56 protein-coding genes (2 of these 56 running past the window's edge) are annotated in these 56,556 nt (G+C 57.3%); 32 read left to right on the forward strand and 24 right to left on the reverse strand.

The genetic code is table 11. The features are described 5' to 3' along the window. The 3 genes from PU624_RS13150 to ynfM form a co-directional block, all read right to left on the reverse strand. A protein-coding gene (locus PU624_RS13150) for a sugar transporter (RefSeq protein ID WP_283545337.1) crosses the window boundary here: on the reverse strand, positions 1-265 show its beginning. The gene continues 920 nt to the left of window position 1, outside the view; the window shows 265 of its 1,185 coding nt (coding positions 1-265); it begins with the start codon at positions 263-265; the stop codon falls past the left edge of the window. A gap of 288 nt (positions 266-553) precedes the next feature. Continuing rightward, on the reverse strand, positions 554-814 hold the full coding sequence (locus PU624_RS13155) for a hypothetical protein (RefSeq protein WP_283545338.1): 261 nt from the start codon (positions 812-814) through the stop codon (positions 554-556). A 159-nt stretch (positions 815-973) separates the two neighbouring features. Next, positions 974-2,224, reverse strand: coding sequence for a multidrug efflux MFS transporter YnfM/SxtP(Kp) (ynfM, locus tag PU624_RS13160; RefSeq protein WP_283545339.1), 1,251 nt, complete (start codon positions 2,222-2,224; stop codon positions 974-976). A gap of 95 nt (positions 2,225-2,319) precedes the next feature. On the opposite strand from ynfM, the gene PU624_RS13165 reads away from it, so the two are divergent. The 4 genes from PU624_RS13165 to PU624_RS13180 all read left to right on the forward strand — a co-directional run bounded on the left by PU624_RS13165 (position 2,320) and on the right by PU624_RS13180 (position 6,930). Continuing rightward, complete coding sequence (locus PU624_RS13165; RefSeq protein WP_283545340.1) at positions 2,320-3,213, forward strand: LysR family transcriptional regulator; 894 nt, start codon at positions 2,320-2,322, stop codon at positions 3,211-3,213. Positions 3,214-3,343: 130 nt separating this feature from the next. Continuing rightward, positions 3,344-4,561, forward strand: a complete 1,218-nt coding sequence (gene mlc, locus PU624_RS13170) for a sugar metabolism global transcriptional regulator Mlc (protein WP_283545341.1) — start codon at positions 3,344-3,346, stop codon at positions 4,559-4,561. A gap of 113 nt (positions 4,562-4,674) precedes the next feature. Next, positions 4,675-5,373 (forward strand): dethiobiotin synthase, encoded by a 699-nt coding sequence (gene bioD / locus PU624_RS13175; protein ID WP_283545342.1) that lies wholly within the window; start codon positions 4,675-4,677, stop codon positions 5,371-5,373. Positions 5,374-5,553: 180 nt separating this feature from the next. Beyond that, entirely contained in the window at positions 5,554-6,930 is a 1,377-nt protein-coding gene (locus tag PU624_RS13180; RefSeq protein ID WP_283545343.1) for a nucleobase:cation symporter-2 family protein, read from the forward strand. Positions 6,931-7,178: 248 nt separating this feature from the next. On the opposite strand, the gene osmV is transcribed toward PU624_RS13180, so the two are convergent. The 4 genes from osmV to PU624_RS13200 are packed head-to-tail and all read right to left on the reverse strand — an operon-like array spanning position 7,179 to position 10,617. After that, complete coding sequence (gene osmV, locus PU624_RS13185; RefSeq protein WP_283545344.1) at positions 7,179-8,315, reverse strand: osmoprotectant ABC transporter ATP-binding protein OsmV; 1,137 nt, start codon at positions 8,313-8,315, stop codon at positions 7,179-7,181. Further along, complete coding sequence (gene osmW / locus PU624_RS13190; RefSeq protein ID WP_010244802.1) at positions 8,315-8,962, reverse strand: osmoprotectant ABC transporter permease OsmW; 648 nt, start codon at positions 8,960-8,962, stop codon at positions 8,315-8,317. The genes osmV and osmW overlap by 1 nt, the downstream gene beginning before the upstream one ends. A 9-nt stretch (positions 8,963-8,971) precedes the next feature. Next, complete coding sequence (locus PU624_RS13195; RefSeq protein ID WP_283545345.1) at positions 8,972-9,883, reverse strand: glycine betaine ABC transporter substrate-binding protein; 912 nt, start codon at positions 9,881-9,883, stop codon at positions 8,972-8,974. A 17-nt stretch (positions 9,884-9,900) separates the two neighbouring features. Then, a complete protein-coding gene (locus PU624_RS13200) occupies positions 9,901-10,617 on the reverse strand; it encodes an ABC transporter permease (protein ID WP_283545346.1) in 717 nt (238 codons plus the stop codon). Between the two features lie 392 nt (positions 10,618-11,009). Here PU624_RS13200 and PU624_RS13205 point away from each other — a divergent pair, with 392 nt between their 5' ends. Further along, entirely contained in the window at positions 11,010-12,476 is a 1,467-nt protein-coding gene (locus tag PU624_RS13205) for an MDR family MFS transporter (protein WP_283545347.1), read from the forward strand. A gap of 39 nt (positions 12,477-12,515) precedes the next feature. On the opposite strand, the gene PU624_RS13210 is transcribed toward PU624_RS13205, so the two are convergent. Both PU624_RS13210 and PU624_RS13215 read right to left on the reverse strand, forming a co-directional pair. Further along, positions 12,516-12,812, reverse strand: coding sequence for a DUF1161 domain-containing protein (locus tag PU624_RS13210; protein WP_179895728.1), 297 nt, complete (start codon positions 12,810-12,812; stop codon positions 12,516-12,518). A 45-nt stretch (positions 12,813-12,857) separates the two neighbouring features. Then, complete coding sequence (locus PU624_RS13215; RefSeq protein ID WP_283545348.1) at positions 12,858-13,181, reverse strand: DUF1283 family protein; 324 nt, start codon at positions 13,179-13,181, stop codon at positions 12,858-12,860. 133 nt (positions 13,182-13,314) lie between these two features. Between PU624_RS13215 and PU624_RS13220 the strand changes: the two genes are divergently transcribed. Beyond that, a complete protein-coding gene (locus PU624_RS13220; RefSeq protein ID WP_090963536.1) occupies positions 13,315-13,641 on the forward strand; it encodes a YnfA family protein in 327 nt (108 codons plus the stop codon). Between the two features lie 31 nt (positions 13,642-13,672). On the opposite strand, the gene ydfG is transcribed toward PU624_RS13220, so the two are convergent. Beyond that, on the reverse strand, positions 13,673-14,419 hold the full coding sequence (ydfG, locus tag PU624_RS13225) for a bifunctional NADP-dependent 3-hydroxy acid dehydrogenase/3-hydroxypropionate dehydrogenase YdfG (RefSeq protein ID WP_283545349.1): 747 nt from the start codon (positions 14,417-14,419) through the stop codon (positions 13,673-13,675). Positions 14,420-14,819: 400 nt separating this feature from the next. Between ydfG and guaD the strand changes: the two genes are divergently transcribed. From guaD to dcp, 5 genes are all read left to right on the forward strand, one after another. Then, positions 14,820-16,148, forward strand: coding sequence for a guanine deaminase (gene guaD, locus PU624_RS13230; protein WP_283545350.1), 1,329 nt, complete (start codon positions 14,820-14,822; stop codon positions 16,146-16,148). Next, a complete protein-coding gene (gene xdhA, locus PU624_RS13235) occupies positions 16,145-17,587 on the forward strand; it encodes a xanthine dehydrogenase small subunit (protein ID WP_283545351.1) in 1,443 nt (480 codons plus the stop codon). The genes guaD and xdhA overlap by 4 nt, the downstream gene beginning before the upstream one ends. Then, positions 17,577-19,943, forward strand: a complete 2,367-nt coding sequence (gene xdhB / locus PU624_RS13240; protein WP_283545352.1) for a xanthine dehydrogenase molybdopterin binding subunit — start codon at positions 17,577-17,579, stop codon at positions 19,941-19,943. Before xdhA ends, xdhB begins: the two co-directional genes overlap by 11 nt. Beyond that, on the forward strand, positions 19,930-20,706 hold the full coding sequence (gene xdhC, locus PU624_RS13245; protein ID WP_283545353.1) for a xanthine dehydrogenase accessory protein XdhC: 777 nt from the start codon (positions 19,930-19,932) through the stop codon (positions 20,704-20,706). The genes xdhB and xdhC overlap by 14 nt, the downstream gene beginning before the upstream one ends. A gap of 61 nt (positions 20,707-20,767) precedes the next feature. Next, entirely contained in the window at positions 20,768-22,810 is a 2,043-nt protein-coding gene (gene dcp / locus PU624_RS13250) for a peptidyl-dipeptidase Dcp (RefSeq protein WP_283545354.1), read from the forward strand. Between the two features lie 38 nt (positions 22,811-22,848). On the opposite strand, the gene hpxO is transcribed toward dcp, so the two are convergent. Further along, positions 22,849-24,006: an FAD-dependent urate hydroxylase HpxO gene (gene hpxO, locus PU624_RS13255; RefSeq protein ID WP_283545355.1), complete on the reverse strand. Its 1,158-nt coding sequence runs from the start codon at positions 24,004-24,006 to the stop codon at positions 22,849-22,851. Positions 24,007-24,636: 630 nt separating this feature from the next. On the opposite strand from hpxO, the gene PU624_RS13260 reads away from it, so the two are divergent. The 5 genes from PU624_RS13260 to PU624_RS13280 all read left to right on the forward strand — a co-directional run bounded on the left by PU624_RS13260 (position 24,637) and on the right by PU624_RS13280 (position 28,329). Further along, positions 24,637-25,818, forward strand: coding sequence for a glycosyltransferase family 4 protein (locus tag PU624_RS13260; protein WP_283545356.1), 1,182 nt, complete (start codon positions 24,637-24,639; stop codon positions 25,816-25,818). Between the two features lie 68 nt (positions 25,819-25,886). Further along, positions 25,887-26,132: a hypothetical protein gene (locus tag PU624_RS13265; RefSeq protein ID WP_283545357.1), complete on the forward strand. Its 246-nt coding sequence runs from the start codon at positions 25,887-25,889 to the stop codon at positions 26,130-26,132. Between the two features lie 31 nt (positions 26,133-26,163). After that, complete coding sequence (gene ampC, locus PU624_RS13270) at positions 26,164-27,318, forward strand: class C beta-lactamase (RefSeq protein ID WP_283545358.1); 1,155 nt, start codon at positions 26,164-26,166, stop codon at positions 27,316-27,318. A gap of 88 nt (positions 27,319-27,406) precedes the next feature. Beyond that, positions 27,407-27,859, forward strand: coding sequence for an Xre family toxin-antitoxin system antitoxin (locus PU624_RS13275; protein ID WP_283545359.1), 453 nt, complete (start codon positions 27,407-27,409; stop codon positions 27,857-27,859). Then, complete coding sequence (locus PU624_RS13280; RefSeq protein ID WP_283545360.1) at positions 27,859-28,329, forward strand: RES family NAD+ phosphorylase; 471 nt, start codon at positions 27,859-27,861, stop codon at positions 28,327-28,329. The genes PU624_RS13275 and PU624_RS13280 overlap by 1 nt, the downstream gene beginning before the upstream one ends. 34 nt (positions 28,330-28,363) lie before the next feature. On the opposite strand, the gene PU624_RS13285 is transcribed toward PU624_RS13280, so the two are convergent. The 3 genes from PU624_RS13285 to PU624_RS13295 form a co-directional block, all read right to left on the reverse strand. Next, positions 28,364-30,181, reverse strand: a complete 1,818-nt coding sequence (locus PU624_RS13285) for a glycoside hydrolase family 15 protein (protein ID WP_283545361.1) — start codon at positions 30,179-30,181, stop codon at positions 28,364-28,366. Between the two features lie 97 nt (positions 30,182-30,278). After that, the gene (locus PU624_RS13290) at positions 30,279-31,172 is read right to left on the reverse strand and encodes an SDR family oxidoreductase (protein ID WP_283545362.1); all 894 of its coding nucleotides are present in this window, start codon (positions 31,170-31,172) and stop codon (positions 30,279-30,281) included. A 264-nt stretch (positions 31,173-31,436) separates the two neighbouring features. Then, complete coding sequence (locus PU624_RS13295; RefSeq protein ID WP_283545363.1) at positions 31,437-32,471, reverse strand: LacI family DNA-binding transcriptional regulator; 1,035 nt, start codon at positions 32,469-32,471, stop codon at positions 31,437-31,439. Positions 32,472-32,694: 223 nt separating this feature from the next. Between PU624_RS13295 and PU624_RS13300 the strand changes: the two genes are divergently transcribed. The 4 genes from PU624_RS13300 to PU624_RS13315 all read left to right on the forward strand — a co-directional run bounded on the left by PU624_RS13300 (position 32,695) and on the right by PU624_RS13315 (position 37,907). After that, complete coding sequence (locus PU624_RS13300; RefSeq protein WP_283545364.1) at positions 32,695-33,720, forward strand: ABC transporter substrate-binding protein; 1,026 nt, start codon at positions 32,695-32,697, stop codon at positions 33,718-33,720. A gap of 88 nt (positions 33,721-33,808) precedes the next feature. Then, positions 33,809-36,034: an ABC transporter permease gene (locus PU624_RS13305; RefSeq protein WP_283545365.1), complete on the forward strand. Its 2,226-nt coding sequence runs from the start codon at positions 33,809-33,811 to the stop codon at positions 36,032-36,034. Further along, the gene (locus tag PU624_RS13310) at positions 36,031-37,092 is read left to right on the forward strand and encodes an ABC transporter ATP-binding protein (protein ID WP_283545366.1); all 1,062 of its coding nucleotides are present in this window, start codon (positions 36,031-36,033) and stop codon (positions 37,090-37,092) included. Before PU624_RS13305 ends, PU624_RS13310 begins: the two co-directional genes overlap by 4 nt. A 23-nt stretch (positions 37,093-37,115) precedes the next feature. Next, a complete protein-coding gene (locus PU624_RS13315) occupies positions 37,116-37,907 on the forward strand; it encodes an inositol monophosphatase family protein (protein WP_283545367.1) in 792 nt (263 codons plus the stop codon). A 29-nt stretch (positions 37,908-37,936) separates the two neighbouring features. On the opposite strand, the gene PU624_RS22320 is transcribed toward PU624_RS13315, so the two are convergent. Next, on the reverse strand, positions 37,937-38,098 hold the full coding sequence (locus PU624_RS22320; RefSeq protein ID WP_502921568.1) for a hypothetical protein: 162 nt from the start codon (positions 38,096-38,098) through the stop codon (positions 37,937-37,939). A gap of 324 nt (positions 38,099-38,422) precedes the next feature. Here PU624_RS22320 and hipB point away from each other — a divergent pair, with 324 nt between their 5' ends. The 5 genes from hipB (at position 38,423) to PU624_RS13345 (ending at position 44,106) form a co-directional block, all read left to right on the forward strand. After that, positions 38,423-38,671, forward strand: coding sequence for a type II toxin-antitoxin system antitoxin HipB (gene hipB / locus PU624_RS13325; protein WP_283545368.1), 249 nt, complete (start codon positions 38,423-38,425; stop codon positions 38,669-38,671). Further along, on the forward strand, positions 38,671-39,984 hold the full coding sequence (locus PU624_RS13330; protein WP_283545369.1) for a type II toxin-antitoxin system HipA family toxin: 1,314 nt from the start codon (positions 38,671-38,673) through the stop codon (positions 39,982-39,984). Before hipB ends, PU624_RS13330 begins: the two co-directional genes overlap by 1 nt. Positions 39,985-40,078: 94 nt before the next feature. Continuing rightward, positions 40,079-40,285, forward strand: a complete 207-nt coding sequence (locus PU624_RS13335) for a type II toxin-antitoxin system MqsA family antitoxin (protein WP_283545370.1) — start codon at positions 40,079-40,081, stop codon at positions 40,283-40,285. 287 nt (positions 40,286-40,572) lie between these two features. Further along, entirely contained in the window at positions 40,573-41,946 is a 1,374-nt protein-coding gene (locus PU624_RS13340; protein WP_283545371.1) for a M24 family metallopeptidase, read from the forward strand. 114 nt (positions 41,947-42,060) lie between these two features. Next, positions 42,061-44,106, forward strand: a complete 2,046-nt coding sequence (locus tag PU624_RS13345) for an FUSC family protein (protein WP_283545372.1) — start codon at positions 42,061-42,063, stop codon at positions 44,104-44,106. 337 nt (positions 44,107-44,443) lie between these two features. On the opposite strand, the gene PU624_RS13350 is transcribed toward PU624_RS13345, so the two are convergent. Beyond that, positions 44,444-44,785: a gamma-glutamylcyclotransferase family protein gene (locus PU624_RS13350; protein ID WP_283545373.1), complete on the reverse strand. Its 342-nt coding sequence runs from the start codon at positions 44,783-44,785 to the stop codon at positions 44,444-44,446. 353 nt (positions 44,786-45,138) lie between these two features. Here PU624_RS13350 and PU624_RS13355 point away from each other — a divergent pair, with 353 nt between their 5' ends. The 3 genes from PU624_RS13355 (at position 45,139) to uraH (ending at position 46,761) form a co-directional block, all read left to right on the forward strand. Then, positions 45,139-45,324, forward strand: coding sequence for a hypothetical protein (locus PU624_RS13355; protein ID WP_283545374.1), 186 nt, complete (start codon positions 45,139-45,141; stop codon positions 45,322-45,324). A gap of 336 nt (positions 45,325-45,660) precedes the next feature. Next, the gene (locus PU624_RS13360) at positions 45,661-45,906 is read left to right on the forward strand and encodes a hypothetical protein (RefSeq protein WP_283545375.1); all 246 of its coding nucleotides are present in this window, start codon (positions 45,661-45,663) and stop codon (positions 45,904-45,906) included. Positions 45,907-46,338: 432 nt separating this feature from the next. Next, entirely contained in the window at positions 46,339-46,761 is a 423-nt protein-coding gene (uraH, locus tag PU624_RS13365) for a hydroxyisourate hydrolase (RefSeq protein WP_283545376.1), read from the forward strand. A gap of 14 nt (positions 46,762-46,775) precedes the next feature. On the opposite strand, the gene PU624_RS13370 is transcribed toward uraH, so the two are convergent. Continuing rightward, positions 46,776-47,693: a LysR family transcriptional regulator gene (locus PU624_RS13370; protein ID WP_283545377.1), complete on the reverse strand. Its 918-nt coding sequence runs from the start codon at positions 47,691-47,693 to the stop codon at positions 46,776-46,778. Between the two features lie 152 nt (positions 47,694-47,845). Here PU624_RS13370 and PU624_RS13375 point away from each other — a divergent pair, with 152 nt between their 5' ends. Together PU624_RS13375 and PU624_RS13380 are read left to right on the forward strand one after the other, a co-directional pair. Then, entirely contained in the window at positions 47,846-48,595 is a 750-nt protein-coding gene (locus PU624_RS13375) for a glucose 1-dehydrogenase (protein ID WP_283545378.1), read from the forward strand. Positions 48,596-48,763: 168 nt separating this feature from the next. Further along, positions 48,764-49,864 (forward strand): NADH:flavin oxidoreductase/NADH oxidase, encoded by a 1,101-nt coding sequence (locus tag PU624_RS13380; RefSeq protein ID WP_283545379.1) that lies wholly within the window; start codon positions 48,764-48,766, stop codon positions 49,862-49,864. 43 nt (positions 49,865-49,907) lie between these two features. Here PU624_RS13380 and PU624_RS13385 read toward each other — a convergent pair whose 3' ends face one another. Beyond that, a complete protein-coding gene (locus PU624_RS13385) occupies positions 49,908-50,492 on the reverse strand; it encodes an NUDIX domain-containing protein (RefSeq protein ID WP_283545380.1) in 585 nt (194 codons plus the stop codon). An 83-nt stretch (positions 50,493-50,575) separates the two neighbouring features. Between PU624_RS13385 and PU624_RS13390 the strand changes: the two genes are divergently transcribed. Beyond that, positions 50,576-51,325 carry a DeoR/GlpR family DNA-binding transcription regulator gene (locus PU624_RS13390; protein WP_283547982.1) on the forward strand — a complete coding sequence of 250 codons (750 nt, stop codon included), beginning with the start codon at positions 50,576-50,578 and terminating at the stop codon, positions 51,323-51,325. Here PU624_RS13390 and PU624_RS13395 read toward each other — a convergent pair. Both PU624_RS13395 and PU624_RS13400 read right to left on the reverse strand, forming a co-directional pair. Next, positions 51,312-51,836 (reverse strand): glutamate racemase, encoded by a 525-nt coding sequence (locus PU624_RS13395; RefSeq protein WP_283545381.1) that lies wholly within the window; start codon positions 51,834-51,836, stop codon positions 51,312-51,314. The genes PU624_RS13390 and PU624_RS13395 overlap by 14 nt on opposite strands. A gap of 126 nt (positions 51,837-51,962) precedes the next feature. After that, entirely contained in the window at positions 51,963-52,361 is a 399-nt protein-coding gene (locus PU624_RS13400; RefSeq protein WP_283545382.1) for a VOC family protein, read from the reverse strand. A gap of 382 nt (positions 52,362-52,743) precedes the next feature. Here PU624_RS13400 and curA point away from each other — a divergent pair, with 382 nt between their 5' ends. Further along, a complete protein-coding gene (gene curA, locus PU624_RS13405) occupies positions 52,744-53,775 on the forward strand; it encodes an NADPH-dependent curcumin/dihydrocurcumin reductase (protein WP_283545383.1) in 1,032 nt (343 codons plus the stop codon). Positions 53,776-53,816: 41 nt separating this feature from the next. Here the strand turns inward: curA and PU624_RS13410 are convergent, their stop codons facing one another. The 4 genes in view from PU624_RS13410 to PU624_RS13425 are tightly spaced (at most 32 nt apart) and all read right to left on the reverse strand, a layout consistent with a single transcriptional unit that may run on beyond the window. Next, positions 53,817-54,677, reverse strand: coding sequence for a PfkB family carbohydrate kinase (locus PU624_RS13410; protein ID WP_283545384.1), 861 nt, complete (start codon positions 54,675-54,677; stop codon positions 53,817-53,819). A 2-nt stretch (positions 54,678-54,679) separates the two neighbouring features. Beyond that, positions 54,680-55,537 (reverse strand): MurR/RpiR family transcriptional regulator, encoded by an 858-nt coding sequence (locus tag PU624_RS13415; protein WP_090961029.1) that lies wholly within the window; start codon positions 55,535-55,537, stop codon positions 54,680-54,682. Then, positions 55,537-56,508, reverse strand: coding sequence for an ABC transporter permease (locus PU624_RS13420; RefSeq protein WP_283545385.1), 972 nt, complete (start codon positions 56,506-56,508; stop codon positions 55,537-55,539). The genes PU624_RS13415 and PU624_RS13420 overlap by 1 nt, the downstream gene beginning before the upstream one ends. Positions 56,509-56,540: 32 nt before the next feature. Continuing rightward, positions 56,541-56,556 carry the 3' end of a sugar ABC transporter ATP-binding protein gene (locus PU624_RS13425; protein WP_283545386.1) on the reverse strand. It continues 1,487 nt past the right edge of the window, so 16 of the gene's 1,503 nt are visible here — the last part of the coding sequence; the start codon falls outside the window, past its right edge; its stop codon occupies positions 56,541-56,543.

Consider the following 56,556-nt stretch of genomic DNA (forward strand, 5'->3'; position numbering starts at 1 on the left):
TAAAGATCAGGAACAGCACACCCAGCAGCAGTCGCCGCTCTACATTGCGGGTCAGCAGCATCAGCGGCAGTGAGAGCAGTGCGACCACCCAGGCGTAGATAGTCAGCATGATCCCGACATCCGCCGTCGGCATGGCGAAGTCAGCCGCGATATCGGATAGCAGGCCAACCGGCACAAATTCGGTGGTGTTGAATACAAAGGCGGCGATGGCCAGCAATACTACGCGTAGCCAGGCAGTTTTACGTGAAACAGTTGTTGATTGCATGAGGAGTCAAGTCAGTCAGAAAAGCGAATTTGGATGTGGCAGAAACACCCCGCGAAAGTGACCTGCGTCACAAATTAAACGCTATTGTAGTCAATAAGCCGGGAAGAGAAACCTTATAAACGGCTTTTATTGCTGAATTTATTTTATCGCCCGGTCCATGGGCGATAGCCTGAGGTTATTGTGTGCGATGACGTGCGGGCATTATTCGCTGGAGCGGTTTGTCTTTTGACCGGAAGTCATGGGAGCAGCGCAGTGGGGAGCGTTTCGCCACCGGGCTGCCCGATGGGATTAACGTGATGTCGGCGTGTGCTTCAGGGCCACACTGAGCTGAGCGGTCTGCGATTCGGCGTTATTGAGCGGACAGCAATTTTCACAGCCGATCGCACCCGCATAATATTTTTTCGCCTGTAAAATGGCGGCATTCACGTGGTAAAAACTGCCCAGAAACAGTCTGTTATCCATGTCGGGAAGATGAGGGCAACCCGCTGCATGGACCACATGATTATTGTTATATCCCGATTGTTTATTCACGTAATAGTAGAGAGCCACAGGCGTTCCTTGTTGCCGTGTTAAAAGGCAAAGCAGATGAATTATTACAATAAAAAAGATTATAGCGGGAAACAGGCGTTTTGTTTGTTGTGGATCTGAATGAAACGTTTAGCGTAATGCGCCGCCAGGCCCGTTCAGGCCTGGCGAAAGAGGGGATTATCAGAGTTTTTTGCTGTGCAGACGCCAGGCAACCGCCAGCGCCAGGATCAGCAGGACGCTGATAAACAGCGTAATCCCGCTCCAGCCAAAGTTATGCCAGAACAGGCCGCCCAGCGTGCCCGCCACGCTGGAACCCACGTAGTAGCTGAACAGATAGAGTGAAGAGGCCTGTCCGCGCGCCCGGCGAGCACGCGGACCAATCCAGCCACTGGCGACCGCATGGGCAGCGAAAAAACCGGCTGTGAACAGCATCATCCCCGGCAGGATCAGCCAGAGTGAGTTAAAGGCCGTTGCCAGCAAACCGAGCAGCATGATGGCCGTTGCGCCCAGCATCACCGGTCCGCGTCCCAGGCGGCTGGTCAGCGCGCCCGCTTTCGGCGAACTCCAGGAGCCGGTGAGATAGACCACCGACAGCAGCCCGACCACGGCCTGACTGAGATGCCAGGGGGCGTCCAGCAAACGATAGCCAATATAGTTGAACAGAGTGACGAAGGCGCCCATCAGGAGGAAGCCCTCGGCAAACAGCCACGGCAGACCCGGATCGCGCCAGTGCAGCCGGAAGTTAATCAGCAGATTACGTGGACGCAGCGTGATGGGACGGAAATGCCGCGATGCAGGCAGGATCTTCCAGAACATCAGTGCCGAGGCCAGCGAAAAACAGCCGATCACCGCCACGGCGATCCGCCAGGAGAAGAGGTCGGTCAGCACGCCGCTCAGCAGACGTCCGCTCATCCCGCCTATCGAGTTACCGCTGATATACAAACCCATCGAAAAGGCGACGACCCGCGCATCCATCTCCTCGCTGAGATAGGTCATGCCAACCGCTGCAACGCCGCTGAGCGACAGACCCATCAGCCCCCGCATAATCAGGATGCCGTGCCAGCTGGTCATGGTGGCAGAGATCAGCGTACAGATGGCAGCCAGCATCAGGGCGGTCACCATCACTGATTTTCGTCCGATGGCATCAGAGAGCGGACCGGTGACCAGCAGGCCGAGCGCCATCAGGCCGGTCGAAATGGAGAGCGACAGGCTGCTGGTCGCCGGAGACACGCCAAACTGCTGAGACAGCACCGGCAGAATCGGCTGCACACAATAGAGCAGGGCAAAGGTCGCCAGTCCGGCGGAGAAAAGGGCCAGCGTCACGCGCATAAATTTGGGCGTTCCCCGGCGGATATAACCTGAAGCAGCAGGGGACTCTGGCGCGGCAGGCACCGCTTTCTCGTCCACTGTTGCCTGTATTGAGCGACTCACACATCGTCCTTTATGTCAGAAAACCTGTCGTCAGCTTAGGAAAGTGGCATTATGATGTCTAATATATTAATAATCTCAAATAAGACGTTTAACATATGAATATCGAGCTGCGTCATTTGCGCTACTTCGTTGCGGTGGCGGAAGAGTTACATTTCGGGCGGGCAGCCCAGCGGTTGAACATCTCTCAGCCCCCGCTCAGCCAGCAGATCATTCAGCTGGAAGCGGAAACCGGCGCAAGGCTGTTTAACCGTACCAACCGCAGCGTGCAGCTCACCGCCGCCGGACATCAGTTGCTGAGCGATGCCCGTGCGATCCTGTTGCAGGTTGAGCAGGCGGCCGATCGCGCTGCCCGGTTGCATCGTGGCGAAGAGGGAGAGCTGCGGATCGGCTTTACCTCGTCGGCTCCGTTTACTGCCGTGGTCTCTGACGCGCTGTTTCGCTTTCGTCAGCGCTGGCCGCAGGTACATATACAGATGCAGGAGATCAACACCCGCCAGCAGCTGGCACCGTTGCACGATGGACGGCTCGATCTCGGCGTGATGCGCAACACGCCGCTGCCCGCCGATCTGCGTCATCAGTTGCTGCTGAGCGAGCCGCTCTACGCCGTGGTGCATAAGGCGCATCCGCTGGCAGACGCCGAAAAAATCTCTGTCACTGCCCTGGCGGCTGAACCCTTTGTCTTCTTCGATCCTCAGGGCGGAACGGCGCTTTACAGCGATATTCTGGCGCTGCTGCACCGCTACCACATTAAGCCCTATATCACTCAGGAAGTGGGTGAAGCGATGACGATACTGGGGCTGGTGGCAACCGGTCTGGGCGTTTCTATTCTGCCTGCTTCCTTTCGTCGGGCGCGGCTGGCCGATCTGGTCTGGCTGCCGTTAATGGAAGACGATGCCATTTCTGAGCTGTGGCTGGTCTGGTCAGCCGGACGCGAGATGAATGCGCAGATGGAGAACATGATGGCGTTGCTGCGGGAGAATCGACCGTGAAGCGCGCAGTTCACCGCATCAATCTGTGCGATAAATCACATTTCTAATCAAATATTTGACGCTGTCGCCTGATCTGCCTCACCATGGCGCATGTTTATTTAGAAGCGCGAAAATAACCGGGAGCAGGGTTGTGAATCCGGACAGTCAACCTGGCCACATTGACCAGATCAAGCAGACCAATGCAGGTGTCGTATATCGATTAATTGACCGCCACGGTCCCATTTCGCGTATCGAACTTTCCCGTCGTGCCCAGCTCGCCCCGGCCAGTATTACCAAAATCGTGCGTGAAATGCTGGACGCACATCTGGTGCAGGAGACCGAGTATCAGGATCCCGGCAGTCGTGGCCGTCCGGCCATTGGTCTGATACTCGACACCGACGCCTGGCACTACCTGGCGATCCGCCTGCATCGTGGCGCCATGACTTTTACCCTTCGGGATCTCAGCAGCCGCGCGCTGGTGGAAGACAGCCTGCCCCTCCCTGATGAATCGGCACAGCCGTTACTCACCGCGCTGATCGAACAGGTTAATGCCTTCTTTATCCGTCATCAAAAGAAGCTGGAACGCCTCACGGCTATCGCGATTACGCTGCCAGGGCTGATTAACGCCGCCTCTGGCGTGGTACATCGTCTGCCGGGTTATGAAGTGCGTGATATGCCGCTGGGCGATACGCTGGCGGCGCGAACCGGTTTGCCGGTGTTTGTGCAGCACGACATCTCTGCCTGGACGCTGGCGGAGTCGCTGTTTGGTGCCTCACGGGGCGCGCAGGATGTGATTCAGATTGTGATTGATGAAACCGTGGGCGCTGGCGTCATCAGTGGCGGTCAGCTGCTGCATAAAAGTGGCAGGGCGCTGGTGGAAATCGGCCATACCCAGATCGACCCTTATGGTCAGCAATGCTACTGCGGGAATCATGGCTGTCTGGAAACGGTGGCCAGTACCGGTAGCCTGCTGGCACTGGCGGCGCAGCGTCTGCCTGCCCAGCCCGACAGTCTGCTCAACAATCAGCCGCTGACGCTGGAGTCGCTGTGCGCCGCCGCACAGTCGGGCGACCGTCTGGCGCGCGACACCATCGCCAGCGTCGGTCATCATGTTGGACGGATTCTGGCGATGATGGTCAACATCTTCAATCCACAACATATTCTTATCGGTTCCCCTCTGAATGCCGCCGCTGATGTGCTTTTTCCGGCGGTGAGCAACACCATTCTGCAGCAGTCATTGCCTGCCTACAGCGCCAGCATCCAGCTGGCACCCACTGAATTTAGTGAGCCGGGCACGCTGGGCGGTGCCGCACTGATCAAAGACGCGCTCTATAACGGACACCTGTTAGTGAAGCTGTTGCAAGGTTAAGCAGACCTGAACTTGCGCTAACGCAATCCGTTATCATTTTCCATTCCTTAAAATGCCGATTCGCAGCAAGGTTAATCACCGATTAACCGCAACGGTTTGAGAGGAGAAGTTGAGTGAACAGACTATTCGTTACCGGCACCGATACCGCAGTGGGTAAAACGGTTGTGTCACGCGCCCTGTTACAAAGTTTTATCCAGACCGGACTGCGTGCCGTCGGCTACAAGCCCGTCGCGCGCTGTGCGGTCAAAACCGCTGATGGCCTGCGTAACAAAGATGCACAGGTTCTGCAAAGCGCTTCCTCCATTGACTTGCCCTATGAGGCGATCAATCCGCTGGTCTTTCAGGAAGAGGAGATCTGCACCCATCCGGAGCAGCACATCGATTATGGCTTGCTGACCCATGGCTTAACCAGCCTGACGCAGCAGGCCGACCGCGTGATAGTGGAGGGCACCGGCGGCTGGCGCAGCCTGATGAACGACGGCCGTCCGCTCTCCTGCTGGGTCGTTGAGCAGCAACTGCCGGTGGTGCTGGTAGTTGGCATCCAGTCGGGTTGTATCAGTCACGCTCTGCTGACGGCTGAAGCGATAGCGCTGGATGGCCTGCCGCTGATTGGCTGGGTCGCCAATCGCATCAATCCGGGGCTGGCGCAGTACAGCGACATTATTGAAATTCTGCGCGAGAAAATCGCCGCGCCGCTGCTGGGCGAACTGCCTTATCTGCCGCGTGCAGAACAGCGCGATCTGACGCCTTACATTGATATTTCCCTGCTCGAACCGGACGCTATGCACGCTGTGAGTGCAAAGATCGCCTGATTATGAAACAAAATAAGTCATCTGAGTCGGTGGTGAGTCTAAAGTTTCAGGCTCACCGCTGGCTGTCTGCAAAAAATTCTCATTAAAATTGAATGACCTGGTCCGTACTTTGCGAATTTGCGACGTCATGGCGCAGAAAATGCATTAACTCCGCTTATCACACAGAGCCGGAGTTCCACCATGTCGCACTCTCACGAGAAAGGTTTGTTATATGGGCTTGAAGCCCGCATTGGCCCCGTCCCGGCATTTTTCGCCGCGCTGCAACATCTGCTCGCCAGCGTGGTGGGCATCATCACGCCGCCGCTGATTATTGGTTCCGTGCTGGGCCTGCAGGCCTATCTTCCTTATCTGATCAGCATGTCGCTGTTTGTCTCCGGCTTAGGCACCTTTATGCAGGCCAGACGCTTTTATGGCGTCGGCGCAGGCATGATTTGCCTGCAGGGCACCAGCTTCGCGTTTCTGGGCGTGATTCTCTCTGGTGGCCTGATGGTGAAAGGGCGCGGCGGTTCGCCGGAAGAGATTATGGCGATGCTGTTTGGCTGCAACCTGGTGGCGGCGCTGATTCCGGTTCTGATCAGCCGCTGCGTCGGCTCGCTGCGTAAAGTGCTGACGCCGGTAGTGACCGGCACGGTGATCACTCTGATAGGCATCAGCCTGATCAAAGTCAGCATTACTGACTGGGCTGGCGGTCACAACGCCACCGATTTTGGCTCGCCGGGGAATCTGGCGCTTGGGGCGCTGACGCTGCTGGTGATCGTGGCGCTGAACCGTTCACGCAACCGCTGGGCGCGGCTGGTGGCGGTGGTGGCCGGCATCGCGGTGGGATGCGTTGCAGCGGCCTTAACCGGGCATCTGCAGCTGAAAATCGCGCCGGAGAGTAGCTGGCTGGTGCTGCCTGCCTTCTTCCGGTTTGGCTTCGCCTTTGACTGGACTATTTTTCTGCCTATCGCGCTGGTGTCCGTCATTGCGGTGATTGAAGCGGTGGGCGATCTCACCGCCAACTGCCTGATTTCCCAGCAGCCTATCACCGGCAAGCCTTTTCAGCAGCGGCTTCAGGGCGGCATTGTCGCTGACGGCCTGAGTTGCGTGCTGGCAGCGGTGTTCTCTGCCTTCCCCAACACCACGTTTGCGCAGAATAATGGCGTGATTCAGATGACCGGCGTCGCCAGCCGTTATGTCGGCATGCTGCTGGGAATTATGCTGGCGCTGCTGGGACTCTTTCCCTTTGTCGGCTCGCTGCTGCAGCAGATCCCGCCTTCAGTGCTGGGCGGGGCGACCATCGTGATGTTTGGCAGCGTGGTCGCTGCGGGTATCCGGGTGATGACCCAGACGCCGCTGGGCCGTCGCGAGATGCTGATTGTTGCGATTTCATTCGGGATTGGTCTGGGTGTGGAAGCGGTGCCGGAGGTGCTGAAGCAGTTCCCGCCGCTGATTAACAGTCTGTTTGGTCATGCGGTGACGACCGGCGGCATTCTGGCGATTGTGCTCAATCTGGTTCTGCCAGATGAAGCACCTGAGGTGGAAGAGGTTGAGGTGGAAACGCTCACGGAGAGCTAAAAAGCAGAGGAGCCGATGTATCTCTCACAGACGGCTCAGAAATTCAAAGCGATGGGAGCATACGCCAGTAGCAAAGCATAGCGCGCCATGGACAAAAACGCCGGGAGCGTTTTTGTCCTGGCGCGGGACGCTTTCCTATTCTGACCCAGTTCCCTTCGCGTTAAGCTTATTTGTTGCTGCCAGTTTGATCAGAGTTTAAGTATGCCAGCTGTTTTAAAGGGCCTGTGAGACCCTTATATGTGACGAAACTATGGATTCAGACGACGACGGGTTCGACCCGAGCTGAGGTAATCCGCAATATAATCCTGCGAAATCTCTCCGCTGTAGCGCCCCTCTTCATCGACAATCGGCATCCAGACCGTATTGTGCTCATAGAGTTTCGACAGCACCACGCGCAGGTTCTCTTCGGCTTTACCGGTGACCTTAAAGGTGTGCAGCTTCTCTTCACAACGGCCACTCACGTTACGCGCCTCACGACGCTTCACGAAGCCCAGCGGCTTGCCATCTTCATCGACGACGGTAATCGACCGCATATCGTTATCATCCATCATGCCAAAGGCTTCATCCAGCGGCGTCGAGCGGCGCACGGTGATGGTCGGCTGCTGATCGGTCACGTCGCCCGCCTGCACCAGTAACAGACGCTTAAGCGTGCGGTCCTGACCGACAAACGAACCAACGAAATCATTGGCCGGGGTGGCCAGCAGCTCATCCGGGCTGGCGCACTGCACGATCTTACCCTGACCAAATACCGCGATGCGATCGCCCAGCTTCAGCGCCTCATCAATATCGTGGCTCACCAGCATCACGGTCTTCTTCAACTGACGCTGCATGTCGAGAAACTCGTTCTGGATCACTTCACGGTTAATCGGGTCGACGGCACCAAACGGCTCATCCATCAGCAGCACCGGTGGATCCGCGGCCAGGGCACGAATCACGCCGATACGCTGCTGCTGACCGCCGGACATCTCACGCGGATAGCGATGCAGGAATTTAGCTGGATCCAGCGCGACCATGCTCATCAGCTCGGTGGCCCGCTCACGGCACTGCTTTTTATCCCAGCCCAGCATGCGCGGCACCACGGTAATGTTCTCCTCAATGGTCATGTTGGGAAACAGACCAATCTGCTGGATCACATAGCCAATGTTGCGGCGCAGCGTGGTGGTGTCCTGGGTACTGGTGTCTTCGCCATTGATCAGGATCCGGCCACTGGTGGCAGGAATCAGACGGTTAATCATCTTCAGTGTGGTGGTCTTACCGCAGCCCGATGGCCCCAGCAGCACACACATCTCACCGGCTGGCACATGCAGGCTGACGTTATCGACGGCTTTATTGGTGGTGCCGTTTTTCTGGGTAAAGGTTTTCGTCAGGTTTTCCAGCGTAATCATTATCGAATCCCCTTTGGTGTGAGCGCCTGCTGCAAACGGTGCAACAGCCAGTCAAGAAAAATAGCCAGCAGACAAATCATTAATGCCCCGGCAATCAACATACGAATATCACTGCCGCTGATACCATCCAGCAGCAACTGGCCCAGACCGCCCGCGCCAATCACGGCGGCAATCGCCATTACGCCAACGTTCATCACCACGGCGGTACGGATGCCGCCAAAAATCACCGGCAGCGCCATCGGGATCTCAACCCAGCGCAGGCGCTGCCAGAAGGTCATGCCGATGCCCCGACCCGCTTCACGCAGACCGTCCGGCAGATTCTCCAGCGCGGTGTGGGTATTGCGCACAATCGGCAGCAGCGAGTAGAGGAACACGGCGGTAATCGCCGGCAGCGCGCCGATGCCCTGACCGATCAGCGAAAACAGCGGAATCATCAGACCAAACAGCGCAATGGTCGGAATGGTCAGCACCACGGTGGCGATACCGAGAATCGGCGTGGCCAGCCATCTGACGCGCACAATCAGAATGCCCAGCGGCACGCCAATCACAATCGCCAGTCCGACCGCCACCAGCACCAGCCAGCTGTGCTGCCAGCTCAGAGTGAGCAGGGTGCTCCAGTTATCCATGATGTAGTGAAGGGTATCCACAGTGCCTCCTTACAGCATGTTTTTGGATTGAAGGAAATCACGCGCCACTTTTTCCGGCGACTCATGGTCGATATCGACCCGCTTATTCAGCTCCGTGATCGCCTCATCATTGATCTGCGCAGACAGCTGATTCAGCGCGGTATCCAGTCCCGGATGGCTCGCCAGCACATCCTGACGCACAACCGGCGTCACGTTGTAGCTCGGGAAGAAGTGTTTATCATCCTCCAGCACTTTCAGGTCGAAGCCTTTAACCCGGCCATCGGTGGTGTAGATCAGACCGGCATCCACGAATCCGTCGCGAATGGCGTTATAGACCAGACCCGGATCCATCTGACGGATCTGCGGGCGATCCAGCGCCAGGTTATAGGTCTTCTGCAACGGCTTCATGCCATCGGAACGGCCGGAGAATTCCAGGTCCAGCCCCAGACGCCAGTTATGATCCGGGTCGGATTTACGCACCTGCTCAATCTTCGCAACCAGCTGCGACATGGTGCTGATATCCTCTTTTTCGGCCCGTTCACGGGTCATGGCAAAGGCATAGGTATTGTTCATGGGGGCCGGATTGAGCCAGACCAGTCCCAGTTTCGCATCCAGCTTTTTCACCGTCTCATACGCCTGCTGTGAAGACATGGGCTGATTGATATGGTTAAAGATAATCAGTGAGGTACCGGTGTATTCCCAGACCATATCAATCTGCTTATTCAGCAGCGCATTGCGGCCGATGGTGGTGGCGATATTACGTTTAGGGACCACCTCAAAGCCTTTCTTCTGCAGCCAGAGCACCGTCATCGCTGACAGGATATGCTGCTCGGTAAAACTCTTGGTCGCCATCACCAGCGGGGCAGCAGCCTGCGCCGTCTGGCTTAGCAGCAGCGTCGCGGTCAGCGCGACAACGCTTTTCTTAATCCACTTCGTTAGCATTACAAAGCTCCTTGTGGTCATGCCGCAGCGTGCGGACTCAGAAAGCGGCCCAGCGCGGCCAGCATCATATCCAGTACCAGCGCGACCAGCGCGGTGGCGACGGCACCCAGAATCAGCGTCGGGAAGTCATTCAGGTAGATACCCGGGAAAATCAGCTCACCAAAGCTGCTGGCACCAATCAGGAAGGCCAGTGGGGCGGTACCGACGTTAATGGCGGTGGCGATGCGCACGCCTGCGAGGATCACGGGCATGGCATTGGGCAGCTCAACCTGACGCAGACGTTGCCATTTGGTCATGCCGATGCCGTTGGCGGCTTCAATCAGCGACGGAGGAACCGCGCTGAGACCCGAGAAGGTGTTGCGGACGATAGGCAGGAGCGAGGCGAGAAACAGTGCAATCAGCGCCGGACGGTCGCCGATTCCGATAATCACCATCGCCAGCGCCAACACGGCGAGCGGTGGCAGGGTGTTACCGACATTGAAAATCTGCATCACATACTCGGCCCAGCGACGCGCAAACGGGCGACTGAGCAGGATGCCGCTGGGAACCCCGACCAGCAGGGCGAACAACATTGACCAGAAAACTAAGAAGAGGTGCTGCTGCCCGAGATAGAGCAGGTCGACTTTACGTGCGACCAGCTGATCCCAGCCTAAGCCCCAGATCAACACGGCGATCACCGCGACCACTGCAAGCAGTGCCAGACCGGCGCGTCGGGCCAGTGAAGCATTTTGCATAGGAGAATCTCCCTGATGACGATCTCAATTGTTATAACAACCAAAAACAGCCCGACAGGTGCGACAAAAACTGCCGCCGCGCCCAAAACCGAAACTGCGATAAAATGTAGATAAAATGACTGTTTATCCACTCTTTTTCAGTGAATACCGAATAAGATGGGGTAATGCTATAGCAGGCCTTTTTTGCACAAGCCAGCTTTTAAGCCATATATCAGGCAGATAGAAACGGTCTAAAATGGGTTTAAAGCCGCATACCCGCTGGGCTTAAGCGACAATAAAAAAAATTCATCGACTTTTAGTGACACCGTCACAGATGGCGCAGAAGATGCGCACGCGCAGGAAACTGCTTTGGCTGTTTTTGAGCTAGCCTTGCAGATTAAAAAAGGAACCCTATGACTGAAAGCGCACAACTCCAGACCGGACATCGCCACTGGATCTTAATTGCCTGCATGCTGGCGATGTTTATGGCCGCCATTGAAGTCACCATTGTGGCCACCGCAATGCCCACCATTATTGCTGACCTCGGCGGTTTTTCGCAGTTTGGCTGGGTGTTCTCCATCTATCTGCTGACGCAGGCGGTCAGCGTGCCGCTCTACGGGCGGCTGGCGGATATGGTGGGGCGAAAAACCATGTTTTTTGTCGGCACCTCGATCTTCCTGGTGGGCTCGGTCCTGTGTGGTTTCGCCCATACCATGACCTGGTTAATCCTGTTCCGGGCGTTTCAGGGCCTGGGGGCAGGTGCGATCATGCCGCTCAGCTCCACCATCGTGGCGGATATCTATTCGCCGCGCGAACGTGCCAGCGTGCAGGGCTGGCTTTCCAGCGTCTGGGGTGTCGCGGCGATTGTCGGGCCGCTGACCGGGGCCTGGCTGGTGCAGCACTTCAGCTGGTCGGTGATTTTCTGGGTCAATCTGCCGATTGGCCTGATCAGCATGCTGATGCTGGCGCGCTGGTTACCGGCGCATCAGAAGGAGGAGAAATCGCAGCCGCTGAATCTGGCCGGAAGCGGCTGGCTGATGCTCTGCGTGACCGCGCTGCTGGTTGCGCTGTTGCAGGCGGAACAGCTGGGCATCTGGCTGGTGCCGTTCCTGATTTTCTCGCTGTTTGCGGGCTGGCAGCTTAAGCGTCATGAGCAGCGTTCAGCGGCACCACTGTTTCCGCTGATCATCTGGCGCAGCCGGCTTATCGTGGCCGGTAACGCGGGCAATCTGATTATCGGGGCGGCCATGATGGGCATCAGCGCGTTTCTGCCTACCTGGATTCAGGGAATACGCGGCGGCTCACCGTTACAGGCGGGCAGTGTGCTGGCGATGATGTCGATTGGCTGGCCGCTGGCCAGCACCCTGAGCGGCAGACTGATGCTGCACACCTCTTATCGTTTCACCGCCCAGCTCGGCGCGCTGTTGCTGGTCACCGGCAGCGCATTGCTGCTGTTCTTACGGCCCGAGAGTTCGCTCTATCAGGCGGGTTTCACCGCGTTTCTGATTGGGACCGGCATGGGGATGACCAGCACCACGTTCCTGGTTTCGGTGCAGAACCAGGCGGACTACCAGATTCGCGGCATCTGTACCGCGTCAATCATGTTCAGCCGGATGATCGGCTCAGCGGTGGGAACGGCGATTATGGGCGCGGTGCTGAATCTTAATCTGCAATGGCGACTGCCGCTGGTGCAGGATCCGGTGCAGCAGATTATGTCTGAGCCCAGTCGCCAGCAGCTGCAGCCGGAAACCCTGCAGCAGATGGTCGCGGCGATAGCGACATCATTGCACTGGGTGTTCGTGGTAGCACTGGTCATTGCGCTATTTGCGGTGGGGGTGGCATGGATGATGCCGCGTCAGCGGCCGGAACAGGCGGACTAGCAGACAGGGCGACAGGATGTCGCCCTGATTTGAATCTGACTACTGTGCAGGCGCGTCCTGAGAACTGCCGGCACTGGCGGGGACGCTGGCTTCGTCGTCCCGGCCTGTACGCTTATAAACAATCTTTTGTGTGTCGTTTTCACAATGTCCGACGACCTGACCGCCCGCCTGATCGACCTGATCATTGGCGACAACGTCGAGACTAAAACCTGATTCAGGCACACCGTTCTGAATAATTTTCTGGCTGATATCGGCTTTCACCGACTCGCAGGATGCCTGTGCCATCAGCGGCAGAGCTAAAAACGCCGCGCTTAACAAAACCCTCTGTAGCTTCATCACGTCTTCCTTATGTTAGTCGTCCGTCATTACTATAGCTCAAATTTACGGCGCTACCGGGCGACCTGAACGGCGATCCAGGCAACGCAGGGTGTTAGGTTCCCAGTAGGCGTTGAGATTGAGGCTCTGCTCGCATTTATCGCGGGTATCAAAGGCGCGATCGGTCTTATCAAACTCTTTTTCGACGCGGGTGTTCACTTTGTTACGCAGCATGCGCGTGTCATTCCATTGCTCTTTATCCTGGCGCGCCGCTTCATTGCCCAGCGCGGTGCTGCCATCTTCAATGATCAGACGGTTGGTGGTCGCGCCAGCGTTTAAAGCCATACCAGACAACAGAACCATCAGCACAGCAGGGATCATTTTTTTCATCACACTATCCTTTAGTTAACGCAAACATCGCCATCTGCGACGGCTGTTGCAGCGGGTATGCTTAGTATATCATCGCCGTTTCTTTGCCAACCAGTGGTGAGACGTTTGTTTACGTTCAGGAGAGGTAAGGGTGCTGATTAAGACCGCCTTGCTGTTTTTTGTTACCGCGCTGGCGGAGATAACCGGCTGTTTTCTGCCGTGGCTGTGGCTCAAAAAAGGCGGCTCAGCCTGGCTGTTACTGCCTGCTGCGGCGAGCCTGGCGCTGTTTGTCTGGCTGCTGACCCTGCATCCTGCCGCCAGCGGGCGGGTATATGCCGCCTACGGTGGCGTCTATGTGCTCACGGCACTGCTCTGGTTACGGGTGGTGGATGGCGTGAAGTTGAGCGCGTGGGACTGGAGCGGGGCACTGATTGCGTTCAGCGGCATGCTGATTATTGTGATGGGCTGGGGACGCGGATAGCGCCAGCCGGACGGGCTGGCGCGGCAGAAATTTACGGCTTATGAACCTTCAGGCCCGCCAGCGTCTGGCTGACCGGCATCATCTCAAGGCTGTTGATATTCACATGCTTAGGCAGCGTGGCGACCCACCAGACCGCTTCTGTCACATCTTCCGGCGTCAGTGCTTTAGCGCCTTCATAGACCTGACCGGCTTTGTCATCATCGCCTTTAAAGCGCACGTTGGAAAACTCCGTACCGCCCACCAGACCCGGTTCAATGTCGGTCACGCGTAGCGCGGTGCCGTGCAGATCGGTGCGCAGGTTCAGGCTGAACTGACGGACAAAGGCTTTGGTCGCACCATAAACGTTGCCACCGGCATATGGCCAGCTACCGGCAATCGATCCGATGTTGATGATATGGCCCACATCACGCTCCACCATGTGTGGCAGCAGGGCGCGGGTCATGTAAACCAGGCCTTTGGTGTTGGTGTCGATCATGTTTTCCCAGTCTTCAACGTTGGCTTTGTGCGCAGGCTCAATGCCCAGCGCCAGACCGGCGTTGTTGACCAGTACATCGATATTGCGCCATTCAGCCGGTAACTGGTCCACCGCCTCTTCGATAGCGGCACGGTTACGCACATCCAGCTGTACGGTATACAGGTTCTCGCCCAGTTCATCCTTCAGCGCTTTTAAACGTTCGGCGCGGCGTCCGGTGGCAATCACTTTGTGACCGTTCTCAATAAAGCGGCGGGTGATGCTTTCACCAAAACCGGCGGTCGCGCCGGTGACAAAAATAATCATCTCACTGTTCCTTATGCCATTTTCAGAGTCGATGGCTTCACCATAGCATTTCATTTCCGCTTCTGCGCGTGGAAAAGCCGCCCTGCCTGTAAACGGATTTTACCGGGCGAAGCGTTGCGCCTTTTCGGGGCAGCCTGCACCGGAAAAGGGCAGATTTACGGACATCAGGCCATACTCAACCTGATCACTGTGCCCCATTTTGATTCGCAACCGTTTGCATTGGCTCCGCAAACGGTTGCTAAGGCAGGAGAGGCCATTTTTGTTGCGCAACGCCTCTGTTCGTGGTTATTTCATTGAAATATAAGGCCTTTATTCTATTCCAGTTCTGGCACGCAGGTTGCAAGGTATTAAAGAGAGAATTACCTGCATCATTAAATCAGCATTCAGAAAGGACATACCCATGCTATCAGCAACCGACACGGCGATACGCGCCACCTTCTTTGACTTTAAAGGCGTGGTGGATCATCCCGACGACCTGGCCGGGCAGGCACGCTATCTGGAGGATGGAGTACTGCTGCTGCGTGACGGACACGTGGTGGGGCTGGATAGCTGGGAGAACAGCGAGGCGATGCTGGCGGGGCATCCGGTTACTGACCTGCGTGGCAAGCTGATCGTGCCGGGTTTTGTCGATACCCATATTCACTATCCGCAGACAGAGATGATTGGCGCTTTCGGCGAACAGCTGCTGGAGTGGCTGAATCACTATACCTTCCCGGTCGAAGCGCAGTATCACTGCCCGGATCATGCTGCAAAGATGTCCGCCTTCTTTCTGCATCAGCTGCTTTCTAACGGCACCACGAGCGCGCTGGTGTTTGGCACCGTCCATCCGCAATCGGTGGAGGCGCTGTTCAGCGCAGCCGAAGCCCTGAACATGCGTCTGATCGCCGGTAAAGTGATGATGGATCGCAATGCGCCTGATAACCTCACCGAAACCCCGGAACAGAGCTACCAGCAGACGCGGGCGCTGATTGAGCGCTGGCACCAGCGTGGACGGCTGAGCTACGCCCTGACGCCGCGCTTTGCGCCGACTTCATCCCCGCAGCTGCTGGCAAAAGTGCAGCAGCTGCGTCAGGAGTTCCCGGATACCTGGCTGCACACCCATCTCAGCGAAAACCCGCAGGAGGTCGCCTGGGTGAAAGAGCTGTTCCCGGAGCGCGAGGGCTATCTGGATGTTTATCATCATCACCAGCTGACCGGTCGCCGCAGCGTCTTTGCGCACTGTCTGCATCTGGAGGAGGAAGAGTGGCAGTGTCTGCACGACACCGACTCCTCGATTGCCTTCTGTCCTACCTCAAATCTGTTCCTCGGCAGCGGCCTGTTTAACATCAAACGCAGCTGGCAGCAGGGCGTGAAAGTGGGGATCGGCACCGATGTTGGTGCGGGCACCACCTTTAATATGCTGCAGACCCTCGGTGAAGCTTACAAAGTCGGCCAGCTGCAGCACTACCGGCTCAGCGCCGCCGAAGCCTTTTATCACGCCACGCTGGGCGGCGCGCGCGCGCTGGATCTCGACCACGCGATCGGGAATTTCAACATCGGCAAAGAGGCGGACTTTGTGGTGCTCGACCCGGCGGTCTCTGCGCTGCAGCAGCTGCGCATCGGCAACAGCAAAGATATCTGGGAAAAACTGTTTGTATTAATGACGCTGGGCGACGACCGCAACATTGCCCAGACCTGGGTCGGTGGTCGTCCGGTCTGGCAGCGCGATGCACAGGAGCAAGCCGCATGATCCAGTTTCTGTTAAACAACCAGCTGGTCAGCGAAGATGCGCTCGACCCCAATCTCACGGTGCTCAACTACCTGCGCACCCGGCAGCATCGTCCTGGCACCAAAGAGGGCTGCGCGTCAGGCGACTGCGGCGCGTGCAGCGTCACTCTCGGTAAAGCCGTCGGGGGAGAAATGCAGTATGAAACGGTCAACAGCTGCCTGACGCTGGTCTCTGCGTTGCAGGGCAAACAGCTGATTACGGTTGAGGATCTGCGTCACGGTCGCGCACTGCATCCGGCGCAGCAGGCGATGGTCGACTGCCACGGCTCGCAGTGCGGATTCTGCACGCCAGGTTTTGTGATGTCGCTGTTCAGTCTGCAAAAAAATGCAGCGGGCTGGGATCGTCATCAGGCGGAGACCGCGCTGGCGGGTAACCTCTGCCGCTGCACCGGCTACCGGCCCATCATGGCAGCTGCGGAGCAGCTCTGCTCGCAGCCGGTCACTGACCAGTTTGATCACGGCGCTGCCACCACGGTGCAGCGGCTGGAGGCGCTGGCAACCCCGGAGATGCAGGAGATAGGCGGTGAAGGCCGCCGCTGCTTCCTGCCTAAAACCCCGGCTCAGCTGGCCGAAATTTATCTGGCCCATCCCGATGCGAAGCTGATTGCCGGTGGCACCGATCTCAGCCTGATGATTACCCAGCAGCATAAGAGAATACCGCTGCTGATTGCGCTGGAGCAGGTTGCCGCGCTGAAAGTCTGCAGCGAATTTGACGATCACTACCTGCTGGGTGCAGGTGCATCGCTGCAGCAGGTCAGCGAGTTTCTTGCCAGCCGCATTCCCGGCGTCAGCGAGATGCTGCAGCGCTTTGCCTCACTTCAAATCCGCCTGCAGGGCACGCTTGGCGGTAACATCGGCAACGCCTCCCCGATAGGCGACGCGTCGCCGGTGCTGCTGGCCCTGAATGCCAGCCTATTGTTACAGCGCGGTGAGCAGCAGCGGAGCCTGCCGCTGGACCAGTTCTTTACCGGCTATCGCCAGACGCAGCTGGAAAAAGGGGAGTTTATCCGCGCCATTCGTATCGATAAAGTGACGGTGTCACCTGATTTTGTCGCCTGGAAAGTGTCAAAACGGCTGGATGATGACATCTCCGCCGTGTTCGCCGCCTTTAACCTGCAGGTCGAACAGGGCGTGGTCACGTCCGCCCGTATCGCCTTTGGCGGCATGGCAGCGACACCGCAACGCGCCCGTCACTGTGAACAGGCGCTGACAGGTCAGCCACTTAATGCCGTGACGGTGTCACGTGCAGCCGCCGCGCTGGAGGAAGATTTCCAGCCGCTCTCCGATTTCCGCGCCAGCAGTAACTACCGCCTTCAGGTGGCAGGAAACCTGCTCCGCCGCTACTGGCATCGCCACAACGGTGAAATCACCTGCCTCGAGGTCTCCCGCTATGTCTCATAACCGTCCTGAACTCAACGAAGAGGTTATCAAGGCGCAGTATGCCGCGGATTTACAGAGCGGCGTGGGTCGCAGTCACCGCCATGAGAGCGCGGAAAAACATGTCTCCGGCGAGGCGCGTTTTATCGATGACAAGCCGGAACTGCCGGGGCTGTTGCATCTCTGCCCGCGCCTGAGTGAACACGCGCATGCGCGCATCCTGCATATAGACGTGCAGCCGTGCTATGCGATTCCTGGCGTCGTCAGCGTATTAACCTGGCAGGATGTGCCGGGCATCAATGATGTCGGGCCGCTGGAGCCGGGCGATCCGCTGCTGGCGCATGACAAAGTAGAGTACCTGGGGCAAATCGTGATTGCGGTGGCGGCGGAATCCCCTGACGCTGCGCGTCTTGGCGCGGCCGCGGCGGTGATTGAGTACGACGTGCTGGAACCGCTGCTGGATGTGGAACAGGCGCTGGCGCAGGGCAGCTTTGTGCAGGAACCGCACATCCATCAGCGCGGGGATGTGGACGCGGCACTGGCGCGTGCGCCGCATCGGGTCAGCGGGTCGTTTCACATTGGCGGTCAGGAGCATTTCTATCTGGAAACCCAGACGGCAATGGTCATTCCTGGCGAAGATCAGCAGCTGCAGGTCTTCTCCTCAACGCAGAACCCCACCGAAGTGCAGAAGCTGGTGGCGGAAGTTATGGGCATCAGCCTGAATCAGGTCACGATAGATATGCGCCGGATGGGCGGCGGCTTTGGCGGCAAAGAGACGCAGGCGGCGGGTGTTGCCTGTCTCTGCGCTATCGTGGCGCGTCAGACCGGCCGGGCGGCGAAGATGCGGCTCTCGCGCCGCGACGATATGCGCGTTACCGGCAAACGCCATCCGTTCTTTGTGCGCTACGATGCGGGTGTTGAAGAAGACGGGCGTCTGTGCGGCATCAAAATCGATCTGGCCGGAAACTGCGGTTATTCGCTGGATCTTAGTGGATCGATCGTCGATCGTGCGATGTTCCACGCGGATAACGCCTATTACCTCGGTGATGCGCGGGTAACCGGCTACCGCTGTCGTACCAACACTGCGTCCAACACCGCCTATCGCGGGTTTGGCGGGCCACAGGGGATGGTGGCAATTGAACAGATCATGGATCACATCGCCCGCGATCGTGGGCTGGACCCGCTGGCGCTGCGCAAACGTAACTACTACGGCAAGCAGGATCGCAACATCACCCATTACCACCAGCAGGTTGAGGACAATCTGCTGGATGAGATCACCGAACAGCTGGAACAGAGCAGCGACTATCAGGCGCGCCGCGCGGAAATCACGGCGTATAACGCCCGCAGTCCGCTGCTGAAACGTGGGCTGGCGCTGACGCCGGTAAAATTCGGCATCTCCTTTACCTCCAGCTTCCTTAATCAGGCGGGTGCGCTGATCCTGATCTACACCGACGGCACGGTTCAGCTGAACCACGGCGGTACCGAGATGGGACAGGGGCTGAACACCAAGGTGATTCAGATTGTCGCCGAAGTGCTGCAGATTGAGACCGATAAAATCCAGATTACCCCCACCGACACCGGCAAAGTGCCCAACACCTCGCCGACGGCGGCCTCCAGCGGCGCTGACCTCAACGGTAAAGCGGCGCAGAATGCCGCTGAAATCCTGCGCGATCGCATGACCGCCATGCTCTGCGAGCTGCATCAGTGTGACGCCGCGGCGGTGAGCTTCCGTAATGGCGTGGTGCGTGCAGGAGAGAAACACTACACCTTCGCCGAAGTAGCGAAACTGGCCTGGCTGAATCAGGTGCCGCTCTCTGCCACCGGCTACTACCGCGTGCCGGGCATTCATTACGACCGGGTAGCCGGGCGCGGCACGCCGTTCTATTACTATGCCTACGGCGCGGCCTGCTGCGAGGTGGTGATCGACACCTTAACCGGTGAATCTCGCCTGCTACGTGCCGACATCCTGCATGACGTGGGTGCCTCGCTGAACCCGGCCATCGACATCGGGCAGGTCGAAGGAGGCTTCGTTCAGGGCGTCGGCTGGCTCACCTGCGAAGAGCTGGTGTGGAGTGATAAAGGCCAGCTGCTGACCGATGGTCCGGCGAGCTACAAAATTCCCGCCATCAGCGACGTCCCGGCAGACCTGCAGGTGACGCTGGTGGAAAACCGCAAAAACCCGAAAGACACGGTGTTTCACTCCAAGGCCGTGGGCGAACCGCCGTTTATGTTAGGGATAGCCGCCTGGTGCGCGCTGCAGGATGCGGTCGCCAGTGTCGCCGGTTACCGGCTGCATCCACGGCTGGATGCGCCCGCGACGCCGGAGCGCATCTTCTGGGGCGTGCAGCGCCTGACGGGAGCCATTGATGATCTATCATGACTGGATCGGCGTGCTGCATCAGCTGCGTGAAAAACGCCAGAGCTGCGTATTAATCACCGTGCTCAGTGAGCACGGTTCGGTGCCGCGAGACAGCGGCAGCAAAATGGTCGTCACGCAGCAGGAGAGTTTTCTTACCATCGGAGGCGGTCATCTGGAGTTTGCCTGCATCGCTCAGGCCAGGGCGATGCTGCAGAGCGGGGCAACCGCGCCACACACTGAGGATTTCAGCCTCGGCGCCAGGCTCGGACAGTGCTGTGGCGGCAAAACCACGCTGCTGTTTGAGCCGCTGCTGCAGGCGCAGCCGGAAATCTTTCTCTTTGGCGCGGGCCACGTCGGACAGGCAGTGGTGAATCTGCTGGCGACGTTACCCTGTCACATTAACTGGATCGACAGCCGTCCGGGGCAGTTCAGCAGCGTGCCCCCAGGCGTGGTGACCTGGCAGCCGGAGGACCCGCTCGACTGCGTGGCGCAGGCCCCTGCGGGCAGCTACTTTATTATCATGACCCATCATCATCCCCTCGACTTCGAACTGTGCGAAGCGGTGCTGAAACGCGGGGATTTCCGCTATGTCGGGCTGATTGGCTCTGAGACCAAAAACCAGCGTTTCCGCTACCGGCTGGCAGGCAAGGGGGTTCAGCGTGAACCGCTGGCACGCCTGCGCTGTCCGGTTGGTCTGCCAGACGTCAAAGGCAAGCTGCCCGCCGAGATTGCGGTGGCGATTGCCGGTGAAATCATCAGCGTTTATCAGCAGCAAATCGCCTGAGTTGTCGCCTGCGCGGCAACCTGTCAGGATAAGACTTTGCGATGCCCATCAGGAGCGAACCATGAACGCCCGTCAGAATCCCTTCTTTAGCGTCAGCACACTGCCTTACCAGGCACCTCCCTTTGACCAGATTGAGGAGCAGGATTTCCTGCCTGCGCTGCAGGCGGGCATCGAAGAGAAGCGTCAGGAGATCGAGGCGATCGCTCTGAACAGCGAAGCGCCCACCTTTCTCAACACCTTTGAGGCGCTGGAGAAGAGCGGCCAGCTGCTTAACCGGGTGAATCTGGTGTTTGGTGCCATGACCTCCGCGCACACCAGCCCTTATCTGCAGCAGGTGGACGAGGAGATCGCGCCGCAGCTTACCGCGCTCAACGATGACATCATGCTGAACCGCCCACTGTTTTCGCGGCTCGATGCGGTCTATCTGCAGCGCGCAAAACTGGATGCCGAATCAAAACGGCTGGTTGAGGTGATCTGGCAGCGCTTCCAGCTGGCGGGGGCCAATCTGCCGGAGGCGCAGAAACACCAGCTTAAAGCGCTGAATCAGGAGGCGGCGCGCCTCAGCACCCGTTTCACCAATAAATTGCTGGCCGCTACCAAAGCGGGCGGACTTGTGGTCGATGATTTGCAGCAGCTGGCGGGGCTGTCACCGGCCGACCTGGCCGTGGCGCAGGCGGAAGCGCAGGCGCGCGGACTGGAGAAAAGCTGGCTGCTGGTGCTGCAGAACACCACCCAGCAACCGGCGCTGCAGAGCCTTGCCGATCGCGCAACCCGTGAAGCGCTGTTTAAGGCGGGCGTGACGCGCACGGAAAAAGGGGATGAGAACGATACCCGCGAGCTGGTGTTACGGCTGGCGCAGGTCAGGGCGGAACAGGCGCGGCTGCTGGGATTTGCCAGCTATGCCGAGTGGAAACTGCAGGATCAGATGGCAAAAACCCCCAAAGCGGCGCTGGCGTTTATGCACAACATCGTGCCAGCCGCGCGCGCCCGTGCCGAACGTGAAGCGGCGGACATCCAGCAGACTATCGACCAGCAGCAGGGCGATTTTACGCTGCAGGCCTGGGACTGGCGTTTTTATGCCGAACAGGTGCGACGCGCTCGCTACGATCTGGATGAGAGCCAGATTAAGCCCTACTTTGAGCTGAATTCGGTGTTGCAGAATGGCGTATTCTGGGCGGCGACGCAGCTCTATGGCATCCGTTTTACCCCGCGACAGGATCTGCCGGTTTATCATCCCGACGTTCAGGTCTATGAGATTTTCGATGCGGATGAAACCCCGCTGGCGCTGTTCTATACCGACTTCTTTAAACGTGACAGCAAAGGCGGCGGTGCCTGGATGAGTAACTTCGTTAACCAGTCAACGCTGCTCGACAGCAAACCGGTGATCTACAACGTCTGCAACTACACCAAGCCGCCAGCCGGTGAACCGGCGCTGCTGAGCTGGGACGACGTCATCACAATGTTTCACGAGTTTGGCCACACGCTGCACGGCCTGTTTGCCAGTCAGCGCTATCCGAGCCTGTCGGGTACGGAAACCCCGCGCGATTTCGTTGAGTTTCCTTCGCAGATCAATGAGCACTGGGCCAGCGAACCGGCGGTGTTCCGCCACTACGCCCGTCACTATCAGACGCATGAGCTGATGCCCGCTGAGCTGCATGAGAAGATCGTTCGTGCCGCGACGTTCAACAAAGGCTATGAGATGAGCGAACTGCTGGCTGCCGCGCTGCTGGATCTGCACTGGCACAGCATTAAGCGTGATTCCGCGCCGCTAAGCGTGGAGGGATTCGAGCAGCAGGCGCTGCAGAGCGACAATATGGCGCTGACGGCGGTTCCGCCGCGCTATCGGTCCAGCTATTTCCAGCACATCTGGGGCGGTGGCTATGCCGCAGGCTATTACGCCTATATCTGGACGCAGATGCTCGCGGACGATGGCTATCAATGGTTTGCGGAGCATGGCGGACTGACGCGTGAGAACGGCGACATCTTCCGGCAGAAGATTCTGTCACGGGGAAACAGCAGTGACCTTAAAGCGCTGTATGAAAGCTGGCGGGGCGCACCGCCGCAGCTGGAGCCGATGCTGAAGAATCGCGGTCTGGCGGATTAATCAAAAGGGCTGTCACGATGACAGCCCTTTTTTTCAGCCTAGCCCAGCGGGCCGGCTTCAATGGTTTCGCACATGCCGGCCAGCACCCGTTCGCCGGTTTCATTTTTCAGAGACTGATACCACTCCGCCGTGACCGCCGGGTCGTGCGCATGGGTCACGTCACAGCGTTTACGTGCTTTGAGCACCAGGTCTTTGACCCGCTCAACGCGACGCGCCTGATAGCGCAGCAGCGCATCTTCGATGCCCAGTGAATGCGAAGCCAGCGTCGAGGCCAGCACCACGGCATCTTCCATCGCCGCGCAGCCACCCTGACCAATATCCGGCGTGGTGCTGTGAGCCGCATCGCCCAGCAGGGCAACCCGTCCTTTGACAAAGCGGCTGAACGGTTCGATGTCGTGGATCTCAACCCGGTTGGTGGTGTCCGGATTAATCGCCGCGATCAGCTGCTGCACCGGCTCCGCCCAGCCCTGGAAGTAGCCGGTTAAATCCGCTTTCACGGTGCTGCGATCCTGTGGCAGTCCTTTCGGCAGCGGCACATCAAAGAAGAAGTAGAACCGATTGCCGCTGACCGGCATCAGTGACACGCGCTTGCCGTCACCCACAAACGTGGTCCACTGATCGGCGGGCGCAATGCGCTCGTCAATAGTGACCAGGCCATTCCAGTTAACGTAACCCGCGTAGCGTCGCTCCAGCTTCTCTTCCAGCACATACTCACGGATCACCGAATGGGTGCCATCAGCCGCAATCAGAAAATCACCGCGGGCCTGACTGTTATCAGAGAAGGTGGCGATCACGCCGTCTGCGGTCTCTTCGACCTGGATCACCCGCTTACCGAACTGCACCCGCTCACGGCCAAAGGTATCAATCAGCATCGCCTGCAGCTCTGCGCGCGCCACCGGACAGGGATATTCGCCAACCTGTTTTACCATCGGCTCCATACTGAAGCGGGTCAGGGGCGCGCCCGTCGCACCGTCGTGATAGGCCATAAAGGCCATATTGCCGCCCAGCGCGCGCAGCGCGGTTTTCATTCCCAGCGCATTCAGGCATTTAACCCCGTTGGGCCAGATAGAAATCGCCGCGCCGACGGGCTTCATCTCCTGTACGGCTTCATAGACTTCTACGTCAATTCCGGCTTTCTCCAGCGCAATGGCGCTGCTCATCCCGCCAATACCGCCACCAATCACGATTGCTTTCATAATGCTCTCCTGTCTGCATACCTTATCCCTGCAACTTTTGTACCAGAGCGGCGGTTGCGCAGGAGGTGATATTTAAATTCATTAAAATCAGGTATTTGATAGTTTTCAGTGTCGTAATCGGCACATCTTCCCTGTGAATGAATGCACTTAAATGAGGCAAATTAACGGGCTATAAAGGTGCAGGAGTGAAAGTTCTGCATCTTTCGTTTCATGATTCGCGTTTTATCGGGTGGTTTTTTTCAGGGCCAGCGATCGGTCAGAAGAAGTCCCGGAACCTTTGCCCTCATCCGGCCGTTTATTACGTTAAAAGTTATAAACTAAATGACCGTTTCGCTTTAATATAATTACTCACAAATAATAAAACAAATACATAACAACTGGCGTAAATATTGCCCGGATAATTCATGCCATATTCAACATAGAGTTATCCTGACATACTTACACACACCTGTTAATAAAGAACGCATATTCATAATCTGACATAACTGTGACCGTTTTATCACTGGTCGCAATCATTAGAAAAACTGTGGTAAGCGCGGGAGGAGGGGCTTTTAGGATATTGCTCAAACGTATCCGCCGCGATCGCGTGATATAGATCACTCTGGACATAAAGGACTCTGGAAAACGATCATGAAAATTGGAATCACAAATAACCAGTATCCGGAGCAACGTAATATCTTAGTTAATCCGGATAACCAATATATCAATCTGAAAAAGAGCAATCTGTTCTACTTTATTAACCCGTTACGAACCCGATTGCTTAAAAAGAATAAAACCTTTGTTTTTCAGCCTTTGCCTTTTTCAGGGGCATCCCGGGCGGACATCCTGCATCTGTTTAATGAAGTCGCGATTACCCAGCAGAAGTGGGTCGCGTCGTTTGAAACGGAGCTGCCGCGCGTGTTGCCGGTGGCGGGCGTCGCCAAGCAGGATAATCCTGAGCTGAAACGCCTGATCCCTTATCTGTTAAAAGATAACTGCCTGGGGCTGATTGCTATCTCGGACGCCACGCTGAACATTCAGATGAAACTGTTCAAACCCGATATCGCCCAGCGAATCCGCCGTAAAACCCTGGTGCTGCATCCGCCACAGAAGCTGTTTGTTCAGCATAAAGCGCCGCGTCAGTCAGGTGTGCTGAAACTGACGTTTGCCGGTAACGAGTTCTACCGTAAAGGCGGAGCTGAAGTGGTGCTGGCAATCAGCGAGCTGATTGAAGAGCGCAAAATCGACGAGTCGCAGCTGGATGTGCAGCTGATTGGCGATCTCGCCAAGCGTCGCAACGTGGCTCATCGCCAGTTCCAGGATGATGAGGCGTTTTACACGGGCATTGAGAACCGCATCAAACGCTATCGCTGCTTCACGCATCATTCACAGATGGAAAACAGTGCACTGCTGCAGCTGTTCCGCCAGAGCGATGCCGGACTGTTACCGACCTGGCAGGAGACCTACGGTTTCTCGGTGCTGGAGATGCAGGCCAGCGGCTGCCCGGTGATCACCAGCAACGTTCGCGCGTTGCCAGAGATCAATCCCGCCAGTGCGGGCTGGGTGATTGCGAGTCCGCTGAACGCTGACCGTGAATACAGCATTACGTCTGTTGAGCTGAAAACGCAGCTGCGCCAGTCGCTGGTGGAAGGGCTGAAATCAACAATCCTCGCCATCATCGAACGTCCTGAGATGCTGCAGGAGAAAGGCGAAGCGGCCATTCTGCGTATCAAAGAGCAGCATGATACCGACCGTTATATTGCCAGGCTCAACGATATCTACAGCCGTGGCGTGGTAAATGTCACTCAACATCCCCCTGTTGTCTCAATTTGATTAGAATTCTCTGACGGGGCGCGCCAGACTGGCCATACTTATGTGCTGCGTCCCACTGGAGAACGTTTATGAAAATTATCCTCACGCTGCTGCTGTCCGGATTACTGGGCAGCAGCGCTTTTGCACAGCCCGCACCGCTTTTTCCGGCCCGCGTCCCCCTGGTCCAGCTGACGCCTGTCGCTGACCGCTGCGATCTCTCCGCCTGTCAGACTAACTGCTACACAGAGCAATCCCACTGCAACACCCGGGACAACGGCTCCTGCAGTACACAGGCTCAGATGTGCGTACAGGCCTGCGCCAGCCAATGTAAATAATTTGATTCAGCGAAGAAACCCCTAATTGCCAATGAAAAAGTCTTTGTTTTGCTTTGCATTATTGTCTCTCTCTGCCAGCTGTGTTGCCGCCGATCTCTCCTCACAGCAGGTCACTTCTCTGGTTAAAGCCGCGATTGAACCGCTGATGGAGCAGCAGGCGATCCCCGGCATGTCGGTGGCGGTGCTGTATAAAGGCCGGGCGCAGTTTGTGAACTTCGGCGTGGCCGATCTCGAATCAGGCCGCCGGGTGACAGAAAACACGCTGTTTGAGCTGGGTTCGGTGAGTAAAACTTTTACCGGCACCCTGGCCGGGATCATGATCCGCAACGGCGAAATACGCCTTAACGATCCGGTGCAGAAGGTCTGGCCGCAGCTGACCGGTGAGCAGTGGCGTCCGGTACGGATGCTGCATCTGGCGACCTACACCGCAGGCGGCCTGCCTTTACAGCTGCCCGATGACGTGACCGATCAGGCTTCGCTGCTCAGCTTTTATCAACACTGGCAGCCAGAGGCAGCGCCAGGCACGCTTCGCCAGTACTCAAACGCCAGTATTGGCTTGTTTGGCTCGCTGATGGTGAAGGGCGATTATGAGCAGGCGATGGCGCGAAATGTGTTTCAGCCGCTGCGCCTGACGCGCACTTACATCACAGTACCGCCGTCGATGATGCCGGACTACGCCTGGGGCTATAAAAAGGGTCAGCCGGTTCGGGTTTCCCCCGGCATGCTGGATGCCGAAGCCTACGGCGTTAAATCCACCGCACGTGACATGCTGACCTTTATGCAGGCCAACGTCGATCCCAACCGCTTATCTTCGGGCAATACCGTGCTGCGTAATGCCATCCGCACCGCGCAGTCGCGCTATTTCAAAGTCGGGCGTTTCTATCAGGGGCTGGGATGGGAGATCTACGACTGGCCTGTTACTGCCGACACGGTCATCAGCGACAGTGACAATGATGTGGCGCTGAAACCGCGGCCGGCGACCCTGATCAATCCGGTCGGGCCGTCGCAGAGCGCCAGCTGGGTGCATAAAACCGGATCCACCAATGGATTTGGTGCCTATATCGCCTTTATTCCTGAGCAGAACAGCGGCATCGTGATCCTTGCGAATAAGAGCTACCCGAATCCGCTGCGCATCAGGGCGGCCTGGCAGATAATGCAGGCGTTACAGCAGGGTACGCCTGACTAACCCCTGTCACGCCTGCTCTGTACAGGGCAGGCTGGCACCTCCTGTTCATTTGCGCTAAAATAAAAATCAAATGAACAGGAGGGCTGCTATGTCCATCGCTATCTATACACCCGCTCAGCATCGTCGCGATACATCGCTGCTGCATGCCCTGAATCTGCCCGAAACGCTGCCCGATGCGCACCAGCGTATCGCGGTGGGGTTCAGTAGCGGCGTGCTGAAACGCACGGCATCATTGTCTACCTTTGATGAGGGCTGGTTATGCCGTCTGGCGGGCATCGATCGCACCACCTACAACCGCAAAGTGAAAGATCCGCAGCAGACCTTTTCGCCCGATCAGAGCGGACGTATCTATATGCTGATCCGCGTTTTGTCTGCTGCCAGCAAACTGTTTCGCGACGACAGAGCGCGTCTGGTGCAGTGGCTGGAAACGCCCGCCAAAGCGCTGGGCGGTAAAAAACCGGCGGAGATGACCACGACCGTAGTGGGTGCAGAAGCGGTAATTAACCTGATTGGCCAGCTTGAGCATGGCGTGATCACCTGATGGCGGTGCCTTTCTTTCGCCTGGTGAAAAGCGAATATGCGATGACCGCGTTCGATGGTTTTGGGGCCCGCACCTATGGCGGGCGCTGGAATTCTGTCGGCACGGTCTGTGTCTATATGGGATCGAGCCGGGCGCTCTGTGTGCTGGAGGCGCTGGTACATCTCACCATTCAGGATCTGGCGCATGACTACGTGATGCTGGCCATCAGCGTTCCGGAATCGCTGATCACCGAGCTGTCGCTGGCGGCGTTACCCGATGACTGGCAGGCCGATCCTGCGCCTGCGTCTACGCGGCAGATTGGTGACGACTGGCTCGCCAGACCGGACAACGGCCTGGTGCTGAAGGTGCCGAGCACGCTGACCGGAGAATGGAATGCGCTGTTCAATCCCCGTCATCCGGCAGCGGCGGGCATCGTCAGTCAGGTCGTGGCAGAGCCGTTTTTCTTCGATCCGCGCTTCCGGCTGCAGTAGGGCGCTGAGTCGTCCCTTTGCCCATCATCTGTGCTCATGCCTGCGATTCTGATAGCGCCTGCGCCGCGCAGATCAGCGCCAGATGGCTCAGTCCCTGCGGCATATTGCCGCGCCAGCTCTGACTGCGGACGTCATACATCTCATTGAAGATATCGACGTTACCGTGGCCGTCCAGCGTAGCCAGTATCTCCTGCATCGCCTGTTCCGCGTGGCTTACCTCGCCCATTTCAGCCCAGGCTTCCACCAGCCAGAAGGCGCAGGCAAGAAACGTACTCTCTTCCTGCCTGACGCCGCTGTAGCGATAGAGCATGACGCTGCCATCGCCCAGCTCCTGCTGAATGGTGCGGTAGGTCGAGAGCATCCGCTCTGAATTGACTGCGTTGCCGTAGCTGTGAACCAGCGCCAGCGACGCGTCGAGGCGATCGTCACTGCCGGCGTAAAAGAGATAAGCCTGTTTCTGTTCTGACCAGCAGTGCGATTCAATCCAGTCACGGATACGATCACGTTCCCGCTGCCAGCGCCCCAGCCAGGTCGACTCGACATGCTGGCTTTCTGCCAGCGCCACCGCCCGATCCAGCGCCATCCAGCAGGCCATTTTGGAGTGGGTATAGTGTTGCAGCTCCGGCAGTTCCCAGATACCGCAATCTTTCTGCCGCCAGTGATCGGCGCAGCAGTTCGCCAGTTCGGCCAGCATGCGTGCGGTGGTGATATCCAGCACGTGTCCCGCCTCTATAAAGCGCTGCGCGGTGACCAGCATATCGCCATACATACTGAGCTGCAGCTGGTCGCGGGCATTGTTGCCGACCCGCACCGGCTGCGAGTTCTGATAGCCGCTCAGCGACGGATAACGCTCGGCGGGCACCTCATCACCGTTCAGGGCATAGCAGGCGCGCAGCCTGACGCCGTGACGCATAATGGTCTGTGACAGCCACGAAAACGCCGCCTTACAATCTTCCAGCGCCCCGATATAAACAAAGGCTTTGATAATCAGGCAGGCGTCGCGCACCCAGGCGTAGCGGTAATCATAATTTTTCTCGCCGCCAATTCCCTCCGGTAAGGAGGTTGTCGCAGCCGCCGCCAGCGCGCCGGTCGGGGAGTACCAGAGAAACTTCAGCGACAGGGCAGAGCGTTTTACCAGCGCCGGGTAGCTGCCCGCATAACTCAGGCTCTCCACCCAGCTGGTCCAGCCGGTGTGGCTGGTTTCAATCCGCTGATCGATAGCTTCCAGCGGCGGCACCGCCAGCGGCTCTTTCTCGGTCACCAGCAGCGCGCAGAGCGAGCGGGAACCGGCAGTGGTGCGCAGCGTGGCGCAGACCTGCTCGTCATCCAGCTGGGTAATCTGAATATCGTCGCTGGTGCGGAACATCGCCATGATCTCCGCGATGTGAAACACCTTGCCTTTCTCATTGTCGGCCACCCATGGCGAACGGGTTTCGGCCGCGGTGCCAAAGCGCAGGGTGATCGCTAATTCCACTTCACCGCTGACGCCCTCAATGCGGCGCGCCAGTTCGCACCACGGCAGACGGCCCGCCAGCGTGCTGTTAATCGATTCGGTCAGCAGCACGGTACCGCTTTCGGTGTCGAAACGGGTCTCCAGCACGTTGCTGTTGTCACGGTAGCGGCGCGAGACCTGATAGGGCGCGGTCGGGGCGATCTGAAAGTAGCCACCGAGTCCGGCATCAAGCAGGCGATCAAACAGCGGTTTCGCATCGAGATTGGGCGCGCACCACCAGTCAATAGAACCATCCGGCGCAATCAGCGCAACCGAACGGCCTTCACCAATGGCGGCATAATCACCCAGACCCGCAAAGCCCTCTTCTCTGACCGGCGAATGAAAGATCGGGTTTTCCATGATCGGCTTCCTTATGTCACTTTTTCACTGTCGCAAGGTGTTAACGGGCAAAACCGGGACAAAAAAATGGCCGCGTTATGCGGCCATCAGAGTGGGATTACAGCGTGCCGGTGCCGCCATCAGAGCACCAGACCTGACCGGAGGAGTAGCTGCTCTCGGTTGAGGCCAGGGTGACGTAGAGTGGGGCGATCTCCACCGGCTGGCCCGGACGGCCCATCGGGGTATCAGCACCAAACTGCTTCACTTTCTCCATCGGCTGTCCGCCGCTGGACTGCAGCACGGTCCAGTATGGACCTGGCGCCACGGCGTTGACCCGGATACCGTCGCCACCCAGCTGCTTCGCCAGGGATTTGGTGAAGGCGACAATGGCCGCTTTCGTCTGCGCATAGTCCAGCAGAATATCGCTGGGTTTAAACGCCTGTACCGACGAGGTATTAATAATCGACGCACCGCGTGGCAGATATTCCAGCGCCGCTTTGGTGATCCAGAACATAGCGTAAACGTTGGTTTTAAATGTCGCGTCAAAATCTTCCGTACTCAGCGTACGAATGGACTCATTAAATTGCTGGCGACCGGCGTTATTAACCAGAATATCCAGACCGCCTAATTTATCGGCGGCGTCTTTAACCAGCTGCTGACAGAATTCTTCAGAACGGATGTCGCCAGGAATAGCGAAAACTTTACGGCCTTCCGCTTCGATTAATTTAATCACTTCATCGGCGTCGGGCTGTTCTTCCGGCAGATAGTTAATGACCACGTCTGCGCCTTCACGGGCATAAGCGATAGCGACTGCGCGGCCAATACCGGAGTCACCACCGGTGATGAGCGCCTTGCGACCGGTCAGTCGGCCCGTGCCGCGATAGCTGGTTTCACCGTGGTCGGGAACCGGGATCATCTTGCTGGCAAGGCCTGGCGCCTGTTGTGGCTGATCCTCAAAGGGAGGCTTAGGAAATTGATCCAGATCGAGCGTCTTGTTAGTCGATGTAGCCATTGTATGCTCCTTGAACAGAGTTATCTGAGACATTAAGCCTGGCACAAATGTGATATTTGTCACATCTGACTGCTGATTCATTGAGCAGGTAAAACCAGAGAAACTTAATAATGCAGATAAAGCGTAGTCATGAAATCGAAATTATGTGCCGCAGCGTCCGATTATTTTTCAGTGCGGGAAGGGGATATTTAAAGCGAAGCGTGAAACGGCGTGAACATTATTTAAGCGCTATTAAGCGCATCGGCAGAAATAAAAAAAGGGCGGTTAGCCGCCGCGAACCGAACCCCGCCAGACCACATCCACCGGATATATTCTGCGCTCCTGCTGCTGTTCATTTTTTGGCATCAGTGTGTCCGGTTGCGCTTCCGTCTCCACCAGCCAGGCAATCGCATCGCGGGCGAACAGCTCCACCGGCTGGGCAAAGGTCGTGAGGTTGTATGAGGCCCAGCCCGACTGCGGAATGTTGTCGTGTCCCATGATGCAGAGATCGTCCGGGATGCGCAGCGCAAAGCGGTGACGCGCCTCATCCATAAACCCGCAGGCGAGCAGGTCGGTGGCGCAATAAACCGCATCGGGACGGACTTTACGGGTCAGCAGTCGCTGGGCCAGAATCTGTCCGCTTTCATAGGAGGTCGAGCCGAACCGCTCCACCTGCACCGTGACGCCTGCTTTCTGCGCCGCTGCCAGAAAATCCGCTTCACGCTTCAGCAGGCTCGGCGTGCCCGCCAGTGAATTCACAAAGGCGATGCGACTGCAGCCCGCCCGGACAAAAGCGTTAACCGCCATTTCGGCGGCGGGGCGGGAGTCGAGATTAATATTGAGCGTGCCGGGCAGGGACTCGTCGCGGTTAATCAGCACCAGATGCTGACCGTGCTTGTAGCAGAGTCGGGTAATGCCGCTGTCCGGCATACCGGAGAGAATAATCGAGGCGTCGGCGCGGAAATTAATCGCCTGCTGCAGCGCAGCGGAAACCCGCGCATCCGAACGGTCGGTGTTGATCAGCATCGCCACTTTTCCCGCTTCCTGCAGGTACTGGGTCATCCAGCGCACCAGGCTGGCACGGTAGGGCGTGTCCACCTCGGAGGCAATCAAGCAGACGATACCGCTGCGGTTGCGCACCAGGCCGCGTGCCAGATGATTGACGTGATAGCCCAGCTCTTCTGCCGCTTTCATCACCCGCTGACGGGTAGCCTCCGACACGCTGGCCCCTGGTGTAAAGGTGCGGGAGACCGCTGAACGGGAGACGCCCGCCCGGTCAGCGACATCCTGCGCACTCACCACCGCTTTAAGCTGCTGCATCTTATTTCCCCGTCCCACCGTTGTCTGCACTGAGTCTGCCTGAAATTGCAAGGCTGTGCAAAGCATCGCTGCACGCAAAGTGTTTCAAATTTGTGACAGCGCCTGACAATTGCGTCACAACCGAATTGACAGTGTCGCCGGGTCGCCGTACTACTTTGCGCATACGTTTGCACACATGTGCAAAAGCTGGCGCACCTGCGTCATCCAGCCCCAGGAGAACATCATGCGTTATTCCTCTCTGCTCGCTGCTGTCATTGTCTGCCCTATGATGCCGTTTGCTGCCTCGGCGGCCGGTAACCTGAATATGATCTGCTCTGCGGATGTGGTGGTGTGCGAACAGATGACCACGCTGTTCAGTCAGAGTCATCCTGATATCAAACTCAGTATGGTGCGGCTCTCTGCCGGTGAAGCCTATGCCCGTATCCGCAGTGAAGCACGCAATCCCCGTACCGATATCTGGTGGGCGGGCACCGGGGATCCGCACATGCAGGCCGCCGAAGAGGGCTTAACCCAGGCCTATAAATCCCCCTTGCTCGACCAGCAGCAGCCCTGGTCACAAAAAGTGGCGGAGATCTCCGGTTATCGCACCGTGGGCGTCTATGCCGGTGCGCTGGGCTGGGGCTACAACACTAAACTGCTGGCAGAGAAAAAGCTGAAAGTCCCGGCCTGCTGGGCTGATTTACTCGACCCCGGCTTTAAAGGCGAGATTCAGATCGCCAATCCCAATTCTTCCGGCACGGCCTATAACACCCTGGCGACGCTGGTGCAGATCATGGGTGAAGACAAAGCCTTCGATTACCTGAAGAAGCTCAACGCCAACATCTCGCAATATACCAAGTCCGGCTCGGCCCCGGTCAAAGCCGCCGCGCGTGGTGAAACCACCATCGGGATTGTCTTTATGCACGATGCCGTGGCGATGGAAGTGGATGGCTTCCCGATTAAGCCCGTCGCGCCCTGTGAAGGCACCGGCTATGAGATTGGTTCGATGTCGATCATCAAAGGGACACGCAATCTGGCAAACGCCAAAGCCTGGTATGACTGGGCGCTCAGCGCTGAGGCGCAGTCGCACATGAAAGACGCGAAATCGTTCCAGCTGCCCTCAAACCGCAAAGCGGAGATCTCTGAATACGCGCCGCGCTTCGAAAACATCAAGCTGATCGACTACGACTTCAAAACCTATGGCGACTCGGCAAAACGCAAAGCGCTGCTGGGCCGCTGGGATAAAGAGATTGGTGCCAGCGCGCAATAACGGGGGTATCAGCCCGGCCTTCTGCGCCGGGTTTGTGCCAGACCGCGGTGGCGTAAGCCTGATGTCCGCTTCCTGATCGAGGTGATTTATGAATGCGCACAATCGTCGCTTAACCGGCGCGCTGCTGGCGGGAGCCATCGCGCTGACGCTGCTGCCCTGGTATAGCCTGGAGCAGGGCTTCTTCAGTGGGGACTGGCTGTTCAGCTTTTGGGGTGATGAGAACAACGCACCGGCGCTGGGGCAGCTCACGTTACACCGCTGGCTGAGCATCGCCGTGGCGATGTGGCTGCTCTCTGCGGCCAGCGTTTTAGTGCCGCCCGGCCACACGCGCAGCACGCTGCTGCTGCTGTTCAGCGTCGCGGGCATCCTGTTTCTGGTACTGGAAGGGCATGCCATCGGATTCAGCGGCTGGAGCTGGCTGTGGCTGGAGACTCTCTTTGGCCCGCTGGCACAGGGGCAACCGGCGATGGGTGCGGGTGCACTGCTGTTGCTGACCGTATTTTTACTGATCTTCGCCTTTGCGCTGGCAGAGCGTGGCGTGCTGAAAGGCGATGCCTTTGTAGTGGCGTCGATTGTGCTGCTGGTGGCGCTGGTGACGACCTTTGTGCTCTATCCGGTGCTGAGCCTGTTTGTCGCCTCGGTGCAGGATATTGATGGCAGCTTCAAACCGGACGGACTGATTGCCAATATGCAGGACCCGGCCATCTGGAGTCTCTCCTGTTTCACCGGTGGCACCTGCGGTACCGCCTGGCGCACGCTGGGACTGGCGCTGATGACCGCCAGTGGTTCTACACTGCTGGGCCTGGCGTTTGCGCTGGCGGCCACGCGCACCTCGCTGCCGTGCAAGAAAGCGCTGCGGATGCTGACCATTCTGCCGATTATCACGCCGCCATTTGTTATCGGGCTGGCGCTGATCCTGCTGTTTGGCCGCTCCGGCGTGGTGACAGAATCCCTGGCGACGCTGTTCGGTATCGAGCCGGGCCGCTGGCTCTATGGCATGACTGGCATCTGGATTGCGCAGGTGCTGTCATTTACCCCAATCGCGTTCCTGGTGCTGATTGGTGTGGTCGAGGGCGTCAGCCCGTCACTGGAAGAGGCATCACAGACCCTGCGTGCCAGCCGCTGGCGCACGTTCTCCCGCATCTCGCTGCCGCTGATGGCGCCAGGGCTGGCCAACGCTTTCTTGATTAGCTTTATCGAAAGCATGGCTGATTTCGGTAACCCGATGGTGCTGGGTGGCAGTCACGGCGTGCTCTCAACCGAAATCTTCTTCTCCGTGGTTGGCGCACAGAACGACCCGAGCCGCGCGGCGGTGCTGGCGATGATCCTGCTGGGCTTCACCCTGACGGCATTTCTGGTGCAGCGCGTCTGGCTCTCCGGCAAAAGCTTCGCCACCGTGACCGGCAAAGGCGACGGCGGCCGTCATGTGATGCTGCCGCGTCCGGTGCGCTACAGCGTCTATGGCATGGTGATCCCGTGGGGGCTCTTCACGCTGGTGATCTACGGCATGATCATGATTGGCGGCTTTGTGCAGTCGTGGGGGCTGAATAACAACCTGACGCTGGATCACTATATCCGCGCCTTCAGCATCAGCGTGAACCAGGGGCAACTGGTCTGGAGCGGCGTCGCCTGGAACTCCTTCTGGACCACGCTGGAGATTGCCCTGATCGCCGCGCCGCTCACCGCCATTGTGGGGCTGCTGACCGCCTGGCTGATTGTGCGGCAGAAGTTTGCGGGCCGTCAGACCTTTGAATTCATGCTGATGCTGAGCTTCGCCATTCCCGGCACGGTCATCGGCGTGAGTTATGTGATGGCCTATAACCTGCCGCCGCTGGAGATTACCGGCACCGCGATGATCCTGATCGCCTGCTTTGTGTTCCGTAATATGCCGGTTGGCGTGCGTGGCGGGATTGCAGCGATGAGCCAGCTGGATAAAAGCCTGGATGAAGCCTCGCTTACGCTGGGTGCCAACAGTTTCCGCACCCTGCGCAAAGTGGTGCTGCCGCTGCTGAAACCGGCGATCAGCGCCGCGCTGGTCTACGCCTTTGTGCGGGCCATTACCTCGATCAGCGCGGTGATTTTCCTGGTCAGCGCCCAGTACAACATGGCGACCTCTTACATTGTCGGGCTGGTAGAGAACGGTGAGTATGGCGTCGCGATTGCCTACTCCTCGGTTCTGATCGTGGTGATGCTGCTGGTCATTGGCCTGTTCCAGCTGCTGGTGGGCGAACGCCGCCTGCGCCGCGCAACCCAACCGGCGGTGATCGTTGCCGCACCCTCTGCATCCACTCTGACTCAGGAGAGAGCCGTATGACGACCATTAACGCCGGATCGGTGGTGTTTGAACATGTCGCGAAGCGTTTTGCTGGTTTTACTGCGGTGCCGGATCTGTCGCTCACCGTGGAGCCGGGTACGCTGGTGACGCTGCTCGGTCCGTCCGGCTGCGGCAAGACCACCACGCTGCGGCTGCTGGCCGGGCTGGAGCATCCCACCTCAGGACGGATTCTGATTGGCGGCAAAGATGTGACTCATCTGCCGGCCAACGAACGTGACGTGGCGATGGTGTTTCAGTCCTATGCGCTGTTTCCCCATATGAACGCCATCGACAACATTCTTTACGGGCTGCTCTCCTCAGGCATGAACAAACGCGAGGCGCAGGACAGGGCGCGCGAGGGGCTGAAGCTGGTGGGGCTGGAGAATCAGGGTCAGCGGCTGCCATCCGAACTTTCCGGCGGACAGCAGCAGCGTATTGCGGTGGCACGCGCGCTGGTGCTGGAGCCGCAGGTGCTGCTGCTCGATGAGCCACTGTCGAACCTCGATGAGCGTCTGCGCCGTCGGGTGCGCACCGATATTCGCGATCTGCAGCAGCGGCTCGGCTTTACCGCCGTCTACGTGACCCATGACCAGGAGGAAGCGCTGGCGGTCTCCGATAAGATTATTGTCATGAAAGAGGGGGATATTGCTCAGCAGGGCGCGCCGGAGACGCTTTACCACTCGCCCAACTCGGTCTTCATCGCCGACTTTATGGGAGAGGCGAACATTCTGCCCTGTGAAGTGGAACAGGCGGATGCGGATGACGCGCTGGTCCGTCTGGGTAATCAGCGCTTCCGGGTGCGGGGGGCGGGCGCAAAAACCGGCAGTGCCCAGCTGGCGGTACGGCCGCAGTTTATTACCCTGTCCGGCGACGGCCAGGGCGCGTTGCAGGGTGAAGTGATTCACAGTACCTGGCTGGGTGATCATATCGAATATGAAGTCGCTACCGAACTGGGCGCGCTGTTCATTATCGATCCGCAGATGGAACAGCGTATGCCGCTCGCCACCACGGTCGGCGTTAACTTTAAGCCGCAGGGCCTTGCCCTGATTGCCCGTTAATCTGATTAATTCGAGGAGTTCGCATGGAATCGCAGGAAATAATGGCGCGACTGGCTTTAGCGGAAGCCGTGGCCCGCGAAGGTGGCGCGACCGCGTTATCGTACTTTAACCGCCGCGACACGCTGGTGGTGGAGACCAAATACGATTTGCAGGATGTGGTGTCGATTGCCGACCGTGAAGTGGAGCAGCTGATCGCCAGCCGTATCCGGGATGCGTTTCCCGATGATGGCTTTCTGGGTGAGGAGTCGGGTCTGCAGGCGGGAACCTCTGACTATACCTGGGTGGTTGATCCGATCGATGGCACCAGCCCGTTTCTCAATGGGATGCCGAGCTGGTGTGTTTCCGTCGCGGTACTGCGCGGCGATGTACCGGTCATCGGGGTGATTTTCGCCCCCACCTATGAGGAGTGCTACGTGGCAGCACTGGGGCAGGGCGCGACGCTGAACGGTCGTCGTCTGCAGGTCGATCCCACACGCACGCTGCAAAACCACGTCACCGGCTTTGGGGCCAACAGCTATGTCAGTCCGCAGCAGGTGGGCGAGATTGTGGCAGCACTGCTGTCGGCGGGCGGTAACTTTATCCGCATTGGCTCGGGCGCGCTGATGCTGGCGTGGGTCGCCGCCGGTCGGGTCGTGGGGTACTACGAACCTTATATGCACGCCTGGGATTGCCTGGCGGGTTACTGCCTGGTGAAAGAGGCGGGCGGCTGGTATCACCCGTTCAACACCGAAGGCGACCGCATCACCAAAGGGGCGCAGGTTCTTGCTGTCGCGCCTGGGGCCGAGGCGGACCTGCGGCGCATCGCGGGTTTGTGACCCTGTCACGCTGGCTGCATTAATTGTGGTCAGCGTCGTTCAATTACCCTGAGCGTTTTCGTCAGGTCGTGACGCTGCATCCCGGTCTGCGGAAAATCGGGCAGGGACATCTGCTGCGGATAACCCTGCTTTTGATAAAACGGCAGTGCCTGAAAGCTGAAGGTATCCACCCGCACAAAGAGACCTACCATCTTAGCCGCCTCCTGTACCCCGTTGAGAAACCGACAGCGGGTCCGCGTTCTTCCGACTGATGAACTGTCGGTTGTAAGCCCCTAATCCTGCCAGCAATTCTCCCCGGTCGTTGTCGTCTTCCTGATGAGCAAGGGTAAATGTGCTCATCCGGTTCCTCTCATATCCGTGTCTTTTTTATCCCCTGCAAAGGATAATTTCGCATTTATCCCCTTAAGGGTATAAAGTAATTATTATCCCCTTTGAGGGATAAAGTGTGATTTATACCCTATCGGGGATAATGCGCCTGCGCTATGCTTACAGCCTGTGATCAGAGGAGTCACCCCATGATATATAGCCCGCTACAGCTGGCGAACCGGCTGAAGCTTATCCGCCAGCGCAATGGCTGGACCCAGAGTGAGCTGGCGAAAAAGGTGGGCCTGAAACAGGCCACCATCTCTCACTTTGAAAATGCGCCTGACAGCACTTCGCTGGCCACCCTGTTTAAGCTGTTACAGGCGCTGGAAGTGAGTCTGGACGTTCAGGAGAAAGAGGAGGTCACAGCACCTCCCGTGCATGGTGAGGATGAGTGGTAATGAAAAGGCTTGTTGCGTGGATGAACGGCGAACGGGTGGGCGTGCTGACGCGGCAGCGAAACGGCGCTCATGAGTTTCAGTATGATACCGGCTGGCTGAGTAATCCGCTTTCCAGGCCGCTGTCACTCTCGATGCCGTTGCAGGTTAAGGCGATTACCTCACATGCCGTGATTAACTTCTTCGACAACCTGCTGCCGGATAGCCCCCTGATTCGCGACAGAATCGTGGCGCGCTACCAGATAAAATCCCGTCAGCCGTTTGATCTGTTGCAGGAAGTGGGACGTGACAGCGTCGGGGCAACCATGCTGCTGCCGCCCGATATGCCGCTGCCCGCCCTGCAGGCCCGTTTTGAGGTGCTGGATGAAGCCCGGCTCGAAAGCGTGCTGTCGGCCTATCAGTCCGATATTCCGTTAGGGATGCTGCGTGAAGAGACCGATTTCCGCATCTCAGTCGCGGGGGCGCAGGAGAAAACCGCGCTGCTGCTGACGGAAGAGGGCTGGAGCATTCCTGCCGGTGCCACGCCCACCTCGCACATTATTAAGCTGCCGATCGGTGAGATTAAACAACCGGCCGCGACGCTGGATATGCGTGAAAGCGTAGAGAATGAGTATCTCTGCCTGGCGCTGGCCCGCGCACTGGGTATCGACGTGCCGCAGGCGACCATTATCCGGGCCGGAAAGATGCGTGCCCTGGCCGTTGAGCGCTTTGACCGGCGCTGGTCACGTGATAAATCCCGGCTGATTCGCCTGCCACAGGAGGATTTCTGTCAGGCGCTGGGACTGCCTTCGTCCACCAAATATGAGTCAGACGGCGGGCCGGGCATTGCGGAGATCATGCAGATACTGATGGGATCGAGTAAAGCCATTGAAGATCGCTATCGCTTTATGCTGTTTCAGGTGTTTCAGTGGCTGATTGGCGCCACCGACGGCCACGCCAAGAACTTCTCACTGTTTATTGAGCGCGGCGGCAGTTATCGACTGACACCCTTTTATGATGTGATCTCGGCATACCCGGTGCTGGGCGGGACCGGCCTGAATAAGCGTGCGCTGAAACTGGCGATGGGACTGCGTGCCACTAAGGGGAAGAAGACAGAAATCGACAAAATCTTCCCGCGCCATTTTATCGCTACAGCAAAACAGGTGAGTTTTGATCGTGACAGCCTGCAGCAGATCTTCGACTTCTTTATTAACGCGTTTCCCCAGGCGGTGGTCTCGGTGCGCGATGCTTTACCAGCCGATTTTCCGCAGCACATCGCCGACGCTATTTTCAGCCATTCACTGATTATGCTGGAGCGGTTGCGGCACACAGAGTGATGGCTGGCACTATCCTGAAAAGCCTCTGCTCCCATGTATTGCTAAGAGCCGGTCAGCTATGCTTATCTGACAGGATTAACAGGAGAGTAAGGGTATGAAGTGTCCGGGATGTGAAGGAGAGGCGTTTGTGTACGCCACGCGTGATGTCAGTCTGAATACGGGTAATCCGGATGACGTGGTGCCGGATGTGAAGGGCGATCACTGCATTCGCTGTGGCGCGGTGATTATGAATGCCGGCACGGCGGAGCACTATCCCGAAAAGGCCGAAGCGCTGGAAAATGCAGGCGTGCCTGTCAAATAACATCCGGAGCCCGCTCAGTGCGGGCTCTCTTATCTCTGCTCACCGCGATTCTGTCAGGTATTCATCCTGGAGATTGCTGCCTCACTGTCCTGTTCCGTCGCGATCCTCCCGAAAATCACCCATAAAAAAGCCTGCACAAGGCAGGCAAAATCGTTACAGGGGAATGTCCATCTTTTGATAACACGCAACGAGTAAGTTGTGTGATGGTGGCACCCTACAGGAGAAACATTAGGTTTATCCTGGGAACGAAAAATATCACACCATCAATCTGGCCACTGGAGTGCGTTATGGATGCCAATCGCTATGCCCTGGAAGTCATCCCGTCACCGCCTGTCTTTCCCGGCGCTGCCAGCCCGGTAATGTCTGATGAAACGCTGCATTGCCGTCTGGCTGCCATTATCCAGCGGATGCAGCAACAGCAGATTGCGCAGCTGATTATCTATGCCGACAAAGAGCACGGCAGCAATTTTGAATATCTGGCGGGATTTATTCCGCGCTTCGAAGAGGCGCTGCTGGTGGTGAATCAGCAGGGCGAGCTGACGTATATCATGGGTAATGAGAACCTTAAGCTGGTGCCTTTTGCCCGCAATCCCGGACGCTGTCTGCATGCGCCGCTCTTTTCGCTGCCCAATCAGCCCATGCACGGGGAGCAGCCGCTGGATCAGCTGTTAACCAAGGCCGGGATTGTGGCGGGGGAACGTACCGGACTGGTGGGCTGGAAGCTGCTTACCGGCAGAATGTTCGATCTGCCGCATTTCATCTGTACCGCAGCCGCTCAGGCGGCGGGAGGTGAAGCGCAGCTGGTTAACGCGACCGGATTGTTTATCTCGCCTGACAACGGGGCGCGCTGCGTTAACGGTGCCGATGAAGTGGCATTTTATGAGGCAGGCGCCAATCTGGCGTCAACGGCAATGCTGGCTGCGCTGGATAGCGTGCAGCCGGGCGTTACGGAGAAGGCGTTGGGCGCTCAGCTGAATGCAGAAGGGCAGCCGAACACGGTGGTGACGATTGCCGCGACCGGCGAACGTTTCGCCCATGCCCGGCTTTATCCCTCAGATAAACGGATTACAGAGGGCGACAGACTCTCGCTCACCACCGGCTACAAAGGCGGGCTGACCAGCCGTGCCGCCTATGTCGTCAGTGATGTCGATGGGTTACAGTGTCACGTTTCCGACTGGTTAACCCGTCTGGCGATCCCCTATTATCACGCGGTCGTCAGCTGGCTGGAGCATTTACGAATCGGCATCACCGGTGGCGAACTCTATGCGCTGATCGAAACGGTGCTGCCCAAAGCGCACTATGGCTGGCATCTTAATCCGGGGCATCTTGTCGCGGACGAAGAATGGCTGAGCTCGTCCATCTGTCCCGGTTCAGCCGTGACACTGAAGAGCGGTATGCTGCTGCAGAACGATATCATCCCGTCGGTGCCGGGTTATGGCGGCTGCAGTATCGAGGATACGGTCGGGCTGGCCGATGCGGCACTACGTGATGAACTGGCAAACGCGTATCCGGATGTCTGGCAGCGCATGACGCAACGCAAAGCGTATCTGACCGGGGTGCTGAAAATCCGGTTGCCGGAAGAGGTGATTTTGCTCTCGAACACGATAGGGTATCTGCGCCCTTTTTTACTGGATAAGCGCCGTGCGCTGGTACGTCAGTAGCGGATTAACCGGCCTGATGCGGCCGGTAATAATTTGTAAAATTTAACTGAGAGTAAAACGCAGGCGCATCTGTCAGGATACGCGCCTCAGAAAGTTCCTGGTTGCTCTCATTCGATGAAATGGTTTACCAAAAACGCGGTTTTGTTTGCCTGCAAAACCTCTCTTGCCGCGTTTATCGCACTCTCTGTGGCGCTCATTCTTAACTTCGAAAAACCCGCCTGGGCGCTGACTACCGTATTTGTCACATCGCAACTCTATGCGGCATCCACCGTCTCGAAATCGCTTTTTCGTCTGTTGGGCACGCTGCTGGGCGGCATCTTTATTCTGCTCATCTATCCCGAAACCGTGCAGTCCCCGGTTCTGTTTAGCCTCTGTGTGTCGCTATGGGTCACGGTCTGCCTTTATCTTTCGCTCCATGACCGCACGCCGAAGAGCTATATCTTTATGCTGGCCGGCTACAGCGCGGCGATCATGGGCTTTCCCGACGTGGATACGCCATCGGCGATTATCAACACCGTGATTTCACGTATTGAGGAGATCACGCTGGGGATCCTCTGCAGCACGCTGATTCACCGGCTGGTGTTTCCTGTGTCGATGCATCATCTGCTGGGACAGAGCGTCAATCTCTGGTTTCTGAACGCGCGCAAACTCTGTGATGAACTGATCAGCGGGATGGCGAAGAACAAATCGCTGGAGCGGGAAGATATCCTGATTCAGATGGCGGGATATCCGCTGAATGTTGAAACGCTGCTGACGCATTGCGTCTATGAGGGCGAGGCGGCGCGTAATGTTATCCGTCTGGTCAGCGTGCAGTATCAGCATCTGACTTATCTGCTGCCGACTCTGACCGCGATTGAGTCACGGCTGGGCGTTCTGGCCGAGCTGAACATTCGTTTTCCGCCGTCCGTCACCGACGTGTTTCAGGCGTTTCTGTTGTGGCTGCATCACGATCGTATTAATGATATTGCCGGGCTGCGAGAGGCGATTTCTGCCAGTCAGGCGACGCTGGAAGAGGAATGGCGGGCAGGGCAGCTGGCAACCGAAGAGAGTCTGCTGCTGATTGGGCTGCTGGAGCGGATGGCAAACTTTGTGCGTATTGCCGATGCCTATGAGAATGTCAGCGCGCGCGCCGGGGATCTGTACAGCCACGGCGATGGTGCGGCGATCCGCAATATCCGGGAACACCGGCATATCGACAAAGGTCTGCTGAGACTGTCCGCGCTGACGGCGTTTCTGGCGACCTTTCTCTCCAGTCTGTTCTGGATTGGCAGCGGCTGGGCTGACGGTGCCAATGCGCCTTTGATGGCGGCAATCATCAGTTCATTCTTTGCCGGAGTCGATTCCCCGGTGACGCCGATGAAGCTGTTTGTGAAAGGGGTGGTAATTGCGCTGGTGGTCAGCCTGTTCTACATCGCTTTTCTGATCCCGCAGGCCAATACCTTGCAGGCGCTGATGATCTGTCTGCTGCCCGGCCTGATGCTGCTGAGTCTGGTGATCGCCAATCCCGCGACCAATCTGATTGGGCTGAGTGTCGCCATTCAGATCCCCGGCTTTATCGGCCTGAGCCATCATTTTGTGCCGAACCTGATCGTCACGCTGAACGCGGACATCTCCTCGATGGTGGGCATTATGTTCGCGGTGGTGCTGACCGCGCTGATCCGCAACAAGCGACCCTCATGGATTGCCAGAAGAGCGGTGCAGCGGGGGCTGCGCGACCTGTTAGGGTTTATCAAAATGGTGGAACGCAACTCTGCCACGCTGCTTTCACGGCAGCAATTTATTGCCCGGATGCTCGACAGGGTGAACATCATTCTGCCGCGTAAACGGCTCGATCCGGTGCCGGATATCTTGGTGGGAGGGTATCTGATTACGGAGACCTGGCTGGGCGCCAACTGTTACGACTTCTATGCTCGGCATCGCGACGTGCTGGAGAGTCATCGGATTGATAGCGGGCAGATGTTTCATGAGCTGGCGCTCTATCTGAAGCGCAAGATGAAGTCGCTGCAGTTAGCGCCACATCAGGATCTGCTGGAAGAGCTGGATTTGTTGCTGCTGCGGCTGGAGCCGATCGCGCGACAGGAGAGTGCGGCGGTCGCGCCGTTAATCCATCTGTTCAATATTCGGGTGTCACTGTTTCCGCATCAGCGCTGGCCGGAGTAACGGGAACGGGGCTGGCTGGTGGGGGTTTGATAAGGGATTGAAGTGTATGAAAGAGAACTCATTTTAGTTACATCATACAAACGATCATGCTTTAAAACAAAGGTCAGGCACAGTGACTGTTTGTCGTGTCTGGCAGTAACACGAGCCGGGCTGAAGGGAAAGGCTGGGGAGATAGATGCTGGCTGAAGCGGACAGTATACCGATTTAAAATCAGTGTGTTGCATACTATTTCCTGTCAGCCAGATACATATTTGAGCATTCGCCGGACTGCATCCCGCAGCGGCTGAAGTGCGCAATAAGAGCAGGGTGCGCGTATCTCATTACCGGCTGGGAAGATTCAGCTGTTTAGCGGTGGCGGTGGCTGGAGCTGATAAATCCAGGCAGTGTATTGCTGATTATCTTCCGTAGAAACGCGAACCTGAACGCGATCATAGCCATCTTCAAACGCATCCAGCATGGGCCAGTGGGCGTCCAGCTGACTGGAGACAAACAGATAACCCGACACTTCGGGGCCGTCTTCATCCAGAACGATGCCAGGAAAATCGGCCGCCGCACCCCAGCCACGCTCATAGAAGGTGCCGTTCACCGAACCCGCCAGCCATTCTCCGCCAATGTTTTCCAGGATATGGGCATTCTCGCGGCCCGGACAGAGCGTGCCATAGACAAATAAGCGTTTCATTTTCTCTCATCATGGAATCAGTCGCAGCCAGCAACTTTAACGTGCCTGAAATCTGATGTCATGTGGCGATTAGAATGGGCGGGTAAATGGGCAGTGAAACGGTAAGTAAAATGACGCGCTGTGGTAAATTTTACGGTCCATGGGCCACGCGGGTCTCTCAGAATTCACGTAGCGTTGTCATTTTGGTTGTGCAGAGGGTCGGGTCTGATTGAGTCAGGTGGAAGAATACTGATGAGATGGCCAGTGCGGTGTTAGCAACAGAACCTCTGGTATGACGTAATCGGAAATCGGCAAAGGCGTGCGGGAGAATATAAAACACAGAGCTTAAGCCAGTCAGACGCCGTTGAGAAAAGATGATGGCAAACAGAACAGCGGAGATTTCTTTTCGGGCAGAAAATGGTGCTGCAGTGCAAAGCGATGAGAACAGCGCGCTCAGCGTGGAAGTGGTTCGTGGCAATAAAAAGCAGAAGGTAATAATGCAGACTGTGAAAATCGTGCAGTCTGAAAGGTATGGTAAGCTGACCGACAGGAGACGTTAAGGGCAGAAATCCGGGAATTCAGCGATGTCCGGGCATCATAATGAAGCACGCACTAAAGAGCGCATAATGTATATTATGTTAAATAGGATATCTGAGTGGCCCGTTTAGCCTCGTTATTCTGTTCCCTGCCGTGTTGTTATAAACTTCCCTTACTGATCTCAATGCTGACCACCATTCAGATCGTCACCGCATTGTGCCACGTCCACCCTCGACATTCAGCCAGGCACCACAACGCATCTCCCCTTACGCGGGTTAATGATTTGAGTGGCATTGTCAGCGGTATTGTTAGCAACTAAAGTACGCACCGTACTTTTCCACATCAATAAAGGGATAACCATGGCACAGGATAAATCGCAGCCAGAAAACAGAGATAAGATGCTGCGCAATACAATTAGAATGCGACGCTGGCTTATCATTGGTGGCATCGCTGTTGGCGTGCAGGCATTACTGAGCCTCTTTTCGCAGCCCGGATCGAATGCCTTTATTTTTCACTCCATTCTTGCGCTGGGATGCATTGGCTATGGTCTGTCAATGACGCCGAAAATTCGCAGGCTTGCTCAGGCAGCAGAAAACGAAAAATGAAAAGATGCGGGAAGGCTTATCATCGCCCTTCCTGCATTTTGTTAAGAACGCAGATTGAGTTACGGGCTCTGAGCCAGAGCTTTATCGATTGCTGCCTGCATGTTCCATAGCGCCATCACAGTCTCCGCGTGGTAATACTTCATACCGGCCAACGCCCTTTTGCTGCCAGATTCGTAAACCGGCTTCCGTTGCCCGGAAAGAAGGTTTCCGGCAATCCACAGAAGATTTAACCGGGCGCCACTTTTACCTGATGAACGCAAACGGCACCAATGTTGAATCAGGGATGTATAAAACGTATGTATGATGTAACTAATCAGATCGGCTCTTCTCAGAAATTTCACATTTCCGGCTGTTAATTATCCCTTTGGCCTCAGGCACTTTACTCTCTGCGCACTGTCACCCGACTTCATACAATCAATAAAGGAAACATTGATGAAAACTTCATATGCTTTGATCGCGACATTACTGATGACCTCTGGCGCAACCGCTATTGCAGCCCAGCCTGCAGCGGCTAAAAACCCGCTGAGCGTACACGTTCTTAACCTGCAAACCGGTCAGCCTACGGCAGGTATTGAGGTTGAACTGGATCAAAAGCAGCAGGATAACTGGGTGAAACTGGCGTCAGGCGTCACCGATAACAACGGTCGCATCAGCGCCCTGTTCCCGCAGGACAAAACTGCCAGTGCAGGCAGCTACCGCGTCGTGTTTAAAACCGGTGACTTCTATAAAAAGAACAACCAGAAAACTTTCTTCCCGGAGATCCCGGTTGAGTTCAACATGGAAGCCAGCGGTGAGCACTACCACATCCCCTTACTGCTGAGCCCGTTTGGTTACTCAACCTATCGCGGCAACTGATTTTAGTCCGGCACTCACGTGCCGGATTCCCCCGCTACCCGTGCCGGAAAGCACTCCACCAGCCAGTCGATAAATACCCGTAGCCGTTGCGTCACATGCCGGTTTTGCGGATAGACCACATGAAACGGATACCCCGCCGGACGCCAGTCGCGCAGGATCTCCACCATCTCGCCCTGCTGCAGAATCGACGACAGCGAATAACTGAACGTCTGAATGATCCCCAGCCCGGCCAGTCCCGCGGCCAGATGCGCGTTGCTTTCATTTACGCCAATGCGATGCGCGCTGGTGATCTCAATTTTCTCCCCCTCACGTTCAAACCGTAGCGGAAATGGTTTGCCGGTTTGCGGCGAGAGATAACTGACCAGCCGGTGCCCGTTACGCAGTTCATCCGGATAAGCAGGAACGCCAGATGCTTTCAGATAGGCGGGCGTCGCGCAGGTAATCAGCGTGGCGTGCCCAATCAGACGGGCAATCAGTGTGGAATCGACCAGCGGACCGCCCCGAATCACACAATCGATGTTGTCGCTAATCAGGTTGGCCGGGCGATCGGAGACGCCCAGGTCCAGCGTAATGTCCGGATAGCGGGCAAAGAAATCAGGCAGCAGCGGAATAAGAATATCTCTGGCGGTAGACCCGCCGATATCAACGCGTAACTGCCCGCGGGGTTTACTGCGCCGCGCATTAAAACAGGCATCAATATCCTCAAGATTGTGCAGGATACGCAGCGCTTTCTCATAGTATTCCTGCCCTTCGGCGGTGACGGTCACGCGCCGGGTGGTGCGCTGCAGTAGCCGCACGGAGAGATGCGCTTCCAGCGCCTGAACCAGCTTGCTCAGCGTCGCTTTCGGCATGTTCAGCGAGTCCGCCGCCCGGGTAAAACTGCCGCTTTCTACTACCCGTGAAAAGGCTTTTATTGCCAGCAGCTGATCCATCCAATCCCCCTATTATCCACCCACATGGATAGTCATTTTCATTTTAACGGATTTATCCGTCAATCCTCCTCTCTTACAGTAACAACCAGTCCGGCAGCCCCGCTGGCCGGGAAGAGATAAATCTGTCAAAGAAACCATCCGGAGAAATAGATATGAACGCATCACTCGCAGGAAAAATTGCACTGGTTACAGGCGGAACAAGCGGCATTGGCCTGGCCACCGCACGGGAACTGGCGGCACAGGGCGCGCAGGTCTTTATTACCGGCCGACGCCAGGCAGAGCTGGATGCCGCGGTTGCTGAAATCGGCGGATCCGTCAGCGGAATCCGCGCTGACGCCTCACAACTGCACGATCTCGATGAAGTTTACTCCCGCATCGCGGCGCAGGCGGGACGGCTGGATATCCTGTTCGCCAACGCCGGTGGTGGCGACATGCTGCCACTGGGCGCCATTACTGAAGAGCACTTTGACCGAATCTTTGGCACCAACGTGCGCGGCGTGCTGTTTACCGTGCAAAAAGCCCTGCCTCTGCTGGTTGATGGCGCGTCGGTGATTCTGACCGGTTCAACTGCCGGGACACAAGGCACAGAGGCGTTTAGCGTCTACAGCGCCAGTAAAGCGGCGGTGCGTAATTTTGCCCGTTCGTGGGCGCTGGATCTGAAAGATCGCGGCATCCGGGTTAATGTCGTGAGCCCCGGCCCGGTTCGTACGCCTGGGCTGGGTGATCTGGTGAGTGAAGATCAGCGTCAGGGCTTGTTTGATGCGCTGGCCGCACAGATACCGCTTGGCCGCCTGGGTGAGCCGCAGGAGGTTGCCCGAACCGTGGCGTTTCTCGCGTCTGATGCCGCCAGCTTTATCAATGCGACTGAACTGTTTGTCGATGGCGGAATGGCCCAGGTCTGAGTGCTGATAAAAGACCCTGTTGCGATGGCAGCGGGGTCTTTATCTCGCTGTCTTTACTCAGTTAAGCCCAGCCGCAGTCACAAAAAGTCACGTTGCATTCATCCCGCCCGGTCAATCCCCCGCTATAGTTATTCCCTGTCACGTCCGTCAAAACACCATGGAGATAACATGAGCCAACTTTTTTCCACTGTCTCACTGGGCGAACTTACGCTGGATAACCGCATTGTGATTGCGCCGATGTGCCAGTACTCCGCTGAAGCAGGCAATGCGACTGCCTGGCACCGGATCCATCTTGGCCAGCTGGCCTTTTCCGGCGCCGGCCTGATGATTATTGAAGCCACTGCCGTTGAGGACATTGGCCGTATATCTCCCGGCGATCTCGGTTTGTGGAATGATGACAATGAAGCCGCGCTGAAAACGGTACTGGAGGATGTGCGCCGCTACTCTTCTATTCCGATTGGGATGCAGCTGGGCCATGCGGGACGCAAAGCGTCGTGTGCCGTTCCCTGGGAAGGCGGCAAGCAGATTGCGCCCGATGCCGGTGGCTGGCAAACCGTAGCCCCGTCAGCCGTGAGCTATAGCGAAGGTGAAGTTAAACCGCTGGCCATGAGCATTGATGATCTGGCTCGGGTAAAGCAGGCCTTTGTCGAGAGCGCACGACGCGCAGTGCGTCTGGGTATTGAGCTGATCGAAGTGCATGCCGCGCATGGCTATCTGCTGCATCAGTTCCTTTCACCGCTGTCGAATCAGCGCAGCGATGAATATGGTGGTTCGCTGGAAAACCGTATGCGCTTCCCGCTGGAGGTGTTCAAAGCGGTTCGTGAAGCCGTGCCTGCTGCCGTGCCGGTCGGCGTGCGTATTTCCGCGACTGACTGGGTCGAAGGCGGCTGGGAAATCAAGCAGTCGATCGCTTTCTCCCGTGAGCTGGAAGCGCTGAACTGCGCCTATATTCACGTTTCAAGCGGCGGCCTGTCGGAAAAACAGAAAATCAGCGTTGGCCCGAATTATCAGGTGCCATTCGCCCGTGATATTCGTGAGCAGGTATCTATTCCGGTGATTGCCGTTGGCCTGATCACGGAACCCCAGCAGGCCGAAGATCTTCTGCAGCAGGGCGAAGCGGATCTGGTGGCGCTGGCACGCGGTATTCTCTATGACCCACGCTGGCCATGGCACGCCGCTGCCGCGCTGGATGGCAAAGTGCAGGTGCCGCCGCAGTATCTGCGTTCCGAACCACACGATGTAAAAGGCATCCTGACGCAGGATCAGTAAGCTTTAACGGGCAGGCCGCGATAACCGTGGTCTGCCCGCTCTCTTATAAAATGCCTTTCAGCCGCAGATGCTGCAGCAGCATGATAGTTTTGGCATCCACAATCTCACCCTGATCAATCGCCTGCAACGCCTGGTCGAAACCGATCTCCAGTACCTCGATATCCTCGCCCTCTTCCTCGATTCCGCCGCCTTCTCCGCTGCGCTGCTGATCGCCATACTCAGCAATAAAGAAGTAAAGCTTCTCGGTCACCGAACCGGGACTCATAAAGGCTTCAAAAACCTTCTCAACCCGGCTGACACGAAAGCCGGTTTCTTCTTCCGCTTCGGCAACAATACGCGTTTCCGGTGAGGCGTTATCCAGCAGACCGGCGGCCGCTTCGATCAGAAAGCCATCATGCCCGTTCAGGAAAACCGGAAAACGAAACTGCCGGGTCAGGACCACCGTGCGTTTATCACGGTTATAGAGCAGGATCACTGCGCCATTGCCCCGGTCATAGGCTTCCCGGCTCTGCTCCTGCCAGTGGCCATCACGACGCAGCAGCGAAAAGGTATATTTCTTCAGGGTATACCAGCTATCTGACAGCAACTGCTCGTTGATAATGCGCACGCGGGGATGATTCTGCTGCATGATGCTCTCCAGGATGAGTAGACAGCCATCACGCTATCATGCACAATCGTGCAAATTCAAGAAAAAACATGCAAAGGTCAGCTATGCTATCCAGCCAGCGAAAACAGACGATCCTCGCCCTGCTCGACCAGGAAAAACAGGTGCAGTCACGCGAACTCAGCCAGCGCTTTGGCCTGTCCGAAGACTCTATCCGCCGTGACCTGCGTGAACTGGCGGCGGAAGGATTGCTCCAGCGGGTGCATGGCGGCGCACTGCCGGTTTCCGCAGCGCTGGGCACCTTTGAAACACGCAAAAGCGTGCAGACCGCATCCAAACAGGTGATCGCGCAGAAGGCGATCTCGCTCATCCAGCCCGGACAGATTGTGCTGATTGATGGCGGCACCACCAGCGCCGAACTGGTGCGCCGGTTACCGTCAACGTTGAGCTTTACCGCCGTTACCCACAGTCCCAGCGTGGCGCTGGCGTTAGCCGAACATCCAATGGTGGAGATCATACTGATTGGCGGGCAGCTCTATAAGCATTCGGTGGTGACGGTGGGCGCAGCGATGCTGGAGTCGATCAACCGCATCAATGCCGATCTCTTTTTTATGGGCGTGACCGGTGTGCATCCGGCGGCGGGCCTGACCACCGGGAATTTTGAAGAGGCGACGGTGAAACGTGCGCTGGCAGGACGCGCAGCGGAAACTGTAGTGCTGGCGTCAGCCGAAAAGCTGAATTCGGCTTCGGCATTTGCCATTGGCGATCTGTCTCTGGCGAGTACGCTGGTCGTGGAGGCTCAGCCGGACGAGGCGCTGCAACAGGCCCTCAGCCGGCATAATGTCACGATCGTCTGAGATCGTAGCAGGCCTGCAACGCAAGATGTGGGCCGGTCAGCGGTCGCCGGGTATGGGGAAACTGCTGTGCCACGGGCGTCATCGAACTTTGCGCCAGGGCTACGGCAACGGCTCCCCGCTGATAAGCCCGCTCTGCTGCTGCCGCAATCAGCGCAAAATAGCGTGTTATATCACCAGATTTAAATGCCGTCCATGCGCCCTCCACCAGCACAACTTCAGACTCACTGCCAGGCTTGCAGAAAAGTGCCCGCGTCGCCGCCAGGGTCGATTCTGCGGCGCAGAGTGCCACCGTCGGCCCCGACTGACGCTGAAGCGCCTCCGCTAACATCCCATCGGTGCGCATAACCCGGTCCTGCACTGAGAACTCATCGGCAACCGGCCCCAGTGTCGAGCAGGTGATCAGCACCGCATCGAATTGCGGCAACAGCGCCGTTATCATTTGCGCGATACGAAGGCGTAACGCCGCCGTCATCCCGCCGCTGCGTTCCGCCTCGGCCAGCAGCGCAGGCATCACCAGATGATTTAATGGTGGATTGTCACGCGTCAGTGCACGGGCGGCATCATCAAATATCCCGATATTACTGGCTGCAGTATGGAAACAAAGAATATTCAGGGTAAGCTCCGGTTCTTCACAGGGTCAGCGTGCGGGTGGCCATAAGGCTTGCTGGATAACAACACGATAACCATCCCGGTCCATAAATGTCACGCCCCGTTGATCCCAATAAGGATTAAATGAAGATACCCGCTGGAATCCTGCTTCCTCCATACAGCTACATCGGGCCAGCCAGTCAGGCTGTTGCGGAATGTAGAGCACCAGCAGATCGTCATTGGTTGGTGATGGCCGGATGGGATGGGTATGACAGAGCGTGAATTCGAGATGCCAGGCCAGCCCTTCAGCGCCCAGCATCACACCACTGAATCCCTGATGGTCAGTAAACTCCCCGATTTTTTGCAAGCCCAGCCCGTGGCAATAGAACTGACTGCTTTGCGTCAGGTCAGTCACCGGCCGGGCAATGCGAAGATGCTGGATGGTCATGGTTCTCTCCCTGTAAAGTTCACTGATTTTTATCACAATTCTCAGTGCTTCCCGTGACGCTGGATGCGCAGCAACTTCCCCTGTCCATAAATTGAAGGCATAAAAAAACCGCCTTAGCGGGTTCTGAATGCGTGACATGCCGCTTTGCGGATGACACGCATGACCGTTTTTGCAAGAAGATGTGAACAGTCTTCAGGGTAATCCCCTGCCGGACAGCGCCCTGCAACCGCTGTACCGCTGCGGTTAGCACGCTCTGCCGATTACCCGGAATATCACCATACCGCTCAGAGCGCTAAATGCATTCCCGCTGCAGTCATCTACACTTTCCCGGTATTCATACGGCAATGCCCTGTGCATTGCCCGGCTATAAAAGGAAGACAATATGACTGAACAAGCAACCCAGAACCACGCCTGGTTACTGGCTTCACGCCCTCACGGTGAGCCGACCAAAGAGAATTTCCGCCATGTGGCGCAGCCCTTGCCGGAAATCAAAGAGGGTGAAGTGCTGCTGAAGACCATCTACCTTTCGCTGGATCCCTACATGCGTGGCCGGATGGATGACGGTAAATCGTATGCCGCGCCAGCAGAGCTGGATCAGCCTATGGTAGGCGGCACCGTCTGTCAGGTTGCCGAATCGAAAAACAGCGATTTCAAAACGGGTGACTGGGTGCTGGCGCAGAGCGGCTGGCAGGAATATGCCGTCTCCGATGGCAAAGAGATTGCGAAGCTGGGCAACGATATGCCGCACCCCTCCTGGGCGCTGGGCATTCTCGGTATGCCAGGCTTTACCGCCTATATGGGTCTGATGGATATCGGTCAGCCGAAAGCGGGAGAAACGCTGGTGGTTGCCGCCGCAACCGGCCCGGTGGGCGCAACGGTCGGCCAGCTGGGCAAACAGAAAGGCTGTCGCGTCGTCGGTGTTGCAGGTGGCGAAGAGAAATGTCGTTACGCGGTCGATACGCTGGGCTTCGATGCCTGTCTGGATCACCACAGTGCCGACTTTGAAGAGCAGCTGAAAAACGCCTGCCCGGATGGCATCGATATTTATTTCGAAAACGTCGGTGGCAAAGTATTTGATGCGGTATTCCCGCTGCTGAACACCGCGGCGCGCGTGCCGGTCTGTGGTCTGGTCTCCGCGTACAGCCAGCGTGAACTGCCAGAAGGCCCGGACAGAACCTCACTGATCATGGCGGGTATTCTGAAGCGTCGTATCCGTATGCAGGGCTTTATCATCTTCCAGGATTATGGCGATCGTTATCCGGAGTTCCTGAAGGCGATGACGCCGCTGGTGGAAAGCAAAAAAATCCACTACCGCGAGCACATGATTGAAGGATTAGAAAACGCGCCACAGGCGTTTATTGATATGCTGAACGGCAAAAACTTCGGTAAAACCGTGGTGAACGTCGGCGCATAAGCGTGTTAGCGTGCCGCGTCGCTGACGTGGCACGCCATTAATCAGTGTGGCTGCCGGGAAACGTGTTCGGCAGCGGCACGATTAGCCTCACTGACTGCCTCTCCCAGCGTGGCGCCGACACTCAGGCGCTGACACAACACCCCGACAAAACAATCACCGGCACCGTGCGTGCTGACCAGCGTCACCTTCTGTGCAGCCAGCGTATGAGTTTGTCCCGCCTCGCTGTAAGCCACACCGTGCTCACCCGCAGTTACGACCACTCTGGCAAAGCGTCCCGCCAGCGAATCCGCAGCGGCACGCGCGGATGTCAGATCCTGCACACTAATCCCGCACATATCCCGCGCTTCAATAGCGTTCACCACCAGCAGATCGATACAGTCTTCAAACGCCGCCGACAAGGGCCGGGCGGGCGCCGCGTTGACGCAGACTGTAATTCCCCGCTGGTGTGCCGCCTGGGCCGCGCAGAGGTTCACCGCTTCTGGGACCTCGTTTTGCAATACCAGCAGCGAGACATCCTGCCAGAAGCCGGGCTGTTCAAAGGTCGCCAGCGGGATCTGCTGATTAGCATTGGAGACCACGACCGCACCGTAATCCCCTTCGGCATCGGTAATCGCCACGCTCATGCCGGAGGGAAGCTCACTGATCACACTCACCTGCGTACAATCGACACCGGCCTGCTGCAGATGATCCAGCAGGAACTGCCCCTGCTGATCCTGCCCCACCGAACCGGCAAATCGCACCGTGGCACCCGCACGGGCTGCCGCCACCGCCTGATTCCCGCCCTTGCCACCAAACTTATAGTGACAGGCGCTGCCCATCACCGTTTCGCCTTTTTCCGGACGATGGTGCGCGTCCAGCATAATGTCGTAATGAAGACTGCCGGTGACTGCAATTTTACTCATAACTAAAATTCCCGCAGATCCTGAACCGCATGCTGGGTTTTCATCAGGTTCTTCTCCGCCCGCTTCAGATCTTTCTTGGCGATAGCGACAAACAGCGCATCCAGAATATTGAGCTGGGCGATGCGTGACGCGGCGTTTTCACCCAGCAGATGCGATCCCTGAGAGGTTGAATTGAGGACCACATGCGCACTTTGCGCGATCGGGGATTCGGCGTAGTTAGTAATGGCAATCACCTTCGCGCCATTCTTTCCCGCCAGTTTAACCGGATCGTTCACCGCACGTGTCGCACCCGAATGGCTGATGGCGATAACCACATCGTCATCAGATAACACGGCGGCGGACATCAGCATGATGTGGGCATCGTCATAGGCGGTCGACTTGATGCCGATCTTCAGCATCTTGTGCGACAGGTCCCGCGCCACGGCGGCAGAACCGCCGACGGCATAGAGATCGATGTGACGCGCTTTAAAGATGATGTCTGCCGCACGATTGAATTCAGAGACATCCAGAATCGATAAGGTCTCTTCGATAGCCTGGATAGAGGTTCTGAACACTTTGGCCAGCAACTGCTCCGACGAATCATCCGGCTCAATTTCCGCATGCAGCCCCGCCACCTCAGACTGGTTGTAGTAGATCAGACCACTTCTGAAATGCCTGAAGCCGGTGAAGTTAAGCTTTTTGGTAATCTTAACGATCATCGCTTCAGAGACATTATTCTCCTGAGCAATCTCCTTGAGAGAGGACTGCTCGGTAATGTCGGTTCGGGCAATGATTGCCTCCGCCACACGTCGTTCTAACGGCGTCAGCTGGGGCAAACGCATACGAATCTGAGCGCCAATGGCTCGCGGATCTTGCTTCATTACTTGCCTCGGGTCGCCCGGTCAATCAACATCGCTATGATAATAATAAGGCCGGTAGCGAGCAATTGGTAAAAGGCCTGAATGTTCAGTAAGGTCAAGCCATTACGTAACACCCCGAGGATCACCACGCCAATCAGCGTGCCGAAGATGCTCCCCTTGCCGCCCATCAGGGATGCGCCGCCAATGGCCGCCGCCGCGATAGCGTCCAGCTCCCACAGGTTGCCGATCGTCGGCTCGGCAGCGCCAAGACGACCAATCAGAATCAGCGAGGCGAGTGACGCCAGCAGACCGGAGAAGATGTACACCGTCACCTTGGTGCGCTTCACCGGCACACCCGCGACCCGCGCCGCCTCTTCGTTGCCGCCAATCGCCAGAATATATTCCCCCAGCGGGGTCTTATTCATCACCGTCCACAGCACCAGCGCTATCACCGCCACAATCACAATCGGCGTGGGAATCCCAAACAGCATGCTGTTAATCAGCGTGCGGAACTCCAGCGGAATCCCGAAGACCGGATTACCGCCGGTGTAGATCAGCGCGATGGCCCGGAACAGCGACAGGCCGCCCAGCGTAACGATAAACGGCTGCAGCCCGGCATAGGCGATCAACGAACCACTGAACAGACCGCACATCGCGCCGACGCCCAGCGTGGCGAGGATCGCCAGCGGCACCGGTACACCCGAGGTCATCAGCGTGGCACCCAGCACCGCCGAGAGCGCTGCCGTGGGACCGACCGAGAGGTCGATTCCGCCGGAGATAATCACCAGCGTCATGCCCAGAGCAATCAGGGCGTTGATCGAAGACTGCTGCAGGATATTCAGCAGATTTGGCAGCGTGAAAAAGACCGGCGACAGAAACGAAAATGTCACCACGATAATCAGTAAGCCAATTAAAGTACCGGCATCGCGCACGTTAAATTTAAGCCGCAGCGCAGGTCGGGTACCCGGCCCGGTGGAGGTCTGAGTCGTCATAATGTTAGCCTTAAATAGTGTCAGGTAAGCGGTCAGGCGGTCTGATCG

It is taken from the genome of Pantoea sp. Lij88, assembly GCF_030062155.1.
GTDB lineage: Bacteria > Pseudomonadota > Gammaproteobacteria > Enterobacterales > Enterobacteriaceae > Pantoea.

What these genes read in the sequence shown, in the direction of transcription:
- PU624_RS13420 (WP_283545385.1), bottom strand. Translation starts at nt 56,508, where the DNA reads ATGACGACTCAGACCTCCACCGGGCCGGGTACCCGACCTGCGCTGCGG.
- PU624_RS13290 (WP_283545362.1), bottom strand. Translation starts at nt 31,172, where the DNA reads ATGGCTACATCGACTAACAAGACGCTCGATCTGGATCAATTTCCTAAG.
- PU624_RS13265 (WP_283545357.1), top strand. Translation starts at nt 25,887, where the DNA reads ATGAAAATTATCCTCACGCTGCTGCTGTCCGGATTACTGGGCAGCAGC.
- PU624_RS13390 (WP_283547982.1), top strand. Translation starts at nt 50,576, where the DNA reads ATGCTATCCAGCCAGCGAAAACAGACGATCCTCGCCCTGCTCGACCAG.
- PU624_RS13200 (WP_283545346.1), bottom strand. Translation starts at nt 10,617, where the DNA reads ATGCAAAATGCTTCACTGGCCCGACGCGCCGGTCTGGCACTGCTTGCA.
- dcp (WP_283545354.1), top strand. Translation starts at nt 20,768, where the DNA reads ATGAACGCCCGTCAGAATCCCTTCTTTAGCGTCAGCACACTGCCTTAC.
- uraH (WP_283545376.1), top strand. Translation starts at nt 46,339, where the DNA reads ATGAAAACTTCATATGCTTTGATCGCGACATTACTGATGACCTCTGGC.
- ampC (WP_283545358.1), top strand. Translation starts at nt 26,164, where the DNA reads ATGAAAAAGTCTTTGTTTTGCTTTGCATTATTGTCTCTCTCTGCCAGC.
- PU624_RS13260 (WP_283545356.1), top strand. Translation starts at nt 24,637, where the DNA reads ATGAAAATTGGAATCACAAATAACCAGTATCCGGAGCAACGTAATATC.
- PU624_RS13300 (WP_283545364.1), top strand. Translation starts at nt 32,695, where the DNA reads ATGCGTTATTCCTCTCTGCTCGCTGCTGTCATTGTCTGCCCTATGATG.
- PU624_RS13335 (WP_283545370.1), top strand. Translation starts at nt 40,079, where the DNA reads ATGAAGTGTCCGGGATGTGAAGGAGAGGCGTTTGTGTACGCCACGCGT.
- PU624_RS13310 (WP_283545366.1), top strand. Translation starts at nt 36,031, where the DNA reads ATGACGACCATTAACGCCGGATCGGTGGTGTTTGAACATGTCGCGAAG.
- PU624_RS13195 (WP_283545345.1), bottom strand. Translation starts at nt 9,883, where the DNA reads ATGCTAACGAAGTGGATTAAGAAAAGCGTTGTCGCGCTGACCGCGACG.
- hpxO (WP_283545355.1), bottom strand. Translation starts at nt 24,006, where the DNA reads ATGAAAGCAATCGTGATTGGTGGCGGTATTGGCGGGATGAGCAGCGCC.
- PU624_RS13415 (WP_090961029.1), bottom strand. Translation starts at nt 55,537, where the DNA reads ATGAAGCAAGATCCGCGAGCCATTGGCGCTCAGATTCGTATGCGTTTG.
- PU624_RS13210 (WP_179895728.1), bottom strand. Translation starts at nt 12,812, where the DNA reads ATGAAGCTACAGAGGGTTTTGTTAAGCGCGGCGTTTTTAGCTCTGCCG.
- PU624_RS13345 (WP_283545372.1), top strand. Translation starts at nt 42,061, where the DNA reads ATGAAATGGTTTACCAAAAACGCGGTTTTGTTTGCCTGCAAAACCTCT.
- PU624_RS13410 (WP_283545384.1), bottom strand. Translation starts at nt 54,677, where the DNA reads ATGAGTAAAATTGCAGTCACCGGCAGTCTTCATTACGACATTATGCTG.
- PU624_RS13275 (WP_283545359.1), top strand. Translation starts at nt 27,407, where the DNA reads ATGTCCATCGCTATCTATACACCCGCTCAGCATCGTCGCGATACATCG.
- osmV (WP_283545344.1), bottom strand. Translation starts at nt 8,315, where the DNA reads ATGATTACGCTGGAAAACCTGACGAAAACCTTTACCCAGAAAAACGGC.
- PU624_RS13340 (WP_283545371.1), top strand. Translation starts at nt 40,573, where the DNA reads ATGGATGCCAATCGCTATGCCCTGGAAGTCATCCCGTCACCGCCTGTC.
- PU624_RS13355 (WP_283545374.1), top strand. Translation starts at nt 45,139, where the DNA reads ATGATGGCAAACAGAACAGCGGAGATTTCTTTTCGGGCAGAAAATGGT.
- PU624_RS13330 (WP_283545369.1), top strand. Translation starts at nt 38,671, where the DNA reads ATGAAAAGGCTTGTTGCGTGGATGAACGGCGAACGGGTGGGCGTGCTG.
- PU624_RS13385 (WP_283545380.1), bottom strand. Translation starts at nt 50,492, where the DNA reads ATGCAGCAGAATCATCCCCGCGTGCGCATTATCAACGAGCAGTTGCTG.
- PU624_RS13350 (WP_283545373.1), bottom strand. Translation starts at nt 44,785, where the DNA reads ATGAAACGCTTATTTGTCTATGGCACGCTCTGTCCGGGCCGCGAGAAT.
- PU624_RS13205 (WP_283545347.1), top strand. Translation starts at nt 11,010, where the DNA reads ATGACTGAAAGCGCACAACTCCAGACCGGACATCGCCACTGGATCTTA.
- hipB (WP_283545368.1), top strand. Translation starts at nt 38,423, where the DNA reads ATGATATATAGCCCGCTACAGCTGGCGAACCGGCTGAAGCTTATCCGC.
- PU624_RS13305 (WP_283545365.1), top strand. Translation starts at nt 33,809, where the DNA reads ATGAATGCGCACAATCGTCGCTTAACCGGCGCGCTGCTGGCGGGAGCC.
- PU624_RS13380 (WP_283545379.1), top strand. Translation starts at nt 48,764, where the DNA reads ATGAGCCAACTTTTTTCCACTGTCTCACTGGGCGAACTTACGCTGGAT.
- PU624_RS13180 (WP_283545343.1), top strand. Translation starts at nt 5,554, where the DNA reads ATGTCGCACTCTCACGAGAAAGGTTTGTTATATGGGCTTGAAGCCCGC.
- guaD (WP_283545350.1), top strand. Translation starts at nt 14,820, where the DNA reads ATGCTATCAGCAACCGACACGGCGATACGCGCCACCTTCTTTGACTTT.
- xdhB (WP_283545352.1), top strand. Translation starts at nt 17,577, where the DNA reads ATGTCTCATAACCGTCCTGAACTCAACGAAGAGGTTATCAAGGCGCAG.
- PU624_RS13280 (WP_283545360.1), top strand. Translation starts at nt 27,859, where the DNA reads ATGGCGGTGCCTTTCTTTCGCCTGGTGAAAAGCGAATATGCGATGACC.
- PU624_RS13315 (WP_283545367.1), top strand. Translation starts at nt 37,116, where the DNA reads ATGGAATCGCAGGAAATAATGGCGCGACTGGCTTTAGCGGAAGCCGTG.
- PU624_RS22320 (WP_502921568.1), bottom strand. Translation starts at nt 38,098, where the DNA reads ATGGTAGGTCTCTTTGTGCGGGTGGATACCTTCAGCTTTCAGGCACTG.
- PU624_RS13395 (WP_283545381.1), bottom strand. Translation starts at nt 51,836, where the DNA reads ATGCCTGCGCTGCTGGCCGAGGCGGAACGCAGCGGCGGGATGACGGCG.
- PU624_RS13360 (WP_283545375.1), top strand. Translation starts at nt 45,661, where the DNA reads ATGGCACAGGATAAATCGCAGCCAGAAAACAGAGATAAGATGCTGCGC.
- PU624_RS13165 (WP_283545340.1), top strand. Translation starts at nt 2,320, where the DNA reads ATGAATATCGAGCTGCGTCATTTGCGCTACTTCGTTGCGGTGGCGGAA.
- xdhC (WP_283545353.1), top strand. Translation starts at nt 19,930, where the DNA reads ATGATCTATCATGACTGGATCGGCGTGCTGCATCAGCTGCGTGAAAAA.
- PU624_RS13400 (WP_283545382.1), bottom strand. Translation starts at nt 52,361, where the DNA reads ATGACCATCCAGCATCTTCGCATTGCCCGGCCGGTGACTGACCTGACG.
- PU624_RS13285 (WP_283545361.1), bottom strand. Translation starts at nt 30,181, where the DNA reads ATGGAAAACCCGATCTTTCATTCGCCGGTCAGAGAAGAGGGCTTTGCG.
- xdhA (WP_283545351.1), top strand. Translation starts at nt 16,145, where the DNA reads ATGATCCAGTTTCTGTTAAACAACCAGCTGGTCAGCGAAGATGCGCTC.
- PU624_RS13370 (WP_283545377.1), bottom strand. Translation starts at nt 47,693, where the DNA reads ATGGATCAGCTGCTGGCAATAAAAGCCTTTTCACGGGTAGTAGAAAGC.
- PU624_RS13215 (WP_283545348.1), bottom strand. Translation starts at nt 13,181, where the DNA reads ATGAAAAAAATGATCCCTGCTGTGCTGATGGTTCTGTTGTCTGGTATG.
- ydfG (WP_283545349.1), bottom strand. Translation starts at nt 14,419, where the DNA reads ATGATTATTTTTGTCACCGGCGCGACCGCCGGTTTTGGTGAAAGCATC.
- curA (WP_283545383.1), top strand. Translation starts at nt 52,744, where the DNA reads ATGACTGAACAAGCAACCCAGAACCACGCCTGGTTACTGGCTTCACGC.
- PU624_RS13295 (WP_283545363.1), bottom strand. Translation starts at nt 32,471, where the DNA reads ATGCAGCAGCTTAAAGCGGTGGTGAGTGCGCAGGATGTCGCTGACCGG.
- PU624_RS13375 (WP_283545378.1), top strand. Translation starts at nt 47,846, where the DNA reads ATGAACGCATCACTCGCAGGAAAAATTGCACTGGTTACAGGCGGAACA.